At 69.9% G+C, this 44,588-nt stretch carries 42 protein-coding genes, 1 pseudogene and 1 riboswitch (1 of these 44 running past the window's edge); of the genes and pseudogenes, 24 read left to right on the top strand and 19 right to left on the bottom strand.

Annotated features, from left to right (window positions below):
- The 5 genes from IEY95_RS31500 to IEY95_RS49395 all read left to right on the top strand — a co-directional run.
- Positions 1 to 1,120, top strand: the 3' portion of a protein-coding gene (locus tag IEY95_RS31500; RefSeq protein ID WP_189189566.1) for a propionyl-CoA synthetase. Its footprint begins 770 nt before the window's first position; the window shows 1,120 of its 1,890 coding nt (coding positions 771–1,890); its start codon lies off the left edge, out of view; it ends in the stop codon at positions 1,118 to 1,120.
- A 199-nt stretch (positions 1,121 to 1,319) separates the two neighbouring features.
- Positions 1,320 to 1,784: an SRPBCC family protein gene (locus tag IEY95_RS31505; RefSeq protein ID WP_189189567.1), complete on the top strand. Its 465-nt coding sequence runs from the start codon at positions 1,320 to 1,322 to the stop codon at positions 1,782 to 1,784.
- Positions 1,781 to 2,119, top strand: a complete 339-nt coding sequence (locus IEY95_RS31510) for an ArsR/SmtB family transcription factor (protein ID WP_189189568.1) — start codon at positions 1,781 to 1,783, stop codon at positions 2,117 to 2,119. Before IEY95_RS31505 ends, IEY95_RS31510 begins: the two co-directional genes overlap by 4 nt.
- A gap of 89 nt (positions 2,120 to 2,208) precedes the next feature.
- Positions 2,209 to 2,649 (top strand): SRPBCC family protein, encoded by a 441-nt coding sequence (locus IEY95_RS31515; RefSeq protein ID WP_189189569.1) that lies wholly within the window; start codon positions 2,209 to 2,211, stop codon positions 2,647 to 2,649.
- 316 nt (positions 2,650 to 2,965) lie between these two features.
- Positions 2,966 to 3,670: a hypothetical protein gene (locus tag IEY95_RS49395; RefSeq protein ID WP_229703493.1), complete on the top strand. Its 705-nt coding sequence runs from the start codon at positions 2,966 to 2,968 to the stop codon at positions 3,668 to 3,670.
- A gap of 126 nt (positions 3,671 to 3,796) precedes the next feature.
- Here the strand turns inward: IEY95_RS49395 and IEY95_RS31525 are convergent, their stop codons facing one another.
- Positions 3,797 to 4,741 (bottom strand): DUF5996 family protein, encoded by a 945-nt coding sequence (locus IEY95_RS31525; RefSeq protein WP_189189732.1) that lies wholly within the window; start codon positions 4,739 to 4,741, stop codon positions 3,797 to 3,799.
- A gap of 381 nt (positions 4,742 to 5,122) precedes the next feature.
- Between IEY95_RS31525 and IEY95_RS31530 the strand changes: the two genes are divergently transcribed.
- Positions 5,123 to 5,587 carry a VOC family protein gene (locus tag IEY95_RS31530; RefSeq protein ID WP_189189570.1) on the top strand — a complete coding sequence of 155 codons (465 nt, stop codon included), beginning with the start codon at positions 5,123 to 5,125 and terminating at the stop codon, positions 5,585 to 5,587.
- Positions 5,588 to 5,613: 26 nt separating this feature from the next.
- Here IEY95_RS31530 and IEY95_RS31535 read toward each other — a convergent pair whose 3' ends face one another.
- From IEY95_RS31535 to IEY95_RS31545, 3 genes are read right to left on the bottom strand one after another with little or no spacing between them, the layout of a single operon-like run.
- Positions 5,614 to 6,519, bottom strand: a complete 906-nt coding sequence (locus tag IEY95_RS31535; protein WP_189189571.1) for a geranyl diphosphate 2-C-methyltransferase — start codon at positions 6,517 to 6,519, stop codon at positions 5,614 to 5,616.
- Positions 6,520 to 6,573: 54 nt separating this feature from the next.
- Positions 6,574 to 7,647: a family 2 encapsulin nanocompartment cargo protein terpene cyclase gene (locus tag IEY95_RS31540; RefSeq protein WP_189189572.1), complete on the bottom strand. Its 1,074-nt coding sequence runs from the start codon at positions 7,645 to 7,647 to the stop codon at positions 6,574 to 6,576.
- Positions 7,644 to 9,098 carry a family 2B encapsulin nanocompartment shell protein gene (locus IEY95_RS31545; protein ID WP_189189573.1) on the bottom strand — a complete coding sequence of 485 codons (1,455 nt, stop codon included), beginning with the start codon at positions 9,096 to 9,098 and terminating at the stop codon, positions 7,644 to 7,646. The genes IEY95_RS31540 and IEY95_RS31545 overlap by 4 nt, the downstream gene beginning before the upstream one ends.
- A gap of 719 nt (positions 9,099 to 9,817) precedes the next feature.
- Between IEY95_RS31545 and IEY95_RS50230 the strand changes: the two genes are divergently transcribed.
- Positions 9,818 to 9,940: a hypothetical protein gene (locus IEY95_RS50230; protein WP_268240527.1), complete on the top strand. Its 123-nt coding sequence runs from the start codon at positions 9,818 to 9,820 to the stop codon at positions 9,938 to 9,940.
- 14 nt (positions 9,941 to 9,954) lie between these two features.
- Entirely contained in the window at positions 9,955 to 11,130 is a 1,176-nt protein-coding gene (locus tag IEY95_RS31550) for a cytochrome P450 (RefSeq protein WP_189189574.1), read from the top strand.
- 108 nt (positions 11,131 to 11,238) lie between these two features.
- Here the strand turns inward: IEY95_RS31550 and IEY95_RS31555 are convergent, their stop codons facing one another.
- Positions 11,239 to 12,117 (bottom strand): DMT family transporter, encoded by an 879-nt coding sequence (locus IEY95_RS31555; protein ID WP_189189575.1) that lies wholly within the window; start codon positions 12,115 to 12,117, stop codon positions 11,239 to 11,241.
- 805 nt (positions 12,118 to 12,922) lie between these two features.
- Between IEY95_RS31555 and IEY95_RS31560 the strand changes: the two genes are divergently transcribed.
- Positions 12,923 to 13,369, top strand: coding sequence for an SRPBCC family protein (locus IEY95_RS31560; RefSeq protein ID WP_189189576.1), 447 nt, complete (start codon positions 12,923 to 12,925; stop codon positions 13,367 to 13,369).
- A gap of 229 nt (positions 13,370 to 13,598) precedes the next feature.
- Here the strand turns inward: IEY95_RS31560 and IEY95_RS31565 are convergent, their stop codons facing one another.
- Positions 13,599 to 14,165, bottom strand: a complete 567-nt coding sequence (locus IEY95_RS31565) for an antibiotic biosynthesis monooxygenase (RefSeq protein ID WP_189189577.1) — start codon at positions 14,163 to 14,165, stop codon at positions 13,599 to 13,601.
- 71 nt (positions 14,166 to 14,236) lie between these two features.
- Here IEY95_RS31565 and IEY95_RS31570 point away from each other — a divergent pair, with 71 nt between their 5' ends.
- The 3 genes from IEY95_RS31570 to IEY95_RS31580 are packed head-to-tail and all read left to right on the top strand — an operon-like array spanning position 14,237 to position 18,008.
- The gene (locus tag IEY95_RS31570; RefSeq protein WP_189189578.1) at positions 14,237 to 14,764 is read left to right on the top strand and encodes a (2Fe-2S)-binding protein; all 528 of its coding nucleotides are present in this window, start codon (positions 14,237 to 14,239) and stop codon (positions 14,762 to 14,764) included.
- A gap of 11 nt (positions 14,765 to 14,775) precedes the next feature.
- Positions 14,776 to 15,780, top strand: coding sequence for an FAD binding domain-containing protein (locus IEY95_RS31575; RefSeq protein WP_189189579.1), 1,005 nt, complete (start codon positions 14,776 to 14,778; stop codon positions 15,778 to 15,780).
- Entirely contained in the window at positions 15,777 to 18,008 is a 2,232-nt protein-coding gene (locus IEY95_RS31580) for a xanthine dehydrogenase family protein molybdopterin-binding subunit (RefSeq protein WP_189189580.1), read from the top strand. The genes IEY95_RS31575 and IEY95_RS31580 overlap by 4 nt, the downstream gene beginning before the upstream one ends.
- A gap of 34 nt (positions 18,009 to 18,042) precedes the next feature.
- On the opposite strand, the gene IEY95_RS31585 is transcribed toward IEY95_RS31580, so the two are convergent.
- Positions 18,043 to 19,191, bottom strand: coding sequence for a PP2C family protein-serine/threonine phosphatase (locus tag IEY95_RS31585; RefSeq protein ID WP_189189581.1), 1,149 nt, complete (start codon positions 19,189 to 19,191; stop codon positions 18,043 to 18,045).
- A gap of 188 nt (positions 19,192 to 19,379) precedes the next feature.
- Between IEY95_RS31585 and IEY95_RS31590 the strand changes: the two genes are divergently transcribed.
- Positions 19,380 to 19,598 carry a hypothetical protein gene (locus IEY95_RS31590; protein ID WP_189189582.1) on the top strand — a complete coding sequence of 73 codons (219 nt, stop codon included), beginning with the start codon at positions 19,380 to 19,382 and terminating at the stop codon, positions 19,596 to 19,598.
- Positions 19,599 to 19,654: 56 nt separating this feature from the next.
- Here IEY95_RS31590 and thiD read toward each other — a convergent pair whose 3' ends face one another.
- Both thiD and IEY95_RS31600 read right to left on the bottom strand, forming a co-directional pair.
- Complete coding sequence (gene thiD, locus IEY95_RS31595) at positions 19,655 to 20,452, bottom strand: bifunctional hydroxymethylpyrimidine kinase/phosphomethylpyrimidine kinase (RefSeq protein ID WP_189189583.1); 798 nt, start codon at positions 20,450 to 20,452, stop codon at positions 19,655 to 19,657.
- Between the two features lie 18 nt (positions 20,453 to 20,470).
- Positions 20,471 to 21,892 carry a purine-cytosine permease family protein gene (locus IEY95_RS31600; protein ID WP_189189584.1) on the bottom strand — a complete coding sequence of 474 codons (1,422 nt, stop codon included), beginning with the start codon at positions 21,890 to 21,892 and terminating at the stop codon, positions 20,471 to 20,473.
- A riboswitch (TPP riboswitch) is annotated at positions 21,883 to 21,977 on the bottom strand. It overlaps the preceding gene by 10 nt.
- A gap of 118 nt (positions 21,978 to 22,095) precedes the next feature.
- Here IEY95_RS31600 and IEY95_RS31605 point away from each other — a divergent pair.
- A complete protein-coding gene (locus IEY95_RS31605; protein ID WP_189189585.1) occupies positions 22,096 to 22,341 on the top strand; it encodes a hypothetical protein in 246 nt (81 codons plus the stop codon).
- Positions 22,342 to 22,653: 312 nt separating this feature from the next.
- Positions 22,654 to 23,484 carry an alpha/beta fold hydrolase gene (locus IEY95_RS31610; protein WP_189189586.1) on the top strand — a complete coding sequence of 277 codons (831 nt, stop codon included), beginning with the start codon at positions 22,654 to 22,656 and terminating at the stop codon, positions 23,482 to 23,484.
- Between the two features lie 51 nt (positions 23,485 to 23,535).
- Here the strand turns inward: IEY95_RS31610 and IEY95_RS31615 are convergent, their stop codons facing one another.
- Positions 23,536 to 24,138, bottom strand: a complete 603-nt coding sequence (locus tag IEY95_RS31615; protein WP_189189587.1) for an NADPH-dependent FMN reductase — start codon at positions 24,136 to 24,138, stop codon at positions 23,536 to 23,538.
- A 149-nt stretch (positions 24,139 to 24,287) separates the two neighbouring features.
- On the opposite strand from IEY95_RS31615, the gene IEY95_RS31620 reads away from it, so the two are divergent.
- On the top strand, positions 24,288 to 25,136 hold the full coding sequence (locus tag IEY95_RS31620; RefSeq protein ID WP_189189588.1) for a helix-turn-helix domain-containing protein: 849 nt from the start codon (positions 24,288 to 24,290) through the stop codon (positions 25,134 to 25,136).
- A 40-nt stretch (positions 25,137 to 25,176) separates the two neighbouring features.
- Here IEY95_RS31620 and IEY95_RS50430 read toward each other — a convergent pair.
- Positions 25,177 to 25,284: pseudogene (locus IEY95_RS50430) on the bottom strand (hypothetical protein); the annotation flags it as partial.
- A gap of 48 nt (positions 25,285 to 25,332) precedes the next feature.
- Positions 25,333 to 25,908 carry a TetR/AcrR family transcriptional regulator gene (locus tag IEY95_RS31630; protein ID WP_189189589.1) on the bottom strand — a complete coding sequence of 192 codons (576 nt, stop codon included), beginning with the start codon at positions 25,906 to 25,908 and terminating at the stop codon, positions 25,333 to 25,335.
- Between the two features lie 136 nt (positions 25,909 to 26,044).
- Here IEY95_RS31630 and IEY95_RS31635 point away from each other — a divergent pair, with 136 nt between their 5' ends.
- The 3 genes from IEY95_RS31635 to IEY95_RS31645 all read left to right on the top strand — a co-directional run bounded on the left by IEY95_RS31635 (position 26,045) and on the right by IEY95_RS31645 (position 29,658).
- Positions 26,045 to 26,662, top strand: coding sequence for a class I SAM-dependent methyltransferase (locus IEY95_RS31635; protein WP_189189590.1), 618 nt, complete (start codon positions 26,045 to 26,047; stop codon positions 26,660 to 26,662).
- 35 nt (positions 26,663 to 26,697) lie between these two features.
- Entirely contained in the window at positions 26,698 to 27,354 is a 657-nt protein-coding gene (locus tag IEY95_RS49400; RefSeq protein WP_229703496.1) for a DUF2218 domain-containing protein, read from the top strand.
- 360 nt (positions 27,355 to 27,714) lie between these two features.
- A complete protein-coding gene (locus tag IEY95_RS31645; protein ID WP_189189591.1) occupies positions 27,715 to 29,658 on the top strand; it encodes a S41 family peptidase in 1,944 nt (647 codons plus the stop codon).
- A gap of 204 nt (positions 29,659 to 29,862) precedes the next feature.
- On the opposite strand, the gene IEY95_RS31650 is transcribed toward IEY95_RS31645, so the two are convergent.
- From IEY95_RS31650 to IEY95_RS31675, 6 genes are read right to left on the bottom strand one after another with little or no spacing between them, the layout of a single operon-like run.
- Positions 29,863 to 30,726 (bottom strand): ABC transporter ATP-binding protein, encoded by an 864-nt coding sequence (locus IEY95_RS31650; protein ID WP_189189592.1) that lies wholly within the window; start codon positions 30,724 to 30,726, stop codon positions 29,863 to 29,865.
- Entirely contained in the window at positions 30,723 to 31,754 is a 1,032-nt protein-coding gene (locus IEY95_RS31655; protein ID WP_189189593.1) for an ABC transporter ATP-binding protein, read from the bottom strand. The genes IEY95_RS31650 and IEY95_RS31655 overlap by 4 nt, the downstream gene beginning before the upstream one ends.
- Positions 31,754 to 32,617: an ABC transporter permease gene (locus tag IEY95_RS31660; RefSeq protein WP_189189594.1), complete on the bottom strand. Its 864-nt coding sequence runs from the start codon at positions 32,615 to 32,617 to the stop codon at positions 31,754 to 31,756. Before IEY95_RS31660 ends, IEY95_RS31655 begins: the two co-directional genes overlap by 1 nt.
- Entirely contained in the window at positions 32,614 to 33,582 is a 969-nt protein-coding gene (locus IEY95_RS31665) for an ABC transporter permease (protein WP_189189595.1), read from the bottom strand. Before IEY95_RS31665 ends, IEY95_RS31660 begins: the two co-directional genes overlap by 4 nt.
- Complete coding sequence (locus tag IEY95_RS31670; protein ID WP_189189596.1) at positions 33,579 to 35,252, bottom strand: ABC transporter substrate-binding protein; 1,674 nt, start codon at positions 35,250 to 35,252, stop codon at positions 33,579 to 33,581. Before IEY95_RS31670 ends, IEY95_RS31665 begins: the two co-directional genes overlap by 4 nt.
- 47 nt (positions 35,253 to 35,299) lie before the next feature.
- Positions 35,300 to 36,970, bottom strand: a complete 1,671-nt coding sequence (locus IEY95_RS31675; RefSeq protein WP_189189597.1) for an amidohydrolase — start codon at positions 36,968 to 36,970, stop codon at positions 35,300 to 35,302.
- A 126-nt stretch (positions 36,971 to 37,096) separates the two neighbouring features.
- On the opposite strand from IEY95_RS31675, the gene IEY95_RS31680 reads away from it, so the two are divergent.
- Positions 37,097 to 37,792 carry a TetR/AcrR family transcriptional regulator gene (locus IEY95_RS31680; protein ID WP_189189598.1) on the top strand — a complete coding sequence of 232 codons (696 nt, stop codon included), beginning with the start codon at positions 37,097 to 37,099 and terminating at the stop codon, positions 37,790 to 37,792.
- Positions 37,793 to 37,883: 91 nt separating this feature from the next.
- Here IEY95_RS31680 and IEY95_RS31685 read toward each other — a convergent pair whose 3' ends face one another.
- Positions 37,884 to 38,918 (bottom strand): lactonase family protein, encoded by a 1,035-nt coding sequence (locus IEY95_RS31685; protein ID WP_189189599.1) that lies wholly within the window; start codon positions 38,916 to 38,918, stop codon positions 37,884 to 37,886.
- Positions 38,919 to 39,127: 209 nt separating this feature from the next.
- On the opposite strand from IEY95_RS31685, the gene IEY95_RS31690 reads away from it, so the two are divergent.
- From IEY95_RS31690 to IEY95_RS31705, 4 genes are all read left to right on the top strand, one after another.
- Complete coding sequence (locus IEY95_RS31690) at positions 39,128 to 40,006, top strand: universal stress protein (RefSeq protein ID WP_373294576.1); 879 nt, start codon at positions 39,128 to 39,130, stop codon at positions 40,004 to 40,006.
- A 133-nt stretch (positions 40,007 to 40,139) separates the two neighbouring features.
- Positions 40,140 to 41,198 carry an NAD(P)-dependent alcohol dehydrogenase gene (locus IEY95_RS31695; RefSeq protein ID WP_308429360.1) on the top strand — a complete coding sequence of 353 codons (1,059 nt, stop codon included), beginning with the start codon at positions 40,140 to 40,142 and terminating at the stop codon, positions 41,196 to 41,198.
- Positions 41,199 to 41,249: 51 nt separating this feature from the next.
- Positions 41,250 to 43,079, top strand: a complete 1,830-nt coding sequence (locus IEY95_RS31700) for a glycoside hydrolase family 15 protein (RefSeq protein ID WP_189189601.1) — start codon at positions 41,250 to 41,252, stop codon at positions 43,077 to 43,079.
- Positions 43,076 to 44,515: a glucose-6-phosphate dehydrogenase gene (locus IEY95_RS31705; RefSeq protein ID WP_189189602.1), complete on the top strand. Its 1,440-nt coding sequence runs from the start codon at positions 43,076 to 43,078 to the stop codon at positions 44,513 to 44,515. Before IEY95_RS31700 ends, IEY95_RS31705 begins: the two co-directional genes overlap by 4 nt.
- Positions 44,516 to 44,588 lie beyond the last annotated feature (73 nt).

The following is a 44,588-nucleotide window of genomic DNA, read 5'->3' on the forward strand; positions in this document are numbered from 1 at the left end:
GGTGGCCCTGCACTGGTCGATGGGAGCCGTCTACGACGTGGGCCCGGGCGAGACGATGTTCACCGGTTCCGATGTCGGCTGGGTCGTCGGGCATTCGTACATCGTCTACGGGCCGCTGCTGGTCGGCGCGACGACGGTCCTGTACGAGGGCAAGCCGGTCGGCACCCCGGACGCGGGCCAGTTCTGGCGCGTCGCCGACGAGTACCAGGTCAAGACCATTTTCACGGCACCCACGGCCTTCCGCGCCATCCGCAAAGAAGACCCGAAGGGGTCGCTCACCGCGGACTACGACCTCTCCCGGCTGCGCTACCTCTTCCTCGCCGGTGAGCGCCTCGACCCCGAGACGTATCACTGGGCGAGCGCGCTCCTGAACATCCCGGTGATCGACCACTGGTGGCAGACCGAGACCGGCTGGCCCATCGTCGCCAACCCGGTCGGTATCGAAGCCGCTCCCGTCAAACCCGGCTCCCCGACCCGTCCGCTGCCCGGCTGGGACGTCCGCGTCCTTGACCCCTCGGGCGAGCCGGTGCCCGCGGGCGTCGACGGCGCCATCGTCGTGAAGCTCCCCCTGCCGCCCGGTTCGCTCCCCACGCTCTGGAACGACGACGACCGCTACGTCGCCTCCTATCTCTCCGCCTACGACGGCTACTACCTCACCGGCGACGGCGGCCATATCGACGAAGAGGGCTACGTCTTCGTCATGGGCCGCACCGACGACGTCATCAACGTCGCCGGACACCGCCTGTCCACCGGCAGCATGGAAGAGGCCCTGGCCGCCCATCCCGACGTCGCCGAATGCGCCGTCATCGGCGTGGCGGACGCGCTGAAGGGACAGGTGCCGCGGGGCTTCGTCGTCCTGAAGGCGGGCACCGGCCGCGAACCGCACGAGGTCGAGGCCGAACTCGTCCAACTCGTACGTGAGCGCATCGGCGCTGTCGCCTCACTGAAGGACGTCGCGGTCGTGGCCGCCCTGCCCAAGACACGCTCGGGAAAGATCCTGCGCAAGACGATGCGCGGCATCGCCGACGGCCACGACGAACCCATCCCCTCCACAGTGGACGACCCCAGCGTCATCGAGACCCTGCGCCCCGTTCTCCGCCGCGCGGGCCACACCCGTTGAAGGCAGCCTGAGCCGTTACGGGGAGGGCGGCCTCGCCAGGACGTCCGGCTGTGTCGAGCTGCGGCGTGTCATGTGCGGCTCGCGCGGCAACCTCGCCTGTGACATCAGTCGATTCTTAGAGCAACCAATGGTTGCGCATGCTGGGGGAGTGCCCTAAAGTCATGTGCAACCAAAGGTTGCGAGAGGATGGAGGGGCGGGATGGAGTACGGCAGCATCGAGCGGGAGATCCACGTCGAAGCCGCGCCCGAGGTGGTCTACGAGGTCATCAGCACGCCCGAGCACCTGCGGGAGTGGTGGCCGGACGAGGCGGAACTGCAGCCGGTGCCCGGCGGCACCGGAGTCATCTCGTTCGGCGACAAGTCGACGCGGGAAGCGAAGGTCGTACCCCTCACGGTGGTGGAGGCCGACCCGCCCCGGAGGTTCTCCTTCCGGTGGGTGTACGACGAGGGTGAGGCCGCGACGCCGGCCAACTCGCTCCTGGTGACCTTCGAGCTGGTCCCCTCGGGTGCGGGCACGCTGCTGCGGTTCACCGAGTCGGGGTTCCGGGAGAAGGGCTGGGAGGCGGCCGTGCTCGAGGAGCAGTACCGCGACCACGTCACCGGCTGGGACTACTTCCTGCCCCGCCTCGTCACGTATGTCGCTCGGCTGGTGTCGACGCGATGAACGTCACCGTCGACGACGAGCTCTGGTCGGCGGTGGGGGACCCCATCCGGCGGCGGATGCTCGACCTGCTGTTGACCGGTGGCGCCGGGACCGCGACCACGCTGAGTGAGCAGCTGCCGGTCACGCGGCAGGCGGTCGCCAAACACCTTGGCGTGCTCGACCGGGTCGGGCTCGTCCACGTCACGCCGTCCGGACGCGAGCGCCTCTACCAGGTGGACGAGGCCCAACTCGCCCGCGCGGTCGCGCAGCTGTCGTCGGTCGGAGCCACCTGGGACGCCCGGCTGCGTCGCATCAAGCAGATCGCCGAGGCAATCCAGCGCAGCCAGGAGGGCTGACCCCCTTACGGACGAACGTCGCCACATCCGAGGCGGCGCTGATGCACCGCGCCCGCATGCGGGCGCCTGCACGAGAAAGAGGTATCGAGATGGTGGACATCCTGCACAGGATCGGAGTCACGTCGTCCCCCGACGCTGTCTACGCGGCCTTGACCACGGTCGATGGGCTGGCGAACTGGTGGACGGAGGACACGGACGGTGACGGCAATGTCGGGGGAGTGCTCCGGCTCTGCTTCGAGCCCGGCGGGTTCGACATGAAGGTCCTGGAGGCTCAGCCGGCCGAGCGCGTGGTCTGGGAGGTCGTCGACGGCCCCGAGGAGTGGATCGGCACGCAGGTTCGCTTCGAGCTCAAGCAGGAGGACGGCTTCACGATCGTGTTGTTCCGGCACGAAGGCTGGAAGGAGCCCGTGGAGTTCATGTACCACTGCAGCACCAAGTGGGCGACCTTCCTGTTGAGCCTCAAGAAGCTGGTCGAAACGGGCAAGGGCGAGCCCGCGCCGCACGACGTCAAGATCAGCAACTGGCACTAGACGCCGATCCTCAGCGAGCAGGCGCTGGCCGAGTCGGTCGCCAACCCCGCGCTGAAGCCGTTGAAGTGTCACGCGCCTGAGGCTCGTTGACGGCTTACTGCGACGGTGCGGCGGTGCGGCGATGCGGCGGTGCGGCGGTGCGGCGGGTGCAGGCCAGTCGTACGTCTGGGTGAGCTGGTTGACCAGCGCTCCGCGCGAGGCGGAAGTGCCGTCATGGGCACCTGCTCCTGCCAGGAGTTTCCGGGTGAGTACGCGGGGTCTGGCTCTGAGTAGCGGTACTCATGCCCGGTCCGCTGCTCACGCCCACACTGCGAACATGAGCCGACTTTCCAGGGAAACCTTTCGAATCGGTCGCATACGGCGACCCTCCCATGTCCGGCGTGGCGCGGCGCTGGCGGCGTTGTGCGCGCTAGCCCTCGCCGCCTGCGGCACAGAACGAGCGGGCGACAGGAGCCCGAAGGCGGGACTCGACGACCGGGTCGAGGCCGGCTCGCCCGCACCCTCCCCGGCCGATTCCGAGGGCGCCGAGTTCCTCCCGTTCATGGAACTTCTCGTATCCCTCGCCGAGCCGTGTGTGAAGGACGTCCCGGCCCCGGAGCTGCCGGACGAGCCGGATCCGGCGGAGCCGCCCACCGAACCCGTGCCCGAGTTGTCCGTCCCCGACGAGCCGCCACCCACAAGTGAACCCCGGGACCCTGAGGCCGCCAAGAAGGAGGTGGAACTGAGCTCCGTGGAGAAGTGCGAGGCCGGTATCCACGCCCGTCGCATCACGAAGGCCCTCAAGGGCACGCCCGATCCGACGCCGCGGCAGGTCAGGGAGGTCCTGCGCGGCCTCGGCTACATCGACGAGCGGATCCACGGCCCGCAACGCTCCGATGAGAGCGTGGAGTTCACCCTCGACCTGCGGGTGATGGGCGGCCAGCTGTGTCTGTCCGGCAGCGCCAAAGGCACGCGGTCCGTGATCGAGCCGTACGGCGCTTCTCCTGAGGTCGGCTGCCTGGATGTGCAGCGTCACCGCTGAACAGAGGCAGACAGGCCGAGCCGTCCCTGACACGGCCGTCACCCTCTTCGAGCGGACCACGACGATCAGCCGGGTGTCAGCGTCAATGACCAACCGCCGTCAAGGAGCCCACCGGGCGAGTCGCCGTCATTGGAAGCCCTGCAAGCGATGGGGGTCGCACTCGAGCATGGCGCGGTCCCACCGTCCGCGTTCGGCTGCCGCCTCGTAGGTGGTCTGAAGGAACGCGATGAGCGTGGCATCCGGGTCACCGGCGGTGCGAACGACCTCGTACGGCAGGAGGAACTGGCCGTTTTCCCTGCTGTAGAAGGCATCAGCCGGAGTGACAGGGTATTCGGCGAAGCCATCGGGCTCCGGGTAGGCATAGGCGTAGAAGGCTCCTTCCTCGCCGCCGCCGGGCCAGAAGCCGCAACTGCTCAGCTCGCGGGAATAGCCTTCCACCATCACCCAGTCACCGCAGTTGGGTGCGCCGCCAGGATGCTGTGGGGCGGGGCGGCCGGAGAACCTCGTGCATGCCAGGTCCATGGCTCCCCAGAAGTAGTGCACCGGGCTTACCTTGCCGGTGAAGCGTGAGCGGAAAACGCTCATGACGCGATGGGCTTGCAGCAGTTGATGCCAGAAGAGGCGGGCCGCGGTGGCGTCGTAGGAGGCGTGGCGCTGATCCTCGGCGAACGGGATCGCCGGTTCCACTTCGTTCGGGTGGGCCTGGATCCGCGCCTCGATTCCCACCTCGTCCAGGGCGCGCATCGTCTCGACGTAGAACTGGGCCACTGGCTTGGGCTCCAGGGCCACTCTGCGGACGGCACCGTCGCTGGTACGGATGCACAGCTGGTGGTCGACGAAGTCGAACTCGATATCGAAGGTTCCGGACCCGTACGGGATGGCGGAAGTGGTCAGCCCGCGTGGACTGACGTACAGCGTGACCTGCCACCAGTGGTTTATCAGCGGTGCGTGCGCCAGGCGCACTTTGCCGACGATCTGGGTCCACATGTGCAGGGTGTCTCTTGTGTCGGCCCAGTCGGCCACCCGTAGCTGTGGCCAGGCTTCGTGCCTGTGCGTTGTCTGCTGTGTCACCGTTGTGCCTTCCGGATCGGCGTCATCGGTGTTCGGGACGGAGGCAGACTCGGCCGGTGGGAAGGGCCGATCGGCTGCACAAGCTCCCGGGGGCACACGCTCCTGGCCGCTGCCGGGGACGGATTCCCTTCTAAGCAGGCTCACCTCCACGCGCCGCATGGGCAACTCGAACGGCTGCACGGCCACCGGCGCAGTCGGGCACCGGCGAGACGCACTCCTGACCTGGGTAAACGGCGACCATGCGTGCCACGCCGGCCGCATATTCCATGATCAAGCTGCTTATTCCCGGACCAAGCGGGAACCCTGGCTGAGCCGGTCCGGGCACGAGAGGTGGGCCCGGCGCGCGGCCTGGCTCTGCACCCGCACGAGAGGGTTATGACGATGACGACTCCTGGTGATCTGCCCGCACCTGACCAAGGGCTTGTTCTCACCCACTTCCTGACCGTGCGCGACGTGGCGAGATCGAGTCGCTTCTACGCAGAGATCCTCGGCGGTGAGGTCGTGCTGAAGGAGAACCCGGCCATCGTGAAAGTGGCCAACAGCTGGATCATCATGAACCCAGGAGGCGGACCCACCCCGGACAAGCCCGGCGTGACCCTGGCACCGCCGGAGAGCAGCGACACCGTTTCCAGCTTCCTGAACGTCCGTGTCGCCGACATCGGCGCCTTCTACGCCGACGCCGTGGCCAAGGGCGCGGAGTTCCTCACGGAGCCTCTCGACCGGAAGGCCGAGCTGCGCTGCTACATGCGTGACCCCGACGGCTACCTCATCGAGGTCGGCCAGGCCACCGGCATGCGCCACGGCGTGTTCGCCGACCCACCCGCCGGATCGCAACCTGCGGTGTGACCCGCCGGCCCCGGCGTGCAGTGGAGTCAGACGCGGTCGGCTGCGATCAGCAAGTACTGGAAGCTGCCGTTCCCGTAGGCGGTCAGGAAGGTGTCCTCGATGCCTGTGACCAGGTGGTCGGCCTGCTTGCGCAACTCCCAGTAAGGGATGGTGTCGGCGGTCAGGTCCTGTACATGGACGGGGACGAGGCGGTTGCGGGCCAGGGCGCGGAAGTACTCCGACCGTGGGTGGATGTCGCAGATGTAGTGGGCGTTGATGAGGGACACCTCACGGGAGGCCCGTCCGTAGGTGTTGTTGTAGCAACCGGTGATCGTCACGTAGCGTCCGCCGCGGCGCAACAGCCGGGCGTGTTCGGCGAACAGCAGGTCCAGCTCCACGTACATGGTGGACTCGTTGTTCCAGGAAGCCGCGTACGAGCCGGAGGGAAAGCCGGTGTCGAGCATGTCGCGGTGGTGGTAGCGCACCTTGTCGTCGATGCCACGCCTGCGGGCCTGCTCGCCTGCGAAGTCGGCCTGTTTCCGGGAGATCGTGACGCCGTCGGCGTGGCAGCCGTACCGCAGATGGGCCACCACGCTGCCGCCGCCGCGTCCGCAGCCCGCGTCGAAGACGCGATCGGCGGGGGAGAGGGGGCCGAGGTGGCGGGCGAGCAGGTCGGCCTGGGCCTGCTCGAGGCGGTGCAGCTCGGCGGTGATCCGCTCCCGGCGCCGGGTGAGTCTGGAGTCGACATCGTCCGGGCCGGTGTCGTCGTCCTCGTCGAGCACGGACCAGTCGACGTCTCCGACGCCGTAGTGGTGGTGGTACAGGTCGTCGATCTTTCCGAGTTCGAGGTTGACCGGGTTCTCCTCGGCGTTCCAGTAGTCCGCGACGCGGTTCTGGTACGTGGACTGGGTCGGCACCGGTGCTGTCGTGGTGCCGCCGTCGATGATGGTCAATGGTGACTCCTCGTGGTGCGGTCGGCGATGGGCATGTCGATGGGCGCTCGGTGATCACCAGTAGTCGGGCAGGTGGTAGCGGTGGGTGTTGGTGGCATGCCACTCGTGGTTGCCGGCCACCCAGGCGGCCAGGCCTTCGGCGTAGCGCCCGACCAGCGGTGAGGTGGCGGACAGGGCCGCGGATTCCTCCTCGAACGCCTCCATGATCCGGTTGTGGATCTCGACGGCCTTCAGAAAGGCGGCTTTCAGCCCGCACCGCTCGTTCGCGGCGATGACCTGGGGCAGGTTGAGATGGTTCGGATCGGCGGCCAGTTCCTTGGCGAAGGAGTACAGGTCATTGACGAGGGTGGCGGCGTTGCCGGCGAGGGCGGTGATCCGCTGGATCTCGGGCTGTACGCAGACCGCCTCGGGCAGCTCGTAGCCGTCCACGGCGTCGACGATCGCCAGACAGGGACGGAAGTTGTTGAACTGGCGCATCACCAGGTACTCCCACACCCGCGGCATGTACCGGATGTCGGCCCAGCCGGCCTCGCCGAGATAGCCCAGATGCAGCCGGGCCAGGTCGTGCACGAGCCGGTCGGTCTGGCTGGGCGTGGCGAGGACGGCGTAGTCCCGTAGCGCGAAGTGGTACGAGCGCAGCGGCCCGTCGGCCCGCACGCCGTGTTGCCACTCGTTCTCCAGCTCGGGGGTGCCGTGGTACGGATCGAGCGCCGACTGGGCCATGAGCAGCCGGCCGCCCAGTCCGTGCGGTGATCCGCCCCTGTCCTCGTCCATCTCGCAGTAGCAGTTGTCGACGAGGTGCTCGGCGACCAGCAACTTGCCGGCGGAGGTAAGGCGTTCGAGGTCGGCGGCGCCCGGATGCGCGAGCACGACGGCTCGCCCGAACTGGGACCTCGAGAAGTCCTCAGTCCACGCGGGCGGGAACAGATCGAGGCGACGGGCCCAGGACTCCAGCCTGCGGTCGACCTCGGCGGCCTTCGCGGGGTCGGCGGGGACGGCGGGCCGGTGCCGCAGCCCGGGTATGGAACCGCCTCGCCGGGCCCGCGCCCTACGGGCCAGGCTCGGCGGGCCGGGCAGCCGCGATCCATAGGACGTCACGGACGAATCGGATGTCGACGGTGCGTTCATTCCGGGATCCACCCGACCTGTACGTTCTCCAGGATCCCCGCGGCGTCGGGCACGAGGATGGCCATCGAGTAGTAGGCGGTGACCAGGTAGTTCATGATCGCTGTGGTGTCGATGCCCATGAACCGTACGTTCAGACCAGGCTCGTACTCCTCGGGGATACCGGTCTGGTGGAGGCCTACCGCTCCTTGGTCCTTCTCTCCGGTGCGCAGCGCGATGATGCTGCTGGTGTGCTGCGGACTGATCGGGATCTTGCCGCAGGGAAAGACCGGAACGCCACGCCAGGCGGGCACTTCGTGCCCCTCGACGTTCACGGTGCCGGGCACGAGGCCGCGCCGGTTGCACTGCCGGAAGAAGGCCGCGATCACCTTCGGATGAGCCAGGAACAGCTGGGTCTTGCGGCGCATCGACAGCAGTTCGTCGAGGTCGTCCGGTGTGGGGGGACCGGAGAAGGTGCTGATGCGCTGGCTGTAGTCCACGTTGTGCAGCAGCCCGAACTCGCGGTTGTTGACCAGCTCCCACTCCTGGCGTTCGCGGATCTCCTGGATGGTCAGGCGGAGTTGCTGTTCGGTCTGGTCCATCGGGTTGTTGTAGAGGTCGGCGACCCGAGTGTGGACCCGCAGCACGGTCTGGGTGAGAGAGAGCTCGTACTCGCGCGGCACCAGGTCGTAGTCGACGAAGCCGCCGGAGAGGGTTGCCTCGCCCACGTGCCCGGCCTGCACGGGGACGTCGGCCTCGCCCTTGCGGTTCATGGGCTTGTTCTGCTGCTCCGCGAAGGCGTCCAGCTGGGCCGCGAGGGACGGGGTGCGCTCGACGAACTGCATCAGGGTGTCCCAGTTGAGCGCCAGCACCACTCCTGGCGTCTCGGCCCGTACCGAGCTGAACCACAGCGGGTCGGCCTGGCCGATGGCCTCGTCTCCCATTCCGTCGCCGTCGGTGATGACTCCGATGACCTCTTGCTCGCCGTACTTGCCGGTGGTGTAGCGGGTGAACCGGCCATGGACGACGAGATAGGCCTCCGTGACGGGCTGCCCGGCGTCGAAGAGGACCTGGCCGGCGCGTACCTCCCGTACCCGGAACCGCTGGGATATCTCCCTCAGGGCAGCGGTGTCGGAGTAGCCGCGCAGGGCCGGCAGCTCGGTGAGCGTCTCGGGGATGACCTTGATGTCGTCGGCGCCGTTCTGCTCGAACTGCACCCGGCCGCGGCCGACGCGCAGTTGAAGGCGGCGGTTGACCCGGTAGGTGCCGCCCTTGACGTCCACCCACGGGAGCATTTTGAGCAGCCATCGGGAGGTGATGGCCTGCATCTGCGGTTCGGACTTGGTGGTCGTGGCGAGCTGACGCGCCGCCTGCGTGCTGAGACTGGTGAAGTGTTGTCCGTCGGCGGTGGGTCCTGCGACGGGTCCGGCAGCGGGTTCTGCGGAGCTGTCGGAGGAGCCTTCCGGTGCTGACACATTCCCTCCCGATACGTGAGCGGACGTTGGCGGGCACGAGCGAACAGGGGCGGACACGGCCGGAGCGGTCGCGACGAGCGAGTCCGTCGTCCGTGAGTGAGCGCGCCGGCTTCCTCCAGTGGACGTCGACGACGTGGAACGCGGAGGGGGCGCGCCTACGACTTGGCCGCAGACGAGACGTGCTGCGTTCTGTTGCCGCAGGCGAGCCGACTGCGGCGCGTTCAAGGGCTGTCAGGGGGTTACGGCGCTCCGAGCAGACGGGAACCCCGGGATTGCCGAGGCGATGCGCGGGCGGCCGAGGGGGGTGGGTTCACGGAGGCGGTGGCGGTCGAGGACGGGTTACGGGGAGATGGACGCCATGACAGCAACCTAGTGACGGTGCGTGCGGCTGAGCTGCGCGCGCTGTCAGTAGAACCAAACAGCCTCGGATGGCGGTCGGGAACCGCGTGAAAGGGGCGTGTTCGTGACTCGGAGGTGCAGATCCACCGAGCGAGGCAGACCATGAGCGGGGAGGTGCGCCCACGCCGGTCGACTGCCTCTGCCACCGGAGCAGAGGGCGTAGGGAGCTTCCGAGAAGGACGGGCGCGGCCGCACGTCCCGGTTGCCCTTCGGTCCGGCCGGCATTGTCGCGTACGTACGGCGGTCCCCGCGGTGCCTTCGGGTGACGTCCTGCTGACCGGCTTCGCCGGTGGACGTCGCCCGCCGCGTCGACCACGCCGATGCCCACGTCGAGCGGCGTCTTGACGGCGGGGCGGGTGCAGCAGATGGGCAGGGTGGGTAGGGGCAAGGTCATCTCCGCGGTGGAGGCCGAGGACCGGCTGACCGCCAACGTTTCGATCTGAGGATGGGGGCTGGGATGACGCACCGCGTCACCGCCTTTCCGCTGGGCGCGGCGACGACGCTCGCCGAGCTGAGCCGTGACCCGCATCCGCGGCTGGCGCTACTGCGCGCCCGAGAGCCGGTCTCTTGGCTGCCCGAGCTGGGCGGCTGGCTGGTCACCCGGCGCGACCTGGCGGTGCAGGTGATGCGGGACGCGGAGACCTTCACCGTGGACGACCCCCGCTTTTCCACCGCGCAGGTGGTCGGCCCGAGCATGCTGTCGCTCGACGGCGCCGAACATGCCCGGCACCGGGCGCCGTTCACCGACCCCTTCCGGCCCCGAGAGGTGCTGGGCCGGTTCACGGCGTTCACGGCGAAGGAGGCGGACCGACTGATCGACGCCCTGGTCCCGCAGGGGGCGGCGGAATTGCGAAGGGGCTTCGCGGGGCCGCTCGCCGTCGCCGTCATGGCGGAGGCGCTCGGTCTCGCCGGAACCGCCACCGGCACCGTACAGAGCTGGTACGACGCCATCGTGGACGCCGTCACCCGGATCACGGCGGGGCAGGCGCCCGGCCCGGACGGGGCCGCCGCGTACGAACAGCTGAAGACGGCGGTGGAGCACACCGTCGGCGGCCCGGACAGCACGTCGCTGCTGGCATCGGCGGCCGGGGCGCTGAGCCTGTCCGAGGTGACGTCCAACGCGGCGGTACTGCTGTTCGGGGGCCTGGAGACGACGGAGGCGATGATCGCCAACCTCCTTGTCCAGCTGCTCAACGACTCCGAGCAGCTGGCCGCGGTCCGCGGCGGCGGTCCGGATCCGCTCGACGGCGCCATCGAGGAGTCCCTGCGCCTGGAGCCCGGCGCGATGGTGGTGGACCGATACGCCACCCGGGACACCACCCTCGACTCGGTGACCGTGACCGCCGGGGACCTGGTCAGCGTGTCGCTGGCCGGCGCCAACCGTGACCCGGCGGTCTTCATGGATCCGGACAGGTTCGACATACGGCGGGGCAACGCGCGCCTGCAGCTGGCCTTCGCCCACGGTCCGCACTACTGCGTGGGCGCGCATCTGGCACGCCTGGAGACACGCGTTGCCCTTCGGCGGCTGTTGGAGCGCCTGCCGGGGCTTCGGCTCGACCCGGGCCGCCCGAGGCCAGAGACAAGGGGGCTGGTGTTTCGCAAGCCGCAGGCCGTTCACGTTGTCTGGGGCTGACGCCCGCGGTTCCTCGCAGGAATCACGCTGAACGCCGACCCATCGCAGAAGAGACGGGATCGGCTGTTTCCGGCCTGACGGCCGGGTCTGAGGCCAAGACTCTGGTGATCAGCGGGGGGCGTCCGGCGCCACCAGCGTGTGGATCAGCGGGACGCGGACGAGAATCAGCGCGCCGCACACGACGAGAAGCGCGCCCAGCAGCATGGGCAGTGCGAACCAACCGCCCCGCAACTCCTCCTCGAAGAGGGTGACACCCAGACTGAGGCTCACCGTCGCGTCCCCCAAAGTCAGCGCCGGCTGAGAGGCCACCAGGGGCCCCGACTGCAACGCATTCTCCAGCAGGAAGACGGCGGCAACCCCGACGAGCGCGAAGCCGTACGTCTGCCAGGCGGTGAAGAAGGCGGCCGCGCCGTCGGTGTTCCACGCCTGCGTGGCGTCCTTCAGCAGCGCCGCGGTCAGCGCGTAGCAGATGGCCGCCCCCAGACCGAAACAGGCGGCGCGCAGCCGTCCCTCCGGGCGCCGCACGGCGACCGCGAGCAGAAGCAGCACGGCCGCTACGCAACTGGCCAGCGCCATCACCCACACCTCCGTACGCGGCCGGTCCACCCCGGCACTGGGGGAGGCCGCCCACAGCCCCATGCCCAGCCCCGCCACCACGCTGCCCACCGCGGCCCAGCCGCGCGGTGGCAGCCGCCGGCGCAGCACCATGCCGCCGATGAACAGCGCGAAGGGCAGTTCCAGGACGAACAGCGGCTGGACGAGGGAGAGCTCGCCGTTGAGCAGGGCCAGGGCCTGGAAGGCGGCCGCCACGATCACCGCCCCGAAGCCTGCGAGCCACACCGGCTTGCGCAGCAGCTCCCCGATGAGGGCCGGCCGCAGCCCCACGGACAGGGGCACCGTCCGGGCCGCGTACCGCTGCAGAACCGTGGCCAGGGCGTTGCTGCCCGCCGCCATCAGGGCGAACAGCACGGCAAGGGTGGTCTGCACCAGGAATCTCCTCCCTCTCGTGCCGCACGGTACTTGATCGACTCGCCACCGTTCCGGAGACGTGGCGAGTGCGTCTGCCGCCCTCGAAGACCGACCGTCTGCCGCTAGGCCCTGTCGTCAAATTCCCGTCTGCCCCGCGACGCCATGCACGCACTCTCGCCGCACCGGGCACAGACCCAAGTACATCCAGTACGAGGGCCTGTGCCCGGCACGCCGAGAGCACGCACCTGACGCCGCAGGGCCCGCCCTCCGGGCGGACGACGGGAATTTGACGACAGGACCTAGGCCCGCCCGGGGACGGCGACCGCACTGGGATCGAACGCACACAACCACCTGAGGAGCCCATCGCTCCTGGTGAGGGGGGATGGATGCCGCGTGGCGGATGCCGGCGGCCCAGTGCAGGGCGAGCACGGCTGAGCACGCTGAACGAGCACGTTGAGCAAGGGCTCTTCGGGTGTCTCGGCTTGACCCGCCCCCGCGAGGGCGGCGGGCCACCAAGGCGGGGCCGTCACGCCGGGTAGACGAAGTGCTGGGCGGCGCAGGGGTGTTGGTGTCGAACAGCGCGCACGCGGGCGCTTCTGGTGGTGTCAGCTGCGCCCGATGCTCCGCTTCTGCGCGGTCCGTGTCCGGGCTGCCGCGCTTCCCGCGGACCGTGCACCAGGCACGGCATGCGTGAGGCGGGTTCGCCTCTCGGCCTTCTCCAGCGCGAGGACGCGCTGCTGGGGCCGGGCCCGTAGGCTGAGGGCGCTTGGCACACGCGCGTGCACTCAGTCGGAGCTCCAGCGATCGCAGCACAGGAGGAACCGTGGCCGGTCAGTTCGAGGCGACAGCCGAGATCAACCGCCCTGTCGAGGAGGTGTTCGCCTTCCTCGCCGACGGCACGAACGACCCCAAGTTCAGCCCCAGGGTGCAGGAGATCACAAAAACGCCGGAGGGTCCCACGGCGGTGGGCACGGTCTTCACGAGCACGGTCAAGGACGCCGGCATGAAAACGGGCCGGAAGTTCCGGATCACCGAGTTCGATGCGCCCCACCGGATCCGCTGGACGGAAATCTCGAAGAACATCGTGACGGCGGACGAGGGTGGCTACGACCTGGAGTCCACCGGTCCGGGCACGACCCGCGTGAGGATCTTCAACGTCCTCGAAGGCCATGGCATCGGCAAGCTCCTCGTAGGCTTCGCGCTGGGTGCGGCACGTAAGGATGCGGACGCGTTCGGGCAGCGGATCAAGGCGGCTGTGGAGGCGTCCTGAGGGGGCTGGACCTCACTCGGTAATCCGCTGACCGGGCATACGCCTGGAGCACGACAGCGGTCGGCTCCGCCTGCGGCCTTCGCCATGGCGGACCAGGCTTCGCAGCAGACCGCTGAGCTGCTCGAAGACTCTGTCCTCTGGTCGGCAGGCGAAATATCGGGGGCCGCGTCCGGTGAGCGACCGGCGGTGCCAGCACGGCAAAGTCAGCTCCGGACTTGCCCGACCGCGGCTATGCCTGGGGATAGAGCCACCGCCGCAGCACCCTGCTGAGCCGGGGCATGACCGCGTAGGTGAGGAGAGGCGCGAGGAAGATCGGGAAGACCAGCGTCCGCCAGGGCAGTGGCCAGCTGTGGAAGTGCTCGGCGACCAGCCCGTCGTACAGCAGGGCGAACGGATAGACCGCGAGGACCGTCATCAGCGACATCTTCCACCGGGCCGGAGGCCTCCCCGGCAGGCCGGGGACGTTGAACCAGGTCTCCAGGCCGGTGGTGGTCAGTTTGGGCCGCACCGACCGGCCGAAGGGCCTGACGCGCTCCTGCCAGGCGGCTCTCTGCGGCGAGGCCATCCAGCGGTCCAGGGCCGCGGTGTCCGCGAAACGGACCACCGCGTGGTAACGCCCATGCCCAGCCTCCCCTTCGGGTCGCAGCCAGGTGACGCCCCGATGGCCGGCGAAGGCCGCTGCCTCCGTCTCGATCCCGTGGGCCCACCGCTCGAACTCCGCTTCCTTGCCGGGCTTCGCCTCCCAGGTGAAGACCACGGTCACCGCCTCACTGGCGTCCAGCGCGCTCTCGCTCATGCCGAAATCCTACGGTTGCAGGGCATATGTGCCTGTATGACGATTGAGGGGTCTCTCTCTGGAGGTGGCCCATGTCTGCACAGAGTCCGGCTCCCCTCACCGAGCGTGGGCAAGTCCTCGAAGAGCGAGGGCCGGGCCCGGTCGCGGTCACCTTGTCAGTCAACGGCGTGGAACGCTCCCTGGAGATCGAGCCGCGCGTCAGCCTGCTCGACGCGCTGCGCGAGCACCTGGACCTGACCGGTGCGAAGAAGGGCTGCGACCAGGGCACGTGCGGTGCCTGCACCGTGTGGGTGGACGGCCATCGTGTGCTGTCCTGCCTCACGCTCGCCATGACCTGCGAGGGGCGCGAGGTGACCACCATCGAGGGACTGGCGGAGGGCGACGAACTGCACGCCGTACAACAGGCGTTCATCGCTGAGGACGCCTTCCAGTGCGGCTACTGCACTCCTGGTCAGATCATGTCGGCCGCCGCGCTGCTGAAGGAGGGCCATGCCGGCGACGACGCCGAGATCAAGGAGTGGATGAGCGGCAACATCTGCCGCTGCGCCGCCTACCCCCACATCCGGGCCGCGATTCGCGCAGTCCGCGACGGAGCCTAGGGAGCCTTGCCGTGCGGCCGATCACCTACTCGCGCGCCATCGACACCGCGACGGCGATCGCCGCGGTCAGCGCCGACCCCACCAGCGACTTCCTCGCCGGCGGCACCACCGAGATCGATCTGCTCCGGCAGAACGTCCTCCATCCGCGGCGGCTCGTCGACATCAACGACCTGCCCCTGACACAGATCGAGGCCACCCCGGAGGGAGGTCTGCGCATCGGCTCCCTGGCCCGGATGAGCGAGGTCGCTGCGGCACCCGTGGTGCGCGAGCGCTTCCCGATGCTCAGCCAGGCCCTGGAGCTAGGCGCCTCGGCACAGCTTCGGCACATGGCGTCCATGGGCGGCAACCTCCTGCAGCGGGTGCGGTGTTCGTACTACCGGGACGCGGAGTCCCCGTGCAACAAGCGTGAGCCGGGCACCGGTTGCTCTGCCATCGAGGGGTTCAGCCGCGGGCACGCCGTCCTTGGCACCAGCGAGCATTGCATCGCCACCCACCCCTCGGACGCGGCCGTGGCGCTGATGTCCCTCGACGCACAAGTGCACACACTGGGCCCCGACGGCGGCGAACGCACGTATGCCTTCGACGACTTCTTCCTTCTGCCCGTCGACTCCCCGCACCGCGAGCACCCGATGGAGCACGGCGAACTGATCACGGCCATCGAGGTGCCCGCGGCGCCCGTGGCCCGCCACTCGCTCTATCTGAAGATCCGGGACCGCGAGAGTTACGAGTTCGCGCTCGTCTCCGTGGCGGCCGCGTTGTCCGTCGTGGACGGCATCATCGCGGACGTGCGGGTGTCGCTCGGAGGTGTCGCCACCAAACCGTGGCGGGCCCGGCGGGTCGAGGACTTCCTGATCGGCGCCGCCGCGCAGCGGAGCAACTTCGCCCAGGCGGCCCGGGTGGAGCTGATCGACGCCCGGGCGACCTCCATGAACGCTTTCAAGGTCGAACTCGCCCAGCGCGCGATCGTGCGCGCCCTCGAAACCCTCACCGGCGACGGAAGCGAGAGCCCGGCATGACGACCGCACCGGCAATCGGACAGCCCCTCGACCGTGTCGACGGCCGCCCCAAGGTCACCGGCACCGCCCGCTACTCCGCCGAGATCCCGATCCCCGGCACGGCCTACGCCTGCCTCGTCGGCTCTCGCGTCGCCAGCGGCCGCATCACCGGGATCGACGCAAGCAGCGCCCAGGCGGAGGAGGGCGTACTCGCCGTCCTGACCCACCAGAACCTGCCGAGGATCGCGGAGCAGCCGCCGCTGGTCCCCTCCCTGGCCGGCACCGCCGCCCCTGGGCAGACCTTCTTCCCGATGCAGGACGACATCGTCCACTACGCGGGCCAGCACATCGCGATCGTCGTCGCCGACACCTGGGAGCGGGCACAGCACGCGGCGAGCCTGCTGCGCGTCTCCTACGAGGAGACGCCCCCGGTCACCACCCTCGAGCAGGGCCGCGACCAGGCATACGAACCCGAGCGCATCTTCGGCGGCTGGCTGCCGGGCCGGGTGGAGCGCGGAAACATCGATGCGGGGCTCGCCGAGGCGGACGCGCGGGTGGAGGCCACGTTCACGTACGCCGCGAACAACCACAACCCCATCGAGCCGTCGTGCACCACCGCCGAGTGGGACGGCGACGAGCTGGTGCTGTACGACTCCACCCAGGGCGTCAACGCGACCCAGCTCACCGTCGCGCGCCTGCTCGGGACCCCACTGTCGAAGATTCGCGTCATCGGCCACTACGTCGGGGGCAGTTTCGGCTCGAAAGCCATGATCCACGACCATGCGGCACTGGCCGCGATGGCTGCCCGGGAGGTCGGCAGGCCTGTCAAACTCGCGCTGAGCCGTGAGCAGATGTTCACCTCGGTCGGGCACCGCGAGGAGCAGGAGCAGGAGATCGTCCTCGGTGCGACGCGCGACGGCCGGCTGACCGGGATCCGGCACCACAAGCTGTCCCCCACCTCGCACTTCGACGACTGGGCCGAGCCCTCGATCGGCGTCGCGTCGGAGATCTACGCGTGCCCGAACTACCAGGGCGTGTACCGGCTCTTCCGGGCCAACACGATGACACCGACCTTTATGCGGGCGCCCGGGGAGGCGAGCGGCATGCTCGCGCTCGAGTGCGCGATGGACGAGCTGGCCCAGGAACTCGGTGTGGAGCCGATCGAGCTGCGGCTGCGCAACTACACGGACGCGAGCCCCTCGTCGGGCCACCCGTGGTCCAGCAGCGGGCTGCGGGAGTGTTACCGGCGTGGTGCCGCGCGCTTCGGCTGGGAGGGCCGCGATCCGCGGCCGGGCATGCGCAGGGAGGGGAACTGGCTGATCGGGACGGGCATGGCCAGTGCGGGCTACCCGGTCGCTCCGCCCGCCAATCCGCAGCGCGCCCGCGCCCGCCTCTACGCCGACGGCACCGCCCTCGTCCAGGCCGCCACCCCCGACTTCGGCACGGGTGTGGCCACGGTCATGACGCAGGTCGCCGCCGACGGGCTCGGCATGCCGGTGGACCGCTGCCGGTTCGAGAACGGCGACACCGACCTGCCCAACATCGCGGCCGCGGTGGGCTCCGCGGGCGCCGGAATGATCAGCGCCGCGGTGCACAGCGCGGCGACCGCCCTGCGCAACCAGCTGATCGCCAGGGCCGTCGCGGACGCCAACTCCCCGCTGCACGGCGCGAACCCGGTCGACGTGGTCGTACGGGACGGGGTCATGACGGCCGGGACTGCCTCCGATTCCTACGTCGACCTGCTGCAACGGAACGTCCAGCCGGACGCCGAGGCGTCCGGTGCCTGGAGTCCGCCGGCCGGCGACGCCCCGTACGCGATGATGACGTTCGGTGCCCAGTTCGCCGAGGTGGCCGTGGATCCCGAATTCGGTCTGGTCCGGGTGCGGCGTATGACCGGCGCTTTCGCTCCCGGCCGGGTCCTCAACCCCAAGTTGGCCCGCAGCCAGCTCATGGGCGGCATGCTCTGGGGCCTGGGCCAGGCGCTGCTGGAGGCCAACTACACGCACCCGCGCACCGGCCGCTGGGCCAACGCGAGCCTGGGCGAGTACCTGGTCGCCGTCAACGCGGACGCGCCCGACGTCGACGTCGAGCTCGTCGAGGTCGAGGACGACATCGTCAATCCGCTGGGGGTCAAGGGCGTCGGCGAGGTCGGGCAGGTCGGTGCCGCGGCCGCGATCGCGAACGCCGTCTGGCACGCGACCGGCCGACGCGTCCGCAAGATGCCGATCACGATCGAGGATCTGCTGTGACGCAGGGACAGGGCAGCCGACCCGCGGACTGAGCTCAGACGGCTTGTGAAAGTGTCCGGTCCCGTTGGACGACGATCATGGCCATGTCGTCGTCCAGTCGGCCGCCCGCGTACTCCCGCACGTCGGCGGCAAGCCTTTCGACCAGCGGACCGGCCGCCTGGTCAGCCCAGGCTACGGCGCGTTCGGCGAGCGGATAGAAGACACCCCGCCCGTCCCGGGCCTCGCTGACGCCGTCGGTGTAGAGGACCAGCCGGTCGCCGTGGTCGAACGGGAAGGTCGCCGGAGCATAGGTGCTGTCGGGCAACACGCCGAGGCCGAGCGGCGGCGACGGCTCGGGCACCGCGAGCGCGGTCGCCGTGGCGGTGGCGTGGCGCAGCAGGAGGGGCGGCGGGTGCCCGCAGCTGATCACGTGCACCACCGGCTCGTCGTCCGGGATGTCCACCACCGCGGCGGTCACGAAGCGCTCGGCGGCGTCCTCCTCCAGTTCTGCGAACTCCGCGAGTCCCCAGCGGACGGCATCCTCGATGTAGGCGACCAGCTCTGGCAGCGGGATCTGACGGTGTGCCGCGGCGCGGAAGGCGCCCAGGACGATCGCCGTGTCGCTGATCGAGGCGAGGCCCTTGCCCCGGACGTCCCCGATGAGCAGCCGCGTGGAGCCGGGGATCCGGGCCGCTGCGTAGAGGTCACCGCCGATGCACGTGTCTGCTTCGGCGCTGCGGTACTCCGAGGCGAGGGAGACGGGCCCGGCCCGCTCCGGGAGCGGTCGCAGTACGACGCGCTGCGCTGCGTCGGAGACCGAGCGCGCCCGGGCGAGCTCCAGCTCGCGCCGGTCCCGCGTGCGGGTGAAGAGGATCAGGAAGGCGGAGACGGCGACAAGAGCGGAGAGTTCGACGATGACACTCTCCGTGGTCAGGGTCTGTCGCTCCGCTCCGGCGGCTACCAGTGCGAGTACCGCCAGTACGCCGATCAGGGCGGTGGCGCGCGGTCCGGCGCCGACGGCGGTGACCGCCACGGCGACGGCCAGCAGGTGGGCGAGATGGATGTCCGGCGGCAGGAACACGTCGGCCACCGGAATGGCGACGATCGCCAGAAGAGGGCCGACCAGCCACAGCGGGTCCGGCGCAGCCCGGCGCCAGGCCCGCAGGGTTTCGGTCACAGATGTGGTGATGGTGGCAGCGCTCACGTCGTGCTCCGGTGCTGGTCGTCCTTTCCCCACCAACACATGGCCGTCCGTCCGTCATTCCTCGGGCAGTGGGCCCGGCCGCCTCGAGCGCCTTCGACGGTTGCCCGGTGTGGACGACGCGGGAACTCTGAGTAACACCGGTCGGGCCACGGGCGCGCCCTCAGGACGCCGGCCGGTTGTGCGGCGTGATGGCGTGGGGACGCCGGTACCTGTCGGACGGCGTCGGCTTGGACCGGGCCGTCGCTGCCGACGACGTGGTCATCGTCGCTGGTGCCGCCCGCGCCGACCGGACCGAGAGCCCTCTCGTAGCGATCCGGTGTGTGGCCAGGGCGCTGACCTGCGGCGATCAGATGAGTGGAGACGCCAGGATGGCGGTGTTCTCCGACAACCAGGTCTCGCAGGGATGAACGGCCGACGACCGCCGCCGCCCGTGTTCCGTGCCTCTCCGGATGCCCCGCTGGAGTCAGAAGCGCGATCGGTCCTGCCACCCATGGTCGACGGGCCCGATGCCGGCGCCCAGGGCGAAGCCGGCCGCGATGGCCTCGGTGACGTACTCCTTGGCCCGCCGTACCGCGTCCGGCACCTCGCGGCCCTGCGCCAGGCCCACCGCGACGGCCGACGCGAGGGTGCAACCGGTGCCGTGTGTGTGCTGGTTGTTGTGGCGCGGAGCGCGCAGCCAGTGCTCCGCGCTTCCGTCGGTGAGCAGGTCGACGGCCTGCCCTGGGAGATGGCCGCCCTTCACCAGCGCCCAGCGGGGACCGTAGGCGAGCAGCCGCTCGGCGGCCCGGCGCATGCCCCCCTCGTCCGTCACCGTCACACCGGTGAGCTCCGCAACCTCGTCGAGATTGGGGGTGACCACGGTCGCCAGCGGCAGCAAGCGGGTCCGTACGGCGTCCAGCGCGTCGTCCGCCAGCAGGCGGTCTCCGTGTTTGGAGACGCTCACCGGGTCGACGACGACGGGAGCGGCCAGGTCCGACAGCAGCTCGGCGACCGTCGTGACCAGATCGGGCGAGGCGAGCATCCCGGTCTTCACGGCCTGGACGCCGATGTCGTCGACGACACTGCGGTACTGGGCGCGCACCGCCTCCACGGGCAGCGCCCAAGCACCCTGCACACCGAGGGAGTTCTGCGCGGTCACCGCGGTGAGCACGCTCATCCCGTGGGCGCCGAGCGCCAGCATCGTCTTGAGGTCGGCCTGGATGCCGGCGCCTCCGCCGGAATCGGAGCCGGCGATCGTCAGAACCAGGGGTGGCCGGGGCATGGGAGATGTTCCTCTCGGTCAGCCGGCGCAGGGCCGTGCCTGTGCGCGGCGGCGCAGCCGCAGGGGGGCGTACGTGGCCAGGGCGACGACGAACGCCACGTAATAGGAGAGATCGGCGCCGTGCAGCGCGTGGGCGACCGGCCCCACGTACAGGCCGGTGTCCATGAACGGCACGGCCGCGGCGAAGGCGGCGACGAACGCCAGCAGCGGAGGCCACCATGGCTGTGGCCGGGCGGTCTCGACGGTGAGGTCGACCGCGGCGCCGCCCCGTGCGCGAGCCCGGGCGATCCAGTCCACCACGATGATCGCGACGAACCCCGGGATCCAGTAGCCGACGAACAACAGCACGTTCTGGAAGCGGGTGGTGGTGTCGGCGGCGTGCATCCACAGCACCAGCGGGAAGCCGAGCGCGGCGGCGAGCGCGGCGGCCACCGGACGCGGCACGCGGACTCCGACGGTCTGCAGCGCCAGGGAACCGCTGTAGTCGTTCATCGCGTTGCTGCACACCGCCGCCAGCGCCACCGCCAGCAGCCCGAACGCGCCCGCTGCCCCGCCGCCCAGCAACTCGTCCACGCCCGCGGCCGTTTGATCGGTCAGCACGGACGCACCCCACAGCCCCAGAGCCTGGACGGCCACGAAGGACACGACGAGGCCCAGCAGGGTGCACCAGAACATGCGGGCGCGGGAAGTGGTGTGCGGCAGATAGCGGCTGAAGTCGCTGGCGTACGGGGCCCAGGACAGGGCGAGACTGAGCGCGATGGTGCTGGTCAGCACGAACGCGCCCGCGCGGTCGGCGCCCGCCGCCGGGCCGGTCGCGGCGGGGTGGACGCCGTCGAGCATCCGCCAGGCGATCACCGCGAAGGCGAGGGCGAGCACAAAGGTCATGGCGATCTGCAGGCGGTGGATGGCCTCGTAGCCCAGGACCCCGAGCGCTCCCTGAGCAAGCATCATGACCAGCACCCCGAGCCAGAACGGCCAGCCGCACAACCGGGCCAGCGCGTCCCCTCCGAAGAGCCCGATCAAGGCGTCCCAGGCGACCGAGGACAACCACTGCAGGATGCCGGGCAGCGCCACCGCACGGCCGAAGGCCAGCCGAGCGAGGGGGAGTTGGCCGGTCCCCGTGAGGCTGCCCCAGGTACTCAGATATGCGGTGGGCAGCGCGCCGAGCAGGGTGCCGAGGACGACGGCGGCGAGGGCGGTGGCGAAGTCCAGACCGAGCGCGATGCCGATGGTTCCGGTGAACACGCCCGTCATCGTGAGGTTCGGGGCGAACCACACCGTGAACAGGCGTCCGGCGCCGCCGTACCGATTGCTCTCGGGTACCGGCTCGATGCCATGGCCCTCGACCCGGAGGTCACCGGGAGCGGCCGGCATCCGTCCGTCGAAGACGGTCGGCCGGCTGTCGGCGGGCAGCCCGCCGGAAACATGCGCAAGTGGCATGGAGACATCCCTCCGCCAGTACGAACTGGTTCAGGTTCGACGGGTGTGATCTCAGCCCTCACATGGGGCACCCCGTGTCCGGTACGACGGACACACTAACCCGACCCGGTGGCGTGTGTGCACGGAGGAGCTGTGCTCACGGCCCCGAAGACCGGCTCTCCCGTGCGTTGGGTCGAATGCCCGATGCTCCGGCGGCCAAGGAGATGAGTCCACCGCAAGCCTCCATCGATGCCGCCCCGGCCCGTCTCCGCAAGGGCGAGTACCGGCAGGGCGCGCGGCTGTTCGCGGAGAAGGCCGCGCTGGGGCCAGACCTGTGGGACCGGCTGCTCGCCGCAGCGCGCGAGACGTTCGTGCGCAACGCCCCCATCTGGCTGGACGAACAGTGCGACCCCGCCCGGGCGACGCTCGATCTGAACGTTCTCGCGCGCTGCACCGCACCGGTGCGCTGAGCGGCGGCACAGAGAGTCCGAGGTGGCTGGGGACGGTCCTCGACCGGTTGGCGGCCGTTATGCCGCAGGCGCGGGGCCAGGCCATCGAAGGGGCGGGATACATCCCTCACGTCACCCATCCGGAGCGGTACGTCGCGGGCCTCACCCGCTTCATCGGGGCGGTCTGAAGGGCGCCCCCCGTCGTCTGGTCGGCGGACGCTCGCGCCACAGCGCGGGCCGCGCCGTCGATCGGTACTGTCGGAAGTGATCGCCGCTCGCTCTCCGCTCCCGGTTCCCGGACCCGGGTGACCGAGCGGAAGGAGGCAGGGTGCCGTGACCGTGATCTCCCTGAAGTCCGCTTCGGTGCGGGAAGGGGTCACTCTCCCGTACGCCGAAGCCGGCTACCCCAGCGGCACACCGGTCGTCTTCCTGCATGGTCTCGCCGACTCCTGGTGGTCCTTCGAGCCCCTGCTGAGACGCCTGCCGCCGTCCCTGCACGGCTACGCCCCCACCCAGCGCGGCCACGGCGACGCCGACCGCCCTGCGCAGGGCTACGCGCCCGGGGACTACGCCGCCGATCTTGTGGCCTTCCTCGACGCCGTCGACATCCCCGGCGCCCTCCTCGTCGGCGCCTCCAGCGGCGGCGTGGCCGCCCGGATGGTCGCCGGCAGCCATCCCGACCGGATCTCGGGGCTGGTGCTGATCGGGGTGCCCGGCACGCTCACCGACAAGCCCGCCGTGACCGGACTGCGGGAGAGCGTCGAGGGCCTTTCCGATCCGGTTCCCCGAGAGTTCGTCGAGGACTTCATGGCCCGCACGGCGAACCGGCCAGTCGCCCGGGGACTCGTCGAGACCATGGTCGAAGAAAGCCTCAAGCTCCCCGCGTACGTCTGGAAAGAGACCCTGCGTGGTCTGCTGGAAGCCGATCTCCGCGCGACCCTCGCGGGCATCCTGGTGCCCACTCTCGTCATCTGGGGTGACCAGGACGACATCCTGCCCCGCGACGACCAGCAGACCATCCTGGACGCCGTCCACGGAGCGCACCTCCTCGCCTACGAGGGCGCCGGCCATGTCGTCCACTGGGAAGAGCCCGAACGCGTGCTCGCCGACATCGCCGCCTTCGCCACGCGCATCGAGCACCCCGGTACTTCCCGCCCGCTGTGAGGGACTCCTCGCGGCGGGCGGGTGCGCGGTCTCGGGGTCCCGGATGAGGTGTCAGGCCGCCGAGTACGGTCGGTCACGGCGAGCGTCGTGGAGGACGGACCCCCACCAGAGCATCTGGTCGAGCATGATCTTGGCGGCGCCGGCCGGGCCCTCAGGGGCGTGGAGGGTGCCCTCGGGCGTGAAGAGCTCGTAGTAGCGGGGGAACGAGACGTAGTCGCGGACAGTGTGAGCCTGCAACTCGTTGAAGACCTGGCGCAGTTGCTCGATCGCGAGGAGGCCACCGCTGGCTCCGCTGTAGCCGACGAAGCCGATCGGCTTGGCGCGCCACTCCGTGTAGTGCCAGTCGATGGCGGCCTTCAACGAGGCCGGGAAGCTGCGGTTGTAGTCGGGGGTCACGATCACGATCGCGTCGGCCGACCTGAGCCGCCGGGTCAGCTCGGTCATCCCGGCGGGACGGGGCAGGTCGGGCTGCAACGCCGGTGGCACGGATGGCAGTTCGAGCGGGAGATCGAAGCTCGCCAGGTCGATGAGCTTCACTGCGAACTGGCCGTGCTGCTCGGCCTGTTCGACGAACCAGTTCGTGACGACGGGCCCGAACCTCCCCTCTCGGACGCTGCCGGTGATCACTACGAGGTTCAGCCGCTCACTGGGCATGGCTGTGCTCCTTGTTCTGACGAGTGGGATGACCCCTCGGTGGGGTCAGTGCTCCAAACTGCCGGGCGGACCGCGGGGGAGGAAGGCCGGGCCGAGACTGGTAGTGGCAGGGCCACGACCCGGCGGGGCAGGGCTGTTACGTTCAAGGGGTGAGCGACAACGAGCTGGGCCTGTTCCTGCGTCTGCGCCGCGAGGCTGTCAAGCCTTCGGAGGTGGGACTGCCCGCGGGCCCGCGCCGCCGTACGCCCGGACTGCGCCGAGCGGAGCTGGCGACCCTCGCGGGAGTCAGCGTCGAATACGTCACCAGGCTCGAACAGGGGCGGGATCGCCGTCCGTCCGCGGAGGTGCTCTCCGCGCTGGCCGACGCGCTGCGGCTGACCGTGGGCGAGCGCGTCCACCTGCACCGTCTTGCCAAGGGGGCAGAGGGCGGATTCAGCTGCACGGGCGGCGCGATGCCGAACCGTGTCGTGCGGCCGACCGTCCAGGCTCTGCTGGACCGGCTCGAACCCGCTCCCGCCGTCCTGCTCAACCGGCTGAGCGAGATTCTCGCGTGCACGGCAGGTTATCGGAGACTTGCCGGGCCGATCGGGCTGTTGGACGGGACCTGGCCCAGCCTTGCGCGTTTCGTGTTCACCGATCCCAGGGCGCGTGCCGCGTACCCGGACTGGGAGCGCGTCGCCGACGAGCAGGTCGCCGCCCTCAAGCAGGGGCCGGGACTGTCCGACCCTCATGTCGCCTCGCTCATGGACGAGTTGACCATCTCGTGCGGGGCGGAGTTCGCGGGGCGGGTGGAGACGCTGCCGGGGCTGCCGAGGCCGAGCGGGGTCATGCGGCTGCTTCACCCGGAGGTGGGGGAGCTGCGGCTCGCGTACGAGATGCTCGAACTGCCCGCCGACGACGACCAGTGCCTCGTGGTCCACCTCCCCGCCGACGAAGCGAGCCACATCGCTCTCGATCGCCTGACGGGACGCCACCCGGGCGCTCTACGAGCGGTCTAGACGACTGAGACCTGGTCTTGCCGGCGACGACCGTGCCGATGGACGCGACGGAGCCCGTGTCGTGGCCTACGACGTCCGTGTCGGACTGGCGGACAGTTGTCGGGCCGACCGGGGCGGCGAACTCGCCCGCCGCGATCTGCCGGGGCACGGTCGTCGTGCCGTTGTCGAACTCCGAGGTACCGACGGCCAGATCGCCTCAGGGGGAGGGGCGCAGGCCGTCCACCGTGACTTGGACGAGCCTGCGCACCGCGGCCTGGGACCGCAGCCCGCCCGCCGCACCGAGGGCGTGCAGGCAGTAGGCGGCGAGCTCGTCCTGCGCTACGTCGTCGCGCACCTCGCCAGCCTCCACGCCTTCGCCGAGCAGCTCACCGACAAACCGGAGCAGATGCCGTTCGGCGTGCGCGACGTGTTCCCCTCGGTGCAGCACGGCACCGATCTCCGCGTCGTGACCGTGACGCCGTTGCTGGATGCGGGCGTAGGCGCCGAGAACCGCCGTCAGCCGCTCTCCGGGACTGCCGGGCCGATCGCGCAGCGCCGCGAGTTCCTGGAGATGGCCGTCGATCTGACGCTCGTGCCAGGCCGTGAGGATCGATTCGACGTCCGGGAAGTACTTGTACAGCGTGGCCCGGCCGATCCCGGTCCCCTCGGCGATCCGGGACATGGTCACGCCCCGTAGCCCCTGCTCGGCCACGAGAGCGGCCGTGACCTCCAGCACCGTGTCCCGTACCGCGCGGCGGTGCTCCTCGATCGTCTCGTTCCACAGCTTCGGCACATCCGTAGTCTACGAGGCGACCTATTGGATACACCCTGACTTGACGTAGACACAGTGTATCGATAAATCTGAAGGTGTCGCCCGGAGCCGAATCCCGGCGACGACGATCCGGCCGCTCGCAAGGGGAGGACCCCCCATGTCCGTCTCACCGCATCGCTCGGACGCCACTGCTCCCCGGGGACCCGACGACCTGTATGCCACTCCACCGCCCTGGGACATCGGCCGCCCCCAGCCCGCCTTCCTCGCCCTCGCCGAGGAAGGCGCCATTCGAGGCCGGGTACTGGATGCCGGCTGCGGCACCGGGGAGCACGTGCTCATGGCCGCCGCGCTCGGGCTCGACGCCACCGGCATCGACCTCGCCGCACGAGCCCTGCGCACCGCAGAGGAGAAGGCGCGCGCCCGCGACCTCACGGTGCGGTTTGTGCGTCATGACGCCCGGCAACCGGCCGACCTCGGCGAGCACTTCGACACCGTGCTCGACTGCGGGCTCTTCCACGTCTTCGACGGCGAGGACCGCACCGCGTACGTGGGCGGCCTGCGGTCCGTACTGCCGCAGGGCGGGCGCTACTTCATGCTCTGCGTCAGTGACCGGGAGCGCGGCGCCTGGGGCACGGTGCACAAGGTGACGCGCGGCGACATTCAGACGGCGTTCTCCGACGGCTGGCACATCGACTCCGTCGAACCGTCCGCCATCGAGCTCAGCGTCGCCCCGGGCCACGTCGAGGCCTGGCTCGTCACTCTGACCAGGACCTGAACCTCCCATCGACCACCACCGACCTGAGGATCGCCATGCCGATCGCCGAAGCCCGCGTCCCCACCAACCGCCCCAGCCGGTATCTCGTCCAGTTGTGCAAGCACTTCAGCAACAAGGGCCGCCACCTCGGCCACCGCGCACGGTCTCACAACGGCGGCGATGCCGTGCCGCCGGCCGGGATGCACATGCCGCCCGATCTCAAGCCCGACCAGATCCATGTCGAGTGGTCGGAGACCCAGGGCGTCCTGAGCCTGCCGTGGGGCCGGTGCACCTTGGATGCAGAAGCGGATGCGCTGATGCTGCGCGCCGAAGCCGACGACGAAGAGGGGCTACGGCGGCTCCAGGACCTCCTGGAAGCGCACATCGGCAGGTTCGGCAGGCGCGACGAACTGCGAGTGGACTGGCAACAGCCGGACAGGCCTGCTGCCGAGCGTGCGGAGGCTGCCGGCGCCACGGCCCCACCCGCGGCATCGGTCTCGGCGCGGCGCGGACGCCTCACCTGGGCAGGTATCACGGTCCTCGGCGTCCTCGCCGTGGCCGTTCACCTGGGCCTGGCCGGTGCGGTGCTCTCCGGGCCGCGCTGGACGGGCTGGGTCGTCGGCGCCGTCCTGGCTGTCATCGTCGTGAAGATCACGGCACTGACGGTGTTCGGCCGTCGTGTGCATCGCCGCAGCCGGGAACAGGCCGGGTAGTCCGCGCTGCCTCGCGCCATCCCGTGCTGCCTCGTGCCGTCCCGCGGTGCGCCTCAGCCGCGCGGTCTCTCACCTCGATCGTCCGGACGTGTCCGCTTCGGTGAAATCGACAGCTCGCCCGCAGCCTGCGTCACGGCCATGTCGCGGCCGCCGTGCCGCCCGGCGGCATGCGCCCGGTTCAGCTCGATGTGAGAGGTCCTCACCGCCCTCCGGAGGAGCGTGCCCCCGTGAGGCCGGCCTCGCCGAACCGGGGGACATCCGTTCGGGCGAAGAACGCGTGCACGGCTCATTCCGACCGGCGGTTCACCCGATAACGGACCGCGAGAGAGCCGAGACCCGACCCGCCCTCAGGAGCCCGAGATGAGTGACGCAGCCGACCGAACCATCCCCGATTTCGTCCCGAACGCGGCCGAACCGGTGCGCGAGCACCTGGCCGCCTCCACGGACCTGGCCACCTTCCTGCGGACAGCGGGCACGCTGACGCTGGTCGAACGCCGGCTCATCGCCGCCCAGGCGCTGATTCTGCTCGAGCAGAACTACGTCCACCTGCCCCTCAAGGCCGCGATGTACGCGGTGAATCCCCTCCAGCGTTTGCGGCTGCTCATCCACCACATGGAGCGTCTGACGCCGCAGACCATGCCACCGGAGTGGATGTTCCACACCGAGATGTCGGAGATCTTCCACTCGGTCAGGGACCTGCACACCAACTACCTGCTCCCCGAGCCCTTCGTCGGCAAGATCGCCTTCCTGCCGTTCCTCGTCGAGCGGTACACCGACCAGCAGGGCGCCCATTTCATGGTCACCCAGGTGGCCGAGGGCTTTGTGGCGCCAGGCTTCACACCGGGCGTCGAGATCACCCACTGGAGCGGCGTCCCGATCGCCGACGCCGTGGACCTCGTCGCCGCCCGGTTCGCCGGTAGCAACCCCGAGGCCCGCCGCAGCCGGGGTGTGCAGTCGCTGACCGTACGGCCGCTGCGTATCCACCTGCCTCCGTTCGAGGAGTGGGTGACCATCAGCTACCTCGACGCGAACGGCACCCAGCGGGAGTTCCGCGAGAACTGGCGAGTCGTGGACAACCTGCCCGCCTTCGTCGACGCGGACGCGGTCAGCAGTGTGGCCGCAGCCCAGGGACTGGACCTCGAAGCCGACGAGACCAGCCGCGCCAAGGTACTGCTGTTCGCTCCGAGGGTGGTCGCCCAGGTGCAGGCCGCAGCGGTCGGCGAACCCGCCCCCGACCTGCGCGCGGGCGAGATCGCCACCACGCTGCCGAACGTGTTTCGGGCGAGGCAGGTGGAGACGTCCGCCGGGACTTTCGGCCATCTGCGGATCTTCACCTTCAGCGTGGATGACCTCGAGGCATACATGGAGGAACTCCGGCGGCTGATCAGCCTGTTGCCGGACCGCGGCCTGATCCTGGACGTGCGGGACAACGGCGGCGGTCTCATCTTCGCTGCCGAGTTCGCCCTGCAGCTCTTCACCCCCGGCCGGATCACCCCCGAGCCGGTGCAGTTCATCAACACGCCCCTCAACCTGCGGATCTGCCGCGAACACCAGGACGACCCACGGGTCAACCTGGGTGCGTGGGTGCCCTCCATGGACCAGGCCGTCGAGATCGGAGCCGTGTTCTCGGGCGCCTTCCCGCTGAGTCCCGAGGACGCCGCCAACGCCATCGGTCAGCAGTACTTCGGGCCGGTTGTGCTCATCACCAACGCCCGTTGCTACTCCGCCACCGACATCTTCTCCGCCGGCTTCCAGGACCACCGCATCGGCCCGGTCCTGGGCACCGACCAGTGCACGGGCGCAGGCGGCGCCAACGTGTGGACACAGGACTTCCTCACCGATCTCCTGGCCGGTGAAGCGGACTCGCCGTATGTGCGACTGCCGAAGAAGGCCGGCATGCGTGTGGCGATCCGCCGCACCCTGCGGGTGCTCGACAACTCCGGCACCCCCGTCGAGGATCTCGGCATCACGCCCGACGAACTCCACCGGATGACGCGGGCCGACCTGCTCCAGGACAACACCGACCTGCTGGAGCGGGCCGGCCAGATCCTGCAGGGCCTGGCCCCGCATGCCGTGTCGATCACCAACGCCACCGCCGTCGACGGCGCCCTGCGGCTCAAGGTGACGACCACCAACATCGACCGGCTCGACGTGTATGTCGACCAGCGGCCCCGCGCATCGCTCGACCTCGTCGACGGCCAGGCCGACGTCACCGTGCCGGACGCCGCCACCGCGCGCTCGGCCCGGGTGGAAGGATTCGCGAGCGGCCGGCTCGTCGCAAGCCGGACCGAGCAGTTCCAGTAGCCACGGCGCGGTGCCGGCCCCCGCGGCCGGCACCGCCCCAACGGCCGCGCCACACAGGGGGCCGCCCTTCCGGCCGACCGGGGTGACGCCCCGTCAACTGAACAGCCGGGATGTGCGGCTGGTGGTGGACACGGCGACGGTGGTAGCGAGTCCGGGTGACGGGCCGCCGCCAGAGCCCGGTCTGCGAATGGTCGCCAGGACTCCTCAGCCACGCCCTCCCGGAGCCCCGGCGGCCGGCAGCGGATCGAGCTCCCGGCGTCGGCGGCTGATCGAGTCGGGATCCCAGCCCGGTCGGGGAACGGAAGCCAACAGGAGCTGCGTGTACGGGTGTCCGGGGTGGGTGAGGAGGTCCGCGACGGGGCGGTGTTCCATGGTGCGGCCCCGATACAGGACGAGCGCCTCGTCGCACACGTACCGCACGACGGCCAGGTCGTGGCTGACGAAGACCAGGCCGATGCCGGTATCGCGGCGGATGTCCGACAGGAGATTGAGCACCTGTGCCTGTACGGATACGTCGAGGGCCGACACCGCCTCGTCGAGCACGAGTACGGCCGGTTCGACGGCCAACGCCCGTGCGATCGCCGCGCGTTGGCGCTGGCCGCCGGAGAGCTTGCGGGGGAGCGCGGTCGCCTCACGCTCGCCGAGGCCGACCTGGGCGAGCAGTTCCTTGGTGCGGGCGGCCCGGTCCGCCCGGTCCGTCAGGCCGTGCAGGCGCAGCACCCCGTCGATGGTCGCGCCGATGCTGATGCGCGCGTCCAGCGAGAGGTACGGGTCCTGGAAGACGATCTGGACCGCCTTGGCGCGGGCGAGGCGGGCCGCCTTTCCACGTACGGTCGCGGCCAGCGGCTCGCCCTGGACCAGGATCCGTCCCGCGTCCGGGCGTTCGAGGCCGATCAGCATCCGGGCGGTGGTCGTCTTGCCGGAGCCCGACTCCCCTACGATGCCGAGCGCGCCGCCGGCCCGTACGGAGAACGACAGGTCGTCGACCGCGACGAACTCCGCTTTTCCCGTCCGGTAGGTCTTGCGCAGACCGCTCACCTGGAGCAGCGTGCGCGCGTCGCTGGTCAACTGTCCTCCCTGTTGGTCGAGTTGGGGACCGTCGCCGTCGGGGCGAGCGTGGCGGGCGCGTCGGTGAGGTCGTCGGCGCGGTAGCAGGCGACCAGGGCCGTTCCGTGCTGCTCCAGGGGCGGTGGGGACTGATCGCAGACGCCGGGCCGGGCGAAGCGGCAGCGGGCCGTGAAGGAGCAGCCGGACGCGGAGTCGAGCAGACCCATCGGGGCCCCGGGGATCGGAGTCAGCCGGGCGGGCGGGCCGTCCGGCGCCGACAAGGGAGGGGACGAGCCGAGCAGGCCCGCGGTGTAGGGGTGGCGAGGCGCCGCGAACAGCTCGGCGGTGGGCGCCGTCTCGACGATCCGCCCGGCGTACATCACGTAGATGCGGTCGCAGGCGGCGGCCGCGAGTTCGATGTCGTGGGTGATGAGGAGCAGGCCCAGGTCGCGTTCGCGTTGCAGCCGTCCCAGGATGGCCATGATCTCGGCCTGGGTGCTGACGTCGAGGGCGGTGGTCGGTTCGTCGCACAGCAGCAGCCGGGGCTCGGCGGTGAGCGCTCCGGCGATCATGACGCGTTGGAGCATGCCGCCGGAGAGTTCGTGCGGATACTGGTTCAGGTGCCGGGCGGGGTCCGGGAGGCCGACCGCGGTGAGCAGTTCGACGGCCCGGGCGTTCGCGCGGTCCTTGGCCCAGCCGTGGCTGACGCGCAGCGACTCGGTGAGGAAGTCCCCGATGCGGCGCACCGGGTTGATGCCCGCCCGGGGGTCCTGGAAGATCATCGACGCCTTGGCCGTACGGACAGTGCGCAGGCCGGTGGCTTCGGCGCCCACCAAGTCCGTTCCGTCGACCCGGACTTGGCCTTCGAGCCTGGCCCCCGCAGGGAACAGGCCGAGGGCGGCGCGGGCGGTGACCGACTTCCCGGAGCCGGATTCGCCGACCAGGGCGACGACTTCACCGGCCGACACGGTCAGGTCGATGCCATCGAGGACCGGGCGGGCCATCCCGGGCAGGGCGATGCTCAGGGCCTCGTACTCGAGCAGTGCCATCAGGAATCCCTCCCCGCGAGCCGGTCGCCGAAGTTCTCGCCGACGACGTTGAAGGCGACGACGACCAGCGTGACCGCGACCGCGGGCACGATCGCGGACAGCGGCCGGCCCTGCAGCACGGCGGCCTGACTCTGGTTGATCATCGCGCCCCAGTCGGGTGCCGGCGGCTGAACGCCAAGGCCCAGGAAGGACAGGGCGGCGAGGTCGAGCAGCGCGTAGCCGAAGTTGACCGTCGACTGGGCGAGCACGGTCGGGCCGATGTTCGGCAGCAGCCGGCGGACCGCGACGAACATCCCGGAGTGCCCCTGGACGCGGTAGGCGGCGATGTAGGGCCTGGCCTGCTCCTGCAGGGCGAGGCCGCGCACCAGCCGGGCGGTGTACGGCATGTAGGCGAGGGACATGGCGATCACCGGTGCCGTCATCCCCTTGCCGAAGACCGCCACCGCGAGGATCGCGACGAGCAGCGCGGGGAAGGCGAACACGACGTCGAGCAGGCGCCCGATCACGGTGTCGACCCAGCCGCCCCGCCAGGCCGTGAACAGGCCGACGGCGATACCCGTAGCGGTGGAGAACAGCACCACCGCGAGCGGCCCGACCAGGCTCGTACGACTCCCTTCGATCAGGGCCGAGAACGTGTCGTGCCCACCCTGGTCCGTGCCCAGCCAGTGCTCGGGGCTCGGGCCCACGAGCCCCGCACCGAGCTCGCCGTAGGTCGGATCCTGCGGCGCAAGCCACGGCGCGAACACCGAGACCAGCACGAACAGGACCAGAAACAGCAGGCACAGGTTCTGCAACCAACCGCCGCTCAAGGCCCGCAGCCGGGCGAGGGGACCGCGCATCACGCCTGCGATCTGTGCGCTCATCGTGCGCTCCCCGCTGCGGCCACCCGCGGATCGATCAGTGGATGCACCACGTCCACCAGGGCGTTGACCACGACGAACGCGGCCACCACGAGCAGCACGATCGCCTGCACCACCTGGAAGTCCATCTGGTTGACCGACTGCACGAGCAGCGATCCCACGCCTGACATCCCGAACGCGGTCTCCACGATCGAGGTGCTTACCAGCATTCCCGAGACGAGGAGCGCGGAGACGGTGACGATCGGTCCGAGCGCGTTGCGCAGCACATGACGCCGGATCACGGTCCAGCGTGGTGTGCCGCGGCTCACCGCGACCTCGACGTGCTCACGGCCCAGCTCCTCCAGCATGGACGAGCGGGTCACCCTTGTCACCAGCGCCATGAACGTCACCGACAGGGCCACGGCTGGAAGAACGACGTGATGCAGTCGGTCGAATACGCCGGTGCCGTTGCCGATGGTCGGGAACCAGCCGAGCCGCACCCCGAACAGCGAGCGCAACAGCAGCGCGGCGACGAAGGCGGGGGCGGCGGCGCCCACCGTCACCAGGAGCATCAGTAGGGAGTCGGTCCGCGTGCCGCGACGCAGCGCGCCGACCATGCCCGCCGCGATGCCGACCACCGCGATCAGCAGGGCCGACACCGCGATCAGCAGCAGCGTGGCCGGAAGGCGCGAGGCGAGGACCGAGCTGACGTCCTGGTGGAAGACGTACGACCGGCCGAAGTCGCCGTGCAGCACGCCGTTCAGCCAGTGCCCGTACCGGACCAGGAACGGCTGGTCGAACCCGTACTGCCGCCGGATCTCGGCGAGTTCCTCGGGGCTCGCGCTGCGGCCGCGGACCAGGAAGCTCGCCGGGTCGCCGGGCGCCAGGTACAGCGAGGAGAACACCAGGAACGAGGTGACCAGGAGGGTCGCGGCCATCCCGGCCAGTCTGTGCAGGCCGCCGAGTGCCCGCGTCGCCGCGACCGTCATCCCTTCGCCCCGATCTCGGCCGCCCACGGGTAGTACAGGTAGGCGATCGACGGCTGGACGCCGGTGATCCGGTTGCCGAGGAAGACGCTCACGGGCTGCGTGTACAGGGGCAGCCAGGGCAGTTCCCGCAGGGCGATCTGCTGCGCCTTCGCGTTGGCCTCGGCGTGCGCGGCCGGCTCGTACGTGCCGACGGCCTGCTCGACCGCCTTGTCGAAGTCCTTGTTGGACCAGCCCCCGTAGTTGGTGAACACGCCGGTCTCCAGGGAGCCGTACATGTCCAGCGGGTCGGTGATCGACGTGTACCAGAAGGTGAGGAAGAGGTCGATGCCCTTGCGGGCGGCAGGGTCGGTGAAGAGCGTCGAGTACTTCTCCGGGGAGAGGGTGTCGATCTTGGGATTGAGCCCGATGGCCTTGGCAGCCTGGGCGACCGCCTGCGTGATGATCGTCGTCTGCGAGTCGAGCGGGCTGGTCGCGATGACGATCCGCTGACCGTGCACTCCGGCCTGCTTCGCGAGCTTCTTGGCCTTGGCCGGGTCGTACGAGTAGCGCGGTATGTCCTTGAGGAGGGCCGTGCGGGTCGCGGCGGGCACGTTGTTCCACATGTTGTCGGTGACCAGGGAGTCGGCGACCTCGCCGACCCCGCCGACGCCGGCCTTGACGATGCCCTTGCGGTCGATGGCCATGAGCAGGGCCTTGCGCACCTGGGTGTCGCCCAGCGGGCCCTTGAGATCGCCGACCACCTCGTCGGCGACGGTGGTGTTGCGGCCGAAGTAGAGCTTTCCGGCCTGGGACGAGCGGAGTTGGTCGTAGGCGTCGGCCGGGACCATCCAGCCGCCGTCCACCTCACCGCTCTGGAAGGCGTTGACGCGGGTCGTCGCATCGCTCAGGAACACGAACTTGACCTGGCGCGCCTTGGCCTTGAGCTTGGGGTTCCAGTAGCCGTCGAACTTTCTGAGCACGAGCGACTGGCCCGGGGTCCAGGACCCGAACGAGAACGGCCCGGTGCAGTTCACGCCGCCTTTGGGACTGCCGTAGTTCTTGCCCTCCTTGGCGAGGGTGGCGGCCGACTCGACGGTGCCGGGGCTGGCGGCCATCTCCTGGTTGAAGGTCGAGTCCGGCTTCTTCAGCTTGACGGTGACTTCCAGCGGCCCGGACGTGGCGATCGACTTCACGTTCCGGAACGAGTTGGCCCAGGCGCTGCCCACGGCGGGGTCGAGGTGGCGGCGCAGCGAGGCGACGACGTCCTGCGCGGTGAGCACCGTTCCGTCGTGGAAGCGCACCTGCGGGCGGATCTTGTAGACCCAGGTCGTGGGCGTCGGATTGCTGTACGAGGACGCCAGGTTCGGCGACATCGTCAGGTCCGGATTCCAGCGCAGCAGGCTCTCGCAGACGTTGGAGAGGATCTGGTTCGGCGGGTAGTCGAACGCGTAGGCGTAGTCGATCGAGGTCGGCTCGGCGTAGATCGACCACGTGAAGGAGCCGATGTTGCCCGCGGCGGCGGGCGTCCGGTCCGTGAGCTTGTACGCGGCGCTCCTGCTGCTGCCCTCGTCGGGGTGCGCCGTGCCGCTGCACGCACTGGTGATGAGGACCGCGGCCGCCGCGAGGAGGGTCCCCACCGTGCGGCGCAGCGGTGGTGTCCGTCGTCTCGATCTTGCGCTGTCTGAGGGCATCGTCTGTCTCCGTCCAGGATTGGCTCGGCGAAGTAAGGGGGGATACGTCAGTCGTTCGCGGTGAAGACGAGCCGGCCCTCGACATAGGTCCGACGCACCCGGACGTCGGCGATCTCCTGGGAGGGGTGCGTGAACGGGTCGCGATCGAGGACGACGAGATCCGCGTACTTGCCCTCCTCGACGGTGCCGGTCACGTCGTCGAGGTGGTTCACCCAGGCGCTGCCCGCGGTGTACGCGGTCAGCGCCTCGGCCAGGGTCAGGGCCTGCTCGGGGAAGAACGGCGGGTACGCCGCGCCGGATGCCTCCGCCAGGGGTACGGCGCGGTTGACCGCGACATGGATGCCCCACAGCGGGTTGGGGCTGCTCACCGACCAGTCGCTGCCCGCGACCAGGCGGGCCCCGGCGCGTCGCAGATCCCCGAACGGGTATTGCAGAGCGGCCCGTTCGGGGCCCAGGAACGGGATCGTCAGCTCATCCATCTGCGGTTCGTGCGCGGCCCACAGCGCCTGGATGTTCGCGGCCACGTCCAGGCTCGCGAAGCGTCCGATGTCGTCGGGATGGACGACCTGGAGATGGGCCATGTGGTGCCGGTTGTCATTGACGCCATTGACGGCGAGGGCCGCGGCGAGCGCGTCGAGGGCCTCGCGGACGGCGCGGTCACCGAGCGCGTGGAAGTGGACTTGGAAGCCGGAGCGGTCGAGCGCGCACACCGCCTCGGTGAGCAGGGCGGGTTCGACGAAACTGAGCCCGGCGTTGGCGGTGGGGCAGCCACAGCCGTCGAGGTAGGGCTCCAGCATTCCGGCGGTGAAGTTCTCCGCGACCCCGTCCTGCATGATCTTCACGCTGGTGGCGTTGAAGCGGCCCACCTGTCCGGTGCGGCGGCGCTCCTCCAGTTCGGGAAGCTGTTCCAGGCCGCGTTCGCGGTCCCACCACAGGGCGCCGACGACGCGGGCGAGCAGTGAGCCTTCACGCGCCGCGCGCAGGTAGATGTCGAAGTTGTCGGGGTTGCCGGGGAAGGCGCCGATCATGGCGTCCTGCCAGCCGGTCACCCCGAGCGAGAAGAGGTACTCCTGTGCGGCGAGCAGTCCGGCGTACGCCTCGTCCTGTGTCGCGAGCGGCACATGACGGGCCACCAGTTCCACGGCGCCCTCGTGCAGGGTGCCGGCCGGGGCGCCGTCCGCCTCCCGTTCGATCCGCCCGTCCACGGGGTCGGGGGTGTGACGGTCGACCCCCGCGATCTCCAGCGCGCGGGTGTTGGCCCAGGCGCCGTGGCCGTCCCGGTTGGTGAGCATGACGGGCCGGTCCGGCACCACCGCGTCGAGCATGCCGCGCGTAGGCGTACCCCCGGGGAAGCTGTCCATCGACCAGCCGCCGCCGCGGATCCAGGCCGCATCCGGATGCTCCTTGGCGTACTGGGCCACCACCGCGAGACAGCCCTCGGCCGTGCTCTGCTCACTCAGGTCGCAGCCGAGCATCAAGGCTCCGGCCACCACGGGATGGACATGGGCGTCCTGGAACCCGGGGATGAGCAGCCCGCCCTCCAGGTCGACGACCTCCGTGGCGGCTCCGACGAGCGACCGCACCGTGCTCGCGTCGGCGACGGCGAGAATCCGGCCGCCCCCGACGGCGACGGCGGCGTCCACCGGGGCGGACCCGGCTCCGGTGAAGACTCGGCCACCCACGAAAACGGTGTCGACCCGTTGGCTGATGTGCGTCATCAACGCATCCTCCGGCTCGGCGGGCGGACCCGCTGGCTTGTTGTTGAGGAGGAGTGAACGGCAGCGCAACGTTGTTGTCAACGATGTTGCGCAATCTCGCTTTCCGATCGATACACTGGCTGCACCATGCCGAAATCACCCGCAACCACAGTCCGCAGCAAGCGCGCAGGCAGTCAGCTCACGCCCGACGCGATCATCGACGCGAGCCTGCGCATCGCGGCCCGCGGAAGCGAGGACGCCTTCACCGTCCGACGCCTGGGCGAGGAGCTCGGGGCGGACCCGACCGCGATCTACCGGCACTTTCGAGACAAGGACGAGCTGCTGCTGTCGGTCGCGGACCGCACGCTCGCCGAGGTGCTCGACAGCATCCCGGAAGGCCTCGACTGGAAGGACCGCATCCGGGCACTCGCCGCCGGATCACTGGCGGTCGCCCTCAAATATCCGGTGGTGGCCTCGGCCATGGCGAGCCGGACCACGCGGCGGGCCAACGAGTTCCGGGTCGTCGAACTCATCCTCGGCGCTGTCATGGAGGCCGGACTCGAGGGCGCCGAGGCGGCCGTCCACTACCGCATGGTCGGAGACTCGCTCCTCGCCTACGTCGGTCAGCAGGCCGCGTATCTGCTGTTCGACCCGGACGCCCGCGCGGGCGACGAGTCCTCCTGGAGCCGCGAGTACCGCCTGGTCGACCCGCAGGGTTTCCCGAACATCACCCGCCTGAGTGCCGAACTCCCCGAGGTGACGGACGAGCAGATCTTCACGACCACGGTCGAGGCGCTGATCTCGGCGATCGAGAAGCGGGCCGAGACCCTGCGGGGGGCCTAGTACTCCAGTCAGGGTGGTCTTGGCCCGGCTCCCCCCAACTGGAGCGGGGCGAGGTCACCGCGGTTCGTCGCTCGCACGGGGGCGGCCGCCGTCAGACAAAGATGACGTGGGAGGCGGCCGGGACAGCCACTGAGCCCGCACGGTGGGGGATGCCTGTTGTGGGGGCGATGTCGAACCATGTGACATCGCCCGAGCGCTCGTTCGCGACATACAGGCGGGTGCCCGACGGGTGCAGTGCCAGGTCGCGTGGCCAGTGGCCCCCGCACGGAACCGACGCGACCACCTCCGCCTTCTCGCCGGTCTCGTCGAGTGCGAGTACGACGATGGTGTCGGGGCCGCGTACCGCCACCCACACATGCCGGCCGTCGTGTGAGACGACCGGGGCCGACGGGGAGACGGGGCCGTTGACACCGTCCGGGAACAGCTGAGTTTCCCCAGCCGGCTCGAGCACACCGGCCGCAGCGTCCCAGCGGCACACGGTCACGGTGGGGCGGAGTTCGCCGAGCACATAGGCGTGGCGTCCGGCCGGGTGGAAGGCAAGGTGTCGTGGTCCGGTGCCGGGCGGCAGCGCGGTCTCCCTGTGCAGTGTGAGTTCTCCCGCCTCTGCGCCCAGGGAGTAGGACCGCACCGAGTCGGTGCCGAGGTCGACGGCGAGTGCCCAGCGTCCTGACGGGTCGGCAAGCACTTGGTGGGTGTGCGCGGCGAGCTGGCGGTCAGGGTGTGGTCCTGTGCCCTCGTGGCGTAGCACGCTGCTTGGGGGTTGTGGGGTGCCGTCGGCGGCGAGCGGCAGAACGGTGACGCTGCCGGAGCCGTAGTTGGCGGTCAGCAGATGGCCGTGGGCGATCGCGAGATGTGTTGGCTCATCTCCGCGCACCGCCACAGGTGAGCAGATCGGGCGGGGGTTTGGACCGGTGATGTCGTAGGCGGCCACCGCCCCCGGTGCCGTTTCGGATACGGCGTACAGAACCGGGCCGGCCTGAGTGTGGTGTACGGCGAGATACGACGGGTCGGCGACGCCACCGATGGCGCCGGTCACGGTCAGCGCTCCGGTGTTGGGATCCACGTCGGCCACGACAATCCCACGCCCGCCTGCCGAGGTGAAGGAGCCGATGAAGGCTCGCCTCATGCCCTTGTCATCCACAGCGTCCTCCGCCCTGGCCGCACGCGGGGCGACGCTAGCAGGCGGTCTCGTCGCGGCTGTGCCCGGCGACGCGGGCACCGTCACGAGTTCAGCAGTGTGGCGGTAGGTGCCCTGGGCTGCCCGCCCGGTCCTGTGGCAGTGACGTGTCGCCGGGGTCAGGCTGGGAGTAAGAGGGCGAGTCAATTACGGGAGGCATGGTGGGCAACCTGGTCGTCGTGGGAGTGGATGGCTCGCCGTCCGGTCTCGCAGCCGTGGAGGCGGCGGCTCGGGAAGCCCGATGGCGTCGTGCGGAGCTTCGGGTGGTGCATGCCATCTGGCCAGTCATCACGCCCGGGCATGTGCCGATGGCCGCTGCGCCGTTCGGCCCACCCGAAGGCGTGCTGCCGGAAGCGGTGGAGCGCCTGGTGACTGAGGCGCTGCACCGTGCCGGCAACGTGGCACCTCAGGTGGAGGCCACCCATGAGGTGGTGGCCGGTGAGGCGTTGACGGTGCTGGAGCATCAGTCGCGCGATGCGGATCTGGTGGTCGTCGGATCCCGGGGCAGGGGAGGCTTCGTCGGGATGCTGCTGGGATCGACGGCGGTGTACCTGACTGCCCACGGCCAGTGTCCGGTGATGGTGGTGCGGGAGCAATCGGATGCCACCGGACCGATCGTGCTGGGCGTCGACGGGTCGCGGGCGGGCGAGAAGGCGGTCGACTTCGCGTTCGCCGAGGCCGCGCTGCGTGGGGCTGAAATCGTCGCCCTGCATGCGTGGACCCCGGACAATGTTCCCCTGCCTCCGCCGCAATTGCCGGACGCGCACCGGCCGGGCACGGTCGCCGAGGGCGAGGAGCGTCTGCTGGCCCAGGCGCTCGCGGGTCGTCAGCAGAAGTATCCGGACGTGTCCGTCAGGCATGAACTGGTGCACGGTGTGCCCCACGAGGCATTGATCGAGGCGAGCGGGACCGCCCAGCTCATGGTCGTCGGGGCCAGGGGAAGGGGCGGCTTCACCGGGTTGCTCCTGGGATCGGTCAGCCAGGCTCTGCTGCATCACGCTCACTGTCCAGTCACCGTCGTCCGTGGCAAGGAGTGACGCGTTTTCACTGAAACGGCGGATCGCCGAAGCGGCCGGATCGCGACCCGGTTCGGCCGCTGAGAGCGTGGGGGCAAGGTCTGTGCGGTGAGCCATCGCCGCCGTTTCGATGGCGGGGCGCCTGGCAGGAGGGATGCAGCAGTTGAAGACATTTGTGATGAAGGAGATCGGGCGTGTGGGCTTCTTGGAGAAGCCTGTTCCGCAGCCGGGTCCGGGCGACGCGGTCGTGCAGACGACCAGGGCCCTGATCTGCACCTCGGACTCCCACACGGTCCAGGGTGGCATTGGTCCGCGGGAGAACCTGACGCTGGGCCACGAGGCGGTCGGCATCGTGCACGCAGTGGGCAGCGAGGTGAAGGACTTCCGGCCCGGCGACCGTGTGCTGGTCGGCGCCATCACCCCTGACTGGGGTGACCTGGCCTCTCAGAACGGGTACCCGTCGCAGTCCGGTGGCCCGCTCGGCGGCTTCAAGTTCGCGAATTCCAAGGACGGCGTCTTCGCGGATTACTTCCACGTGAATGACGCCGACGCCAATCTCGCGAAGATCCCTGATGGCATTTCTGACGAGGCGGCGGTCTACTGCGCGGACATGCTGTCGACCGGATTCATGGGAGCGGAGAAGGGCAACATTCCGGTCGGCGGAACCGTGGCCGTGCTGGCGCAGGGGCCGGTGGGCCTGATGGCGACCGTAGGAGCGCGGCTCCGCGGCGCCGGGCTCGTCATCGGGGTCGAATCGGTCCCCGACCGGCAGAAGCTCGCGCGCACCTACGGCGCGGACGAGATCGTGGATTTCACCAGCGAGGATGTCGCCGAGCGGATCCATGAACTGACGCAGGGCCAGGGAGTCGACACCGCCATCGAGGCACTCGGCGCGGACGTGACGTTCCAGACCGCAGTCAGGATCACCAAGCCTGGAGGCACGATCTCCAACATCGGTTATTTCGGCGAGGGGGAGTTCGTACGCATTCCCCGCGTCGCATGGGGCGTCGGCATGGCCGACAAGACGATCGCCACCGGCCTGTGCCCCGGAGGCAGGCTGCGCATGGAGCGGCTGCTGAGGGTGCTCGAGACCAAGCGCGTCGACCCCTCGCACATGACGACCCATGAGTTCGGCTTCGACGACATGGAGCGTGCCTTCGAGGTGGCGGACAAGAAGCTCGAGGACGTCGTCAAGGTAATGATCACCTTCTAGACGCGATCATGCGGCCGCACGGTTGATTCGGCCCCGCGGAAGAGAGACGGCATGCACGATCCTGATCCCCCCTTCCGGCCGATCCGCCAACGGGAGGGCTACCTGCCGCTGGAGGATCTCGGCCTCATCGGCGACGGTGCGACGGCCGCGCTGGTCGGAATGGACGGTTCCATTTCCTGGATGTGCCTGCCCCGATTCGACTCCGAGCCGCTGTTCTGCGGCCTGCTGGATCAGGCACGCGGAGGGCACTTCACCCTGGCCCCGGACGACCTGGTCGAGGCCCGGCAGCGCTATGAGCCCGACACGGGCGTACTGATCACCGAAATGCGCAGCCGCACCGGCGTGGTCCGCGTCACCGACGCCCTCGCCCTGCGCTCCGGCACCGATCTCACCGATGACGCCCCGGCGGACCGGGCCGAACTCGTACGATCGGCCCTGGTCCTGGACGGCAAGGTCCGCCTGCGGATGGGCGTGGAACCCCGCGGCGGCGGGCAGGTGCGGCCGCTGTTCAGCGGGCTGGAACTGCGACCGTCCCGACGGCCCGACCTGCGATTGCATCTGCGCTCCAACCGCCCCCTCATGGGCCTGCACAGCACACACGACCTGCAACAGGGCGATCGCCTCGATCTCGTGCTGTCCTGGGGCCGCTTCCACCGCCACCACCGGTTCGACACCGACGCAATGCTGCAGGCAACCGCCGACGCGTGGCAGCGCTGGATGAAGCACTTCGCCTACAGCGGCCCCGAGGAACCCTTGGTGCGGCGCGCCGCGATCACGTTGAAACTGTGCGACGACTGGGCCAACGGCTCGCTCGTCGCGGCGCCGACCTCCTCCCTGCCCGCACCGGTCGGCGGGATCCGCAACTGGGACTACCGATATGCCTGGATCCGCGATGCGGCCTACGCCGTCTTCGCCCAGCGCCGTATCGGATTCGGTGGCGAGGCCGATGCTTTCCTCGGCTGGGTCCTGGACGCCTTCGAGTACAGCCGGCGACCCCGGATCATGTACACCTTGGGCGGCAGCCTGGTGCCGGACGAGGTCGAGGACACCGAACTGGCGGGCTATCGCCGCTCCACCCCGGTGCGATGGGGCAACGGCGCGGCCGACCAGCGCCAGCACGACGTCTACGGCGAGATCCTGGACTGCGCCGACCAGTGGCTGATCTCCGGCGGCGAGATCCAGCCCGCGCTGTGGGCCGGCCTGGCCGGGCTGGCCGACACCGCGGCGCACGCGTGGCGCCAGCCGGACCAGGGAATCTGGGAGGTCCGCAACGAGGGCCGGGTGTTCACCTACTCGGCCGGGATGTGTCACGTTGCCCTGGACCGGGCCGCGGCGATCGGTGAGCGGCTCGGCCTTCCCGGGCGGATCGGCATGTGGCGGGATTCGGCCGACCACCTGCGCCGACTCATCCTGGACAAGTCCTGGGACGAGAAGGCGCAGACGATCAGCGCGCATCTGGACGGCGGCGGCACACTGGACGCCAGCCTGCTCGCGCTTCCGCTGCGCCACGTCGTCCCGGCCGATCACCCACGGATGGCGGCCACCACCGCGGCCATCGCCGAGCGTCTGTCAGCCGGTGACGGCCTGCTCTACCGCTACCTGCACAACGAGTCACCCGATGGTCTGGCCGGTGACGAGGGGGCCTTCGTGCTGTGCAGCTTCTGGCTGGTCGACAACCTCATCGGACAAGGCCGCATCGAGGCGGCCGAGGAGCTGTACGCCTCGCTGTGTGCCCGCGCGAGCCCGCTGGGGCTCCTGTCGGAGCAGATCGACCCATCCACAGGAGAGTTCATGGGCAACTTCCCTCAGGCGTTCAGCCACATCGGGATCATTGCCAGCGGCGTGAACCTCGCCCGAGCGAAAGCAGACGCCACCACATGATCAACCGGCTCGTCATCTTCGGCGCGACAGGCGACCTCACCGCACGCTATCTGCTGCCGGCCCTGGCCGACCTGAGGGCGGCAGGACACCTCGGCGATCACTTCCAGCTGACCGGCGCCAGCCGTGAGGACTGGGACAGCGAGCAGTACCGGGAATGGGTGTCCACGCAGCTCACTCGCCACGGCGGCACCTGCCCGGCCGACACCAGGAAGGCCATCGCGGACGCGGCCCGCTACCAACGGGCCGACGTCACCGACCCCGTCGACGTAGCCTCGGCCATCGCCGGTGAGGGACCCGTCGCTGTCTACCTCGCCCTCCCTCCGGCTCTCTTCCCCGTCGTGGTCACCGCACTGCATAACTCGGGCCTCCCCGCAGGCAGTCGGATCGTGCTGGAGAAGCCATTCGGCGAAGACCTCGCCGGCGCACAGGAGCTGAACCGGCTCCTCGCCGACCTCGTGCCGGAGCAGGCCCTGTTCCGCGTCGACCACTTCCTGGCCATGACGACCGTCCAGAACGTGCTCGGCAGCCGACTCGCCAACCGCGTGCTGGAGCCCATTTGGAACAGCACCCACATCGCCCAGGTGGACATCGTCTGGGACGAGACGCTCGCGCTGGAAGGCAGAGCCGGCTACTACGACACCGTCGGCGCGCTGAAGGACATGGTGCAAAACCACCTGCTGCAGTTGCTCTGCCTGGTGGCCATGGAACCGCCGATCACCCTCGGCGAGCGGGACCTGCGCAACCGGAAGGTCGACGTGCTGCGGTCGGTGCGGCTCCTCACCGAGGACGACGTCGTACGCCGCACGCGCCGTGCACGCTACCTACCCGGTCGGATCGGTGACCACGACATCCCCGCCTACGCCGACGAAGAAGGCGTGAACCCGGCCCGCCGTACCGAGACCTTCGCCGAGGTGGAGCTGGAACTGGACAGCTGGCGCTGGGCGGGAACCATCTTCCGGCTCCGCACCGGCAAGGCACTCAAGGCCGACCGCAAGGAGGTCGCGGTACGCTTCCGGACCGTCCCCCACCTGCCCCTCGGCCAAAGCGGCGAAGCCCTGCCCAACGTGCTGCGCTTCGGACTCGAGCCAGAGGGGCTGGCCCTGGACCTGACCGGCATCGGTTCCCGTGCCCACACCCTCACTCCGCTCTCGCTGACCGCGCAGATGGAACCACCCGAACTCCCCGCCTACGGCCGACTCCTCCTGGACGTGCTGACCGGGGATCCCGCCATGTCCATCCGCGGCGACGAGGCCGAAGAAGCCTGGCGGGTCCTGACCCCCGTACTGACCGCCTGGGAAAGCAACCTTGTTCCGCTCGAGGAGTACCCGGCCGGCTCCGACGGGCCGGCCCCCCGGCAGGAATTCGGAGACGGGCAGTGGCGGCGCGACGATCTGCTCCACGCCGAGGCAGCGACACCGAGACAGCCTTCCTCCTGATACCCCGGAGTGGCGCAGGCGAGGATCATCCCCGCGAGCGATGCGGGCCCGGATCGTGGCGTGGCCGGCGCCG

It is taken from the genome of Streptomyces albiflavescens, from assembly GCF_014645835.1.
Taxonomy (GTDB): domain Bacteria; phylum Actinomycetota; class Actinomycetes; order Streptomycetales; family Streptomycetaceae; genus Streptomyces; species Streptomyces albiflavescens.

Bases quoted from the DNA above. Each gene is read 5' to 3' on its own strand.
- IEY95_RS31540 (WP_189189572.1), bottom strand. From the start codon at position 7,647: ATGAACGCACCGTCGACATCCGATTCGTCCGTGACGTCCTATGGATCG.
- IEY95_RS31700 (WP_189189601.1), top strand. From the start codon at position 41,250: ATGCACGATCCTGATCCCCCCTTCCGGCCGATCCGCCAACGGGAGGGC.
- IEY95_RS31665 (WP_189189595.1), bottom strand. From the start codon at position 33,582: ATGACGGTCGCGGCGACGCGGGCACTCGGCGGCCTGCACAGACTGGCC.
- IEY95_RS49400 (WP_229703496.1), top strand. From the start codon at position 26,698: ATGCCGATCGCCGAAGCCCGCGTCCCCACCAACCGCCCCAGCCGGTAT.
- IEY95_RS31635 (WP_189189590.1), top strand. From the start codon at position 26,045: ATGTCCGTCTCACCGCATCGCTCGGACGCCACTGCTCCCCGGGGACCC.
- IEY95_RS31685 (WP_189189599.1), bottom strand. From the start codon at position 38,918: ATGAGGCGAGCCTTCATCGGCTCCTTCACCTCGGCAGGCGGGCGTGGG.
- IEY95_RS31590 (WP_189189582.1), top strand. From the start codon at position 19,380: ATGGCGTGGGGACGCCGGTACCTGTCGGACGGCGTCGGCTTGGACCGG.
- IEY95_RS31550 (WP_189189574.1), top strand. From the start codon at position 9,955: ATGACGCACCGCGTCACCGCCTTTCCGCTGGGCGCGGCGACGACGCTC.
- IEY95_RS31705 (WP_189189602.1), top strand. From the start codon at position 43,076: ATGATCAACCGGCTCGTCATCTTCGGCGCGACAGGCGACCTCACCGCA.
- IEY95_RS31605 (WP_189189585.1), top strand. From the start codon at position 22,096: ATGAGTCCACCGCAAGCCTCCATCGATGCCGCCCCGGCCCGTCTCCGC.
- IEY95_RS31680 (WP_189189598.1), top strand. From the start codon at position 37,097: ATGCCGAAATCACCCGCAACCACAGTCCGCAGCAAGCGCGCAGGCAGT.
- IEY95_RS49395 (WP_229703493.1), top strand. From the start codon at position 2,966: ATGAGCCGACTTTCCAGGGAAACCTTTCGAATCGGTCGCATACGGCGA.
- IEY95_RS31690 (WP_373294576.1), top strand. From the start codon at position 39,128: ATGGTGGGCAACCTGGTCGTCGTGGGAGTGGATGGCTCGCCGTCCGGT.
- IEY95_RS31695 (WP_308429360.1), top strand. From the start codon at position 40,140: ATGCAGCAGTTGAAGACATTTGTGATGAAGGAGATCGGGCGTGTGGGC.
- thiD (WP_189189583.1), bottom strand. From the start codon at position 20,452: ATGCCCCGGCCACCCCTGGTTCTGACGATCGCCGGCTCCGATTCCGGC.
- IEY95_RS31565 (WP_189189577.1), bottom strand. From the start codon at position 14,165: ATGAGCGAGAGCGCGCTGGACGCCAGTGAGGCGGTGACCGTGGTCTTC.
- IEY95_RS31645 (WP_189189591.1), top strand. From the start codon at position 27,715: ATGAGTGACGCAGCCGACCGAACCATCCCCGATTTCGTCCCGAACGCG.
- IEY95_RS31660 (WP_189189594.1), bottom strand. From the start codon at position 32,617: ATGAGCGCACAGATCGCAGGCGTGATGCGCGGTCCCCTCGCCCGGCTG.
- IEY95_RS31530 (WP_189189570.1), top strand. From the start codon at position 5,123: ATGACGACTCCTGGTGATCTGCCCGCACCTGACCAAGGGCTTGTTCTC.
- IEY95_RS31505 (WP_189189567.1), top strand. From the start codon at position 1,320: ATGGAGTACGGCAGCATCGAGCGGGAGATCCACGTCGAAGCCGCGCCC.
- IEY95_RS31615 (WP_189189587.1), bottom strand. From the start codon at position 24,138: ATGCCCAGTGAGCGGCTGAACCTCGTAGTGATCACCGGCAGCGTCCGA.
- IEY95_RS31515 (WP_189189569.1), top strand. From the start codon at position 2,209: ATGGTGGACATCCTGCACAGGATCGGAGTCACGTCGTCCCCCGACGCT.
- IEY95_RS31675 (WP_189189597.1), bottom strand. From the start codon at position 36,970: ATGACGCACATCAGCCAACGGGTCGACACCGTTTTCGTGGGTGGCCGA.
- IEY95_RS31670 (WP_189189596.1), bottom strand. From the start codon at position 35,252: ATGCCCTCAGACAGCGCAAGATCGAGACGACGGACACCACCGCTGCGC.
- IEY95_RS31510 (WP_189189568.1), top strand. From the start codon at position 1,781: ATGAACGTCACCGTCGACGACGAGCTCTGGTCGGCGGTGGGGGACCCC.
- IEY95_RS31580 (WP_189189580.1), top strand. From the start codon at position 15,777: ATGACGACCGCACCGGCAATCGGACAGCCCCTCGACCGTGTCGACGGC.
- IEY95_RS31600 (WP_189189584.1), bottom strand. From the start codon at position 21,892: ATGCCACTTGCGCATGTTTCCGGCGGGCTGCCCGCCGACAGCCGGCCG.
- IEY95_RS31570 (WP_189189578.1), top strand. From the start codon at position 14,237: ATGTCTGCACAGAGTCCGGCTCCCCTCACCGAGCGTGGGCAAGTCCTC.
- IEY95_RS50230 (WP_268240527.1), top strand. From the start codon at position 9,818: ATGCCCACGTCGAGCGGCGTCTTGACGGCGGGGCGGGTGCAGCAGATG.
- IEY95_RS31655 (WP_189189593.1), bottom strand. From the start codon at position 31,754: ATGGCACTGCTCGAGTACGAGGCCCTGAGCATCGCCCTGCCCGGGATG.